The 56,504-nt window shown below is 61.3% G+C and carries 50 protein-coding genes and 1 pseudogene; 30 read left to right on the forward strand and 21 right to left on the reverse strand.

Translation table 11 applies throughout. From position 1 onward, the window contains the following. Window positions 1–408 precede the first annotated feature (408 nt). The 4 genes from ACNPAA_RS05770 to rlmM are packed head-to-tail and all read left to right on the forward strand — an operon-like array spanning window position 409 to window position 3,539. Window positions 409–1,329 carry a transcriptional regulator GcvA gene (locus ACNPAA_RS05770; RefSeq protein WP_029313926.1) on the forward strand — a complete coding sequence of 307 codons (921 nt, stop codon included), beginning with the start codon at window positions 409–411 and terminating at the stop codon, window positions 1,327–1,329. 57 nt (window positions 1,330–1,386) lie between these two features. Then, window positions 1,387–2,022 carry an alpha/beta fold hydrolase gene (locus tag ACNPAA_RS05775; RefSeq protein WP_417891653.1) on the forward strand — a complete coding sequence of 212 codons (636 nt, stop codon included), beginning with the start codon at window positions 1,387–1,389 and terminating at the stop codon, window positions 2,020–2,022. Between the two features lie 43 nt (window positions 2,023–2,065). After that, window positions 2,066–2,452 (forward strand): DUF423 domain-containing protein, encoded by a 387-nt coding sequence (locus tag ACNPAA_RS05780; RefSeq protein ID WP_114523173.1) that lies wholly within the window; start codon window positions 2,066–2,068, stop codon window positions 2,450–2,452. Beyond that, window positions 2,445–3,539, forward strand: a complete 1,095-nt coding sequence (gene rlmM, locus ACNPAA_RS05785) for a 23S rRNA (cytidine(2498)-2'-O)-methyltransferase RlmM (RefSeq protein ID WP_041211280.1) — start codon at window positions 2,445–2,447, stop codon at window positions 3,537–3,539. Before ACNPAA_RS05780 ends, rlmM begins: the two co-directional genes overlap by 8 nt. 66 nt (window positions 3,540–3,605) lie before the next feature. Here the strand turns inward: rlmM and ACNPAA_RS05790 are convergent, their stop codons facing one another. From ACNPAA_RS05790 to queF, 7 genes are all read right to left on the reverse strand, one after another. After that, on the reverse strand, window positions 3,606–4,049 hold the full coding sequence (locus tag ACNPAA_RS05790) for a hypothetical protein (RefSeq protein ID WP_041211281.1): 444 nt from the start codon (window positions 4,047–4,049) through the stop codon (window positions 3,606–3,608). 120 nt (window positions 4,050–4,169) lie between these two features. After that, on the reverse strand, window positions 4,170–5,177 hold the full coding sequence (locus ACNPAA_RS05795) for an isocitrate dehydrogenase (protein ID WP_417891641.1): 1,008 nt from the start codon (window positions 5,175–5,177) through the stop codon (window positions 4,170–4,172). Between the two features lie 142 nt (window positions 5,178–5,319). Next, the gene (xni, locus tag ACNPAA_RS05800) at window positions 5,320–6,117 is read right to left on the reverse strand and encodes a flap endonuclease Xni (protein WP_042015872.1); all 798 of its coding nucleotides are present in this window, start codon (window positions 6,115–6,117) and stop codon (window positions 5,320–5,322) included. A gap of 122 nt (window positions 6,118–6,239) precedes the next feature. Further along, a complete protein-coding gene (gene ppnN / locus ACNPAA_RS05805; protein WP_010673382.1) occupies window positions 6,240–7,595 on the reverse strand; it encodes a nucleotide 5'-monophosphate nucleosidase PpnN in 1,356 nt (451 codons plus the stop codon). 158 nt (window positions 7,596–7,753) lie between these two features. Continuing rightward, the gene (locus ACNPAA_RS05810) at window positions 7,754–9,355 is read right to left on the reverse strand and encodes a sensor domain-containing diguanylate cyclase (protein WP_029313929.1); all 1,602 of its coding nucleotides are present in this window, start codon (window positions 9,353–9,355) and stop codon (window positions 7,754–7,756) included. Window positions 9,356–9,440: 85 nt separating this feature from the next. Then, a complete protein-coding gene (locus ACNPAA_RS05815) occupies window positions 9,441–11,711 on the reverse strand; it encodes a hypothetical protein (protein ID WP_103858152.1) in 2,271 nt (756 codons plus the stop codon). Between the two features lie 116 nt (window positions 11,712–11,827). Continuing rightward, window positions 11,828–12,676 (reverse strand): NADPH-dependent 7-cyano-7-deazaguanine reductase QueF, encoded by an 849-nt coding sequence (gene queF, locus ACNPAA_RS05820; RefSeq protein ID WP_010673385.1) that lies wholly within the window; start codon window positions 12,674–12,676, stop codon window positions 11,828–11,830. Window positions 12,677–12,781: 105 nt separating this feature from the next. Here queF and syd point away from each other — a divergent pair, with 105 nt between their 5' ends. Next, window positions 12,782–13,330 (forward strand): SecY-interacting protein, encoded by a 549-nt coding sequence (gene syd, locus ACNPAA_RS05825; RefSeq protein WP_069785577.1) that lies wholly within the window; start codon window positions 12,782–12,784, stop codon window positions 13,328–13,330. An 86-nt stretch (window positions 13,331–13,416) separates the two neighbouring features. Here the strand turns inward: syd and ACNPAA_RS05830 are convergent, their stop codons facing one another. The 5 genes from ACNPAA_RS05830 to ACNPAA_RS05850 all read right to left on the reverse strand — a co-directional run bounded on the left by ACNPAA_RS05830 (window position 13,417) and on the right by ACNPAA_RS05850 (window position 16,365). Further along, on the reverse strand, window positions 13,417–14,202 hold the full coding sequence (locus tag ACNPAA_RS05830; protein ID WP_045523591.1) for a Zn-ribbon-containing protein: 786 nt from the start codon (window positions 14,200–14,202) through the stop codon (window positions 13,417–13,419). A 9-nt stretch (window positions 14,203–14,211) separates the two neighbouring features. Beyond that, window positions 14,212–14,517 carry a DNA-binding protein gene (locus ACNPAA_RS05835; RefSeq protein ID WP_052816317.1) on the reverse strand — a complete coding sequence of 102 codons (306 nt, stop codon included), beginning with the start codon at window positions 14,515–14,517 and terminating at the stop codon, window positions 14,212–14,214. Window positions 14,518–14,675: 158 nt separating this feature from the next. Continuing rightward, complete coding sequence (locus ACNPAA_RS05840) at window positions 14,676–14,912, reverse strand: DUF2789 domain-containing protein (protein ID WP_039039420.1); 237 nt, start codon at window positions 14,910–14,912, stop codon at window positions 14,676–14,678. A gap of 59 nt (window positions 14,913–14,971) precedes the next feature. After that, a complete protein-coding gene (locus ACNPAA_RS05845; RefSeq protein ID WP_039039421.1) occupies window positions 14,972–15,268 on the reverse strand; it encodes a DUF3301 domain-containing protein in 297 nt (98 codons plus the stop codon). Window positions 15,269–15,336: 68 nt separating this feature from the next. Continuing rightward, window positions 15,337–16,365 (reverse strand): DUF3549 family protein, encoded by a 1,029-nt coding sequence (locus ACNPAA_RS05850; protein WP_069785581.1) that lies wholly within the window; start codon window positions 16,363–16,365, stop codon window positions 15,337–15,339. A 197-nt stretch (window positions 16,366–16,562) separates the two neighbouring features. On the opposite strand from ACNPAA_RS05850, the gene ACNPAA_RS05855 reads away from it, so the two are divergent. From ACNPAA_RS05855 to ACNPAA_RS05865, 3 genes are all read left to right on the forward strand, one after another. Then, complete coding sequence (locus ACNPAA_RS05855; protein WP_010673392.1) at window positions 16,563–16,898, forward strand: YqcC family protein; 336 nt, start codon at window positions 16,563–16,565, stop codon at window positions 16,896–16,898. Continuing rightward, complete coding sequence (gene truC / locus ACNPAA_RS05860) at window positions 16,898–17,674, forward strand: tRNA pseudouridine(65) synthase TruC (RefSeq protein WP_408794147.1); 777 nt, start codon at window positions 16,898–16,900, stop codon at window positions 17,672–17,674. The genes ACNPAA_RS05855 and truC overlap by 1 nt, the downstream gene beginning before the upstream one ends. Before the next feature lie 183 nt (window positions 17,675–17,857). Further along, window positions 17,858–18,298, forward strand: coding sequence for a flavodoxin (locus ACNPAA_RS05865; protein WP_039039423.1), 441 nt, complete (start codon window positions 17,858–17,860; stop codon window positions 18,296–18,298). Window positions 18,299–18,369: 71 nt separating this feature from the next. Here the strand turns inward: ACNPAA_RS05865 and ACNPAA_RS05870 are convergent, their stop codons facing one another. After that, window positions 18,370–18,510, reverse strand: coding sequence for a hypothetical protein (locus tag ACNPAA_RS05870; protein WP_154670447.1), 141 nt, complete (start codon window positions 18,508–18,510; stop codon window positions 18,370–18,372). A 315-nt stretch (window positions 18,511–18,825) separates the two neighbouring features. Here ACNPAA_RS05870 and ACNPAA_RS05875 point away from each other — a divergent pair, with 315 nt between their 5' ends. From ACNPAA_RS05875 to ptsG, 3 genes are all read left to right on the forward strand, one after another. Further along, complete coding sequence (locus ACNPAA_RS05875) at window positions 18,826–20,190, forward strand: maltoporin (RefSeq protein ID WP_417891642.1); 1,365 nt, start codon at window positions 18,826–18,828, stop codon at window positions 20,188–20,190. A gap of 90 nt (window positions 20,191–20,280) precedes the next feature. Beyond that, complete coding sequence (locus ACNPAA_RS05880; protein WP_417891643.1) at window positions 20,281–21,255, forward strand: MalM family protein; 975 nt, start codon at window positions 20,281–20,283, stop codon at window positions 21,253–21,255. Window positions 21,256–21,684: 429 nt separating this feature from the next. After that, on the forward strand, window positions 21,685–23,118 hold the full coding sequence (ptsG, locus tag ACNPAA_RS05885; protein ID WP_010673398.1) for a PTS glucose transporter subunit IIBC: 1,434 nt from the start codon (window positions 21,685–21,687) through the stop codon (window positions 23,116–23,118). Window positions 23,119–23,281: 163 nt separating this feature from the next. Here the strand turns inward: ptsG and ACNPAA_RS05890 are convergent, their stop codons facing one another. From ACNPAA_RS05890 to map, 4 genes are all read right to left on the reverse strand, one after another. Beyond that, on the reverse strand, window positions 23,282–23,665 hold the full coding sequence (locus tag ACNPAA_RS05890; protein ID WP_171865026.1) for a DUF3461 family protein: 384 nt from the start codon (window positions 23,663–23,665) through the stop codon (window positions 23,282–23,284). A 275-nt stretch (window positions 23,666–23,940) separates the two neighbouring features. After that, window positions 23,941–24,768 (reverse strand): 2,3,4,5-tetrahydropyridine-2,6-dicarboxylate N-succinyltransferase, encoded by an 828-nt coding sequence (gene dapD / locus ACNPAA_RS05895; RefSeq protein ID WP_010673400.1) that lies wholly within the window; start codon window positions 24,766–24,768, stop codon window positions 23,941–23,943. Window positions 24,769–24,946: 178 nt separating this feature from the next. Then, on the reverse strand, window positions 24,947–27,589 hold the full coding sequence (gene glnD, locus ACNPAA_RS05900; protein ID WP_103858158.1) for a bifunctional uridylyltransferase/uridylyl-removing protein GlnD: 2,643 nt from the start codon (window positions 27,587–27,589) through the stop codon (window positions 24,947–24,949). Between the two features lie 64 nt (window positions 27,590–27,653). Next, entirely contained in the window at window positions 27,654–28,442 is a 789-nt protein-coding gene (gene map / locus ACNPAA_RS05905; protein ID WP_010673402.1) for a type I methionyl aminopeptidase, read from the reverse strand. A 358-nt stretch (window positions 28,443–28,800) separates the two neighbouring features. Between map and rpsB the strand changes: the two genes are divergently transcribed. From rpsB to accA, 17 genes are all read left to right on the forward strand, one after another. Then, on the forward strand, window positions 28,801–29,529 hold the full coding sequence (gene rpsB / locus ACNPAA_RS05910; RefSeq protein WP_010673403.1) for a 30S ribosomal protein S2: 729 nt from the start codon (window positions 28,801–28,803) through the stop codon (window positions 29,527–29,529). A gap of 104 nt (window positions 29,530–29,633) precedes the next feature. Next, the gene (gene tsf, locus ACNPAA_RS05915) at window positions 29,634–30,515 is read left to right on the forward strand and encodes a translation elongation factor Ts (RefSeq protein WP_010673404.1); all 882 of its coding nucleotides are present in this window, start codon (window positions 29,634–29,636) and stop codon (window positions 30,513–30,515) included. Window positions 30,516–30,586: 71 nt separating this feature from the next. After that, complete coding sequence (gene pyrH / locus ACNPAA_RS05920) at window positions 30,587–31,321, forward strand: UMP kinase (protein WP_010673405.1); 735 nt, start codon at window positions 30,587–30,589, stop codon at window positions 31,319–31,321. Between the two features lie 95 nt (window positions 31,322–31,416). Further along, on the forward strand, window positions 31,417–31,974 hold the full coding sequence (gene frr, locus ACNPAA_RS05925; RefSeq protein ID WP_010673406.1) for a ribosome recycling factor: 558 nt from the start codon (window positions 31,417–31,419) through the stop codon (window positions 31,972–31,974). Between the two features lie 72 nt (window positions 31,975–32,046). Further along, window positions 32,047–32,823, forward strand: a complete 777-nt coding sequence (gene uppS, locus ACNPAA_RS05930) for a polyprenyl diphosphate synthase (protein ID WP_417891644.1) — start codon at window positions 32,047–32,049, stop codon at window positions 32,821–32,823. A gap of 27 nt (window positions 32,824–32,850) precedes the next feature. Next, window positions 32,851–33,708, forward strand: coding sequence for a phosphatidate cytidylyltransferase (locus ACNPAA_RS05935; RefSeq protein WP_039039428.1), 858 nt, complete (start codon window positions 32,851–32,853; stop codon window positions 33,706–33,708). Between the two features lie 67 nt (window positions 33,709–33,775). Beyond that, on the forward strand, window positions 33,776–34,972 hold the full coding sequence (ispC, locus tag ACNPAA_RS05940) for a 1-deoxy-D-xylulose-5-phosphate reductoisomerase (RefSeq protein WP_041211293.1): 1,197 nt from the start codon (window positions 33,776–33,778) through the stop codon (window positions 34,970–34,972). Between the two features lie 76 nt (window positions 34,973–35,048). Beyond that, complete coding sequence (gene rseP / locus ACNPAA_RS05945) at window positions 35,049–36,401, forward strand: sigma E protease regulator RseP (RefSeq protein WP_043152308.1); 1,353 nt, start codon at window positions 35,049–35,051, stop codon at window positions 36,399–36,401. A gap of 34 nt (window positions 36,402–36,435) precedes the next feature. Continuing rightward, window positions 36,436–38,859 (forward strand): outer membrane protein assembly factor BamA, encoded by a 2,424-nt coding sequence (gene bamA / locus ACNPAA_RS05950; RefSeq protein ID WP_323937351.1) that lies wholly within the window; start codon window positions 36,436–36,438, stop codon window positions 38,857–38,859. Window positions 38,860–39,007: 148 nt separating this feature from the next. Next, window positions 39,008–39,520, forward strand: a complete 513-nt coding sequence (locus ACNPAA_RS05955; protein WP_102948817.1) for an OmpH family outer membrane protein — start codon at window positions 39,008–39,010, stop codon at window positions 39,518–39,520. Between the two features lie 3 nt (window positions 39,521–39,523). Beyond that, window positions 39,524–40,543 (forward strand): UDP-3-O-(3-hydroxymyristoyl)glucosamine N-acyltransferase, encoded by a 1,020-nt coding sequence (gene lpxD / locus ACNPAA_RS05960; RefSeq protein WP_039039449.1) that lies wholly within the window; start codon window positions 39,524–39,526, stop codon window positions 40,541–40,543. Window positions 40,544–40,567: 24 nt separating this feature from the next. Then, window positions 40,568–41,029 (forward strand): 3-hydroxyacyl-ACP dehydratase FabZ, encoded by a 462-nt coding sequence (gene fabZ, locus ACNPAA_RS05965; protein ID WP_010673414.1) that lies wholly within the window; start codon window positions 40,568–40,570, stop codon window positions 41,027–41,029. Window positions 41,030–41,031: 2 nt separating this feature from the next. Next, the gene (gene lpxA / locus ACNPAA_RS05970) at window positions 41,032–41,823 is read left to right on the forward strand and encodes an acyl-ACP--UDP-N-acetylglucosamine O-acyltransferase (RefSeq protein ID WP_010673415.1); all 792 of its coding nucleotides are present in this window, start codon (window positions 41,032–41,034) and stop codon (window positions 41,821–41,823) included. Beyond that, window positions 41,816–42,955: a lipid-A-disaccharide synthase gene (gene lpxB, locus ACNPAA_RS05975; RefSeq protein ID WP_039039432.1), complete on the forward strand. Its 1,140-nt coding sequence runs from the start codon at window positions 41,816–41,818 to the stop codon at window positions 42,953–42,955. Before lpxA ends, lpxB begins: the two co-directional genes overlap by 8 nt. A gap of 78 nt (window positions 42,956–43,033) precedes the next feature. Continuing rightward, window positions 43,034–43,624 (forward strand): ribonuclease HII, encoded by a 591-nt coding sequence (rnhB, locus tag ACNPAA_RS05980; RefSeq protein ID WP_039039433.1) that lies wholly within the window; start codon window positions 43,034–43,036, stop codon window positions 43,622–43,624. A 53-nt stretch (window positions 43,625–43,677) separates the two neighbouring features. Beyond that, window positions 43,678–47,157 carry a DNA polymerase III subunit alpha gene (gene dnaE / locus ACNPAA_RS05985; RefSeq protein ID WP_041211337.1) on the forward strand — a complete coding sequence of 1,160 codons (3,480 nt, stop codon included), beginning with the start codon at window positions 43,678–43,680 and terminating at the stop codon, window positions 47,155–47,157. A 16-nt stretch (window positions 47,158–47,173) separates the two neighbouring features. Continuing rightward, entirely contained in the window at window positions 47,174–48,124 is a 951-nt protein-coding gene (accA, locus tag ACNPAA_RS05990) for an acetyl-CoA carboxylase carboxyl transferase subunit alpha (protein WP_041211295.1), read from the forward strand. 80 nt (window positions 48,125–48,204) lie between these two features. On the opposite strand, the gene ACNPAA_RS05995 is transcribed toward accA, so the two are convergent. Beyond that, on the reverse strand, window positions 48,205–49,596 hold the full coding sequence (locus tag ACNPAA_RS05995; RefSeq protein ID WP_201872231.1) for an MATE family efflux transporter: 1,392 nt from the start codon (window positions 49,594–49,596) through the stop codon (window positions 48,205–48,207). A 106-nt stretch (window positions 49,597–49,702) separates the two neighbouring features. Continuing rightward, complete coding sequence (locus ACNPAA_RS06000; protein ID WP_103244742.1) at window positions 49,703–50,608, reverse strand: LysR family transcriptional regulator; 906 nt, start codon at window positions 50,606–50,608, stop codon at window positions 49,703–49,705. Between the two features lie 495 nt (window positions 50,609–51,103). Here ACNPAA_RS06000 and ACNPAA_RS06005 point away from each other — a divergent pair, with 495 nt between their 5' ends. Then, window positions 51,104–52,396, forward strand: coding sequence for an HAAAP family serine/threonine permease (locus ACNPAA_RS06005; RefSeq protein ID WP_049636279.1), 1,293 nt, complete (start codon window positions 51,104–51,106; stop codon window positions 52,394–52,396). Between the two features lie 126 nt (window positions 52,397–52,522). Beyond that, on the forward strand, window positions 52,523–53,803 hold the full coding sequence (gene yjeH / locus ACNPAA_RS06010) for an L-methionine/branched-chain amino acid transporter (protein ID WP_042015548.1): 1,281 nt from the start codon (window positions 52,523–52,525) through the stop codon (window positions 53,801–53,803). 43 nt (window positions 53,804–53,846) lie between these two features. Here the strand turns inward: yjeH and ACNPAA_RS06015 are convergent, their stop codons facing one another. Both ACNPAA_RS06015 and ACNPAA_RS06020 read right to left on the reverse strand, forming a co-directional pair. Then, window positions 53,847–54,386 (reverse strand): GNAT family N-acetyltransferase, encoded by a 540-nt coding sequence (locus tag ACNPAA_RS06015; protein WP_202040682.1) that lies wholly within the window; start codon window positions 54,384–54,386, stop codon window positions 53,847–53,849. Window positions 54,387–54,458: 72 nt separating this feature from the next. Continuing rightward, window positions 54,459–56,185, reverse strand: a pseudogene (locus ACNPAA_RS06020) (ABC-F family ATP-binding cassette domain-containing protein). Window positions 56,186–56,504: the final 319 nt, after the last annotated feature.

The raw sequence follows: 56,504 nt of genomic DNA on the forward strand, positions 1-56,504 counted from the left end.
TGGAATGGGCAGCTGATTATTTGGCCAAGAACGCTTGCCGAACCAAGCAGAGAAAATCGATACAGAACAGGACCTTGGAAGGAGTTTTAAAGGGACTCAACGCTTAAGGTCCTGTACATGAGGGGAGGATAAGAAAAAAGGCGCCATCCAACCGGAGGCGCCAAACACATTCAGATGACAGACTGGGTTAAATCGACCTGATTTAGCCCTTCTTCCCGCAGAGGAAGAAACACAACACCACAATCACTGTCGACTCACTCACAAAAACCACATGTAAACCAACATGGAAGAGAAGGTGTGAGCCATATGACAACGAATTGCGTGGCGAATTATGTTTATTCACTGGTCGACCCGCAACCGACAATTTATAATGCGCCCCATTAGAAAAATTCATCGTCGGCCGATTCCATGTCTCGTCGTTTACCTCCGCTCAATGCACTGAAAGCGTTTGAAGCCGCGGCTCGTCACTTGAGCTTTACCCGCGCAGCAGAAGAGCTGTTCGTGACCCAGGCAGCCATCAGCCACCAGATCAAGGCGCTGGAGGAGTATCTCGGCATCAAGCTGTTTCGCCGCAAGAATCGCTCCCTGCTACTGACCGAGGAGGGGCAGAGCTACTTCCTCGATATCAAGGACATCTTTGCCTCCATCTCCGAGGCGACCGACAAGCTGCTGGCCCGCAGCGCCAAGGGGGCGCTCACCGTCTCCCTGCAGCCGAGCTTCGCCATCCAGTGGCTGGTGCCCCGCCTGGTCAAGTTCAGCGAACGCCACCCGGACATCGATGTGCGGATCAAGGCGGTGGACATGGACGAGGGGTCGCTGACCGACGACGTGGACGTGGCCATCTACTACGGCCGCGGCAACTGGCCGGGTCTTCGTTCGGACAAGCTGCACACCGAGTACCTGATCCCGGTCTGCTCCCCCCTGTTGCTGACCGGCCCCAAGCCCCTGCGCACCCCGGACGATCTGACCCGCCACACCCTGCTGCACGACACCTCCCGGCGCGACTGGAAGGCCTGGTTCCGCCAGCTCGACATCGACGCCCCCAACGTCAACCAGGGGCCCATCTTCAGCCACTCCACCATGGTGATCCAGGCGGCGATCCACGGTCAGGGGGTGGCGCTCGGCCACAGCGTGCTGGCCCAGCCGGAGATAGAGGCGGGTCGTCTCATCTGCCCGTTCGAGCAGGTGCTGGTGAGCAAGAACGCTTTCTATCTGGTGTGTCAGGAGCAGCAGTCCGATCAGGGCAAGATAGTGGCTTTTCGCGACTGGATGCTGGAACTGGTGGAGCAGGAAGAGGCCCGCAGGCGTGCCCGCCTTGCCGATGCCTGAGGAGTTGACCTGGTGACTGACCTGACAAGAGAGGGGGCGAGTGACGCCCCCGTTCGCATTCTGCTGGCCCACGGCGCGGGGGCGAGTGACGCCCCCGTTCGCATTCTGCTGGCCCACGGCGCGGGGGCGGGCATGGAGCACCGCTTCCTGGCCGAGTTGTCGCGACTGCTGGCGGGGCCGAATATCGAGGTAGTGCGCTTCAACTTCCCCTATATGACCAAACGGGCTCAGGACGGCAAACGCAGGCCGCCGGACAGACAACCCGTGCTGCTGGCTCACTGGCGCGAGATGGTGCGCCAGTTTGCCCATCCCCGGCTGTTTCTGGCGGGCAAGTCCATGGGGGGAAGGATGGCGGCCGAGCTGTTTTGCGAGGGGGACGACGAGATGGATGCTGCAGGATTGATCGTTCTCGGGTATCCTTTCCACCCCCCGGCCAAGCCCGACGCATGGCGGGGCGAGGTGCTCAAGCTGATCACGACGCCCACGCTGCTGCTGCAGGGGGAGCGCGATACCTTCGGTTCCCGCGCCGAGCTGGCCGATTTCCCCTTCTCACCCGCCGTATCGGTCCACTGGCTGACCGACGGGGATCATGGTTTCAAACCGAGAAAGGCGAGCGGCATGAGCGAGCAGGAGAACCTGCGACTGGCTGCTGAGCGGATCAAGGATTTTATCGCGGCGGTGGGCCGCTCCTGACGATCTCGAGCGGGTCGAGAGAAGAAGCGTGCAAGGAGAGAAGATGCAGATCCAACGACATTGGCTGGTGCTGGCGGGCTTCTTCGGCCTGACTGCCACCATGCTCGGGGCCTACGGCGCTCATGGGCTGGCGGCGACCGGCATTGCTCCTTCGTTGCTGGCGGCGTTCAACACCGCCGTGCAATACCAGTTTTTCCACGCCCTGGCCCTGCTGGTGCTGGGGTTGTGCGGCGTGCGCGGCAAGGGGATCACCTTCGCGGGCGCCGTCTTTGTGCTGGGGATCCTGGGATTCTCCGGCAGTATTTACGCCATGGTGCTGCTTGGCAGCAAGGGGCTGGGGCTCATCACCCCGGCCGGTGGCCTCTGTTTTATGTTGGGATGGGCGGCTCTGATGTGGGCCGGCTGTCGTCTTGGAGGAAAGAATGAATAATCTGCTGCTTTATTGCCGCCCGGGTTTTGAGAAAGAGGCGGCGGCAGAGATCACCGAGCGTGCCGGCAACATGCAGTGCTACGGCTTTGCCCGGGTCAAGGACGACAGCGGCTATGTGATCTTCGAGTTGTATGACGAGGAGCAGGCCGATCTGCTGGCGCGCAAGCTGCCGTTCCGCGAGCTCATCTTCATTCGCCAGATGCTGGTGGTGACCCACGAGCTGAAAGATCTGGAAATAAGCGATCGGGTCTCTCCCATCCTGGAGGCGGCGAGCGGTTACGCCATTTGCGGTGATCTGCGGGTGGAGACGGCCGATACCAACGAGGCGAAGGAGCTCTCCGCCTTTTGCCGCAAGTTCACCGTGCCGCTTCGCCAGGCGCTGCGCAGCAACGAGATCCTGACCAAGAAGGAGACCCCGAACCGTCCCGTGTTCCACGCCTTCTTCCTGGCCAATGACCACCTGATGCTGGGGTACTCCTACTCCTTCAACAACTCTGCCTTCCACATGGGGATCCCGCGCCTGCGATTCCCGGCCGATGCCCCGAGCCGCTCCAGCCTCAAGCTGGAAGAGGCGTTCTACGTCTTCGTGCCGAAGGAAGAGTGGGACTTGCGCCTGTGCTCCGGCCTGAAGGCCGTGGATCTCGGCGCCTGCCCGGGTGGCTGGACCTATCAGCTGGTGCGTCGCGGCATGATGGTGACGGCGGTGGACAACGGCATGATGGCCCAATCCCTGATGGACACAGGTCAGGTGAAGCACATCCGTGACGATGGTTTCGTGTGGCGGCCGAGCAAGAAGAATACCTACTGGCTGGTGTGCGACATGGTGGACAAGCCTGCGCGAGTGACCCACATGGTGGCCGACTGGTTCAGGGAGAACGACTGTCAGGAAGCCATGTTCAACCTCAAGCTGCCGATGAAGAAGCGCTATGCCGAGGCGGTGCACAACATCGAGGTGCTGCGCGGACTGCTGGCGGAGATCGACAGCGGCTTCATCATTCAGGCCAAGCAGCTCTATCACGATCGCGAAGAGATCACGGTGCACGTCTACAACAAGTTCTGGGTCTCCAAGCTGGCACCCAAGTCCTGAAGCAGCATCGGGAACAGGGCATGAAAAAACCGGACGGCGACGTCCGGTTTTTTTGTGTCTGGGTCATCAGAAGCGGTAGTCCAGACGCATCATGGACTCGTCGTCGGTGATCTTCAGCTCAATTTGCAGGGGAATGGTCTTGTCACTGGGGTTGAACTGCATCTTGACGCCATCCCCGCGAAGCTTGACCGAGGTGTTGATGCCGCCAGCGTTGAACTTGATCCTGGGCTTTTGCTTTTCGAAGGAGAGGCTGACGCTCTTCTCTGCCGTGAGGTTCAGCTTCTGATAGGGGGTGACCTGCCGATTGCCGTTGCTGTCGGTGGTGATATCCACCCCCAGAGAGAGCGGCTTGGGCTGTTTGAGCAGATCGTTGGTATCCAGGGTGGATTGCCAGGTCTGCTTGGCTGGCGCCTCGTGCTGGGGGGGCGGCGTCAACCAGGCATTGTCGACTGGTCTGTCTAATGCCGTGGCACTGCTGCTGACAATCAGCAAGATGAAAGTAGCACGCATGGTGGATCTCCTTATCCCTCATATCAACATAGTATTCATCTGGCGAGGGAGGTAGGGAGGCGTTGGCATAAAACAAAGGGAGCCGAAGCTCCCTTTTAAAATCATATGGTTGGACTCTATTTATAGACGGTCGATGATGGCCTGGGTGAATTCGCTGGTGGACGCAGTGCCCCCCAGGTCACGGGTCACCCGAGCACCGGACTCGATGGTCGCCCGCACGGCCTCGCGAATGCGTTCCGCCTTGTCCTGCATGCCGAGATACTCCAGCATCTGGATGGTGGCGAGGATCACCGAGGTGGGGTTGGCGATGTTCTTGCCGGCGATGTCCGGCGCAGAGCCGTGTACCGCTTCGAAGATGGCGGCCCCTTCACCGATGTTGGCGCCCGGCGCCATGCCCAGCCCCCCCACCAGACCGGCACAGAGATCCGAGAGAATGTCGCCGAACAGGTTGGTGGTGACCATCACATCGAAGCGCTCCGGGTACATCACCAGGTTCATGCAGGCGGCGTCGACGATCATCTCCTCGTTCTGGATGTCCGGGTAGCGGGCCGCGACCTGACGGGCCACTTCCAGGAACAGGCCGGAGGTGGACTTGAGGATGTTGGCCTTGTGGATGATGGTGACCTTCTTGCGTCCTTCCTGGCGCGCCAGCTCGAAGGCGAAGGTGACGATGCGCTCGGCCCCTTCCCGGGTGATGATGCTCATCGCCTCGGCGCTCTGGTTGTCATCGCTGCGCTTCTGGCCGGCACCGGAGTACATGCCTTCGGTGTTCTCGCGCACCGTGATGATGTCGATGTTGTCGTAACGGCTCTTGGTGCCCTTGAAGGAGAGGACGGGGCGCACGTTGGCGTAGAGATTGAACTTCTTGCGCAGGGAGACGTTGATGGAGGTGAAGCCGCCGCCGACCGGAGTGGTGAGCGGGCCTTTCAGGCTGACCTTGTTCTTCTCGATCAGGTCGAGGGTGGCCTGGGGCAGCAGCTCGCCATGTTTTTCCAGGGCTACCAGACCGGCATCTGCGTATTCGTAGTCGAAGTCACAACCCGCGTGGGTCAGGATCTGGATGGCGGATTCGATGATGCTGGGGCCGATGCCGTCGCCCGGGATGACGGTAATCTTTCTTTTTGACATGAGGCGTATCCACTTCTAGGGAACAGAGGGGGAGGATTCGTCGGCTTTATACCATTTTTGCACCACATCCTCCATGTTTCTTTACATTTTACCCATTTATGTCAACAGGTACGGCCTGTCTTGGGAAATGGTGTGCTGGGGATCACGCCCCGGCATCAGGGACGGGAGGGTAGCGGATCTCCCGTAGGTTGAACCCGAGCGGGATATCGTGCTGCAGTCGGACCAGGCGTTGGGCCAGCAGGGCCTCTTCCCGGTGCTGGCGCAGCTTGAGCAGGGGTCTGGTGGCCTCCTCCCGTTCACAGGCCTCCAGCATGGCAGCCAGGTCCCCGTATTGCTGCAGCAACTGGGTGGCGGTCTTGGGGCCGATGCCGGGCACCCCCTTGATGTTGGAGCCGCCGATACCGGTCAGGGCCCAGAAGTCCACGAGCTGGGTCGGTGTAACGCCGTACTGCTGCTGGACGAAGGCGGCATCCAGCCAGCGTTTGTTGAAGTAATCCCGCACCCGGATCTGCGGGCAGATGAGCTGGCAGAACCCCTTGTCGGTGGAGATAATGGTGGCGCTGGCGCCGTGCTGGGCAATGCCGCTTGCCAGGGTGGCGATGAGATCGTCCGCCTCGTCGGTCTGGGAGAGCAGGGCATCCACACCGCACTCCCAGAAGGCGTCCTGCAGGTCGGCAAGCCCTTCCCTCAGCTCATCCGGCATGGGGGTGCGGCCCTCCTTGTAGGGGGGATAGAGCGTCTTGCGCCAGCTGTGGACCTCACCGTCAAAGACCGCGATGGCGTGGGTCGGCTCGCTGGCCGCCAGGAGCTTCTTGCAGGTGTTGATGAGGTTGGCACGGGTGGCGAGCAGGGCCTGAGCCGGGGTCAGTCCCTGCTGGCTCTGCACCGCGTGCAGTCGGCGGATGAGGTTGAGGGCATCGATGATGAGCAGGTGTGGCATGGGGCACTCCGGGCGTCGGGGAGTGCCATTGTAACAATGGTGGCGTCTCCTGCTAACCCCGTAGAAGACCAGTCAATGAAAGAGGGGCCCATGGGCCCCTCCGGTGCATTGTGGTGTCCCGACTATTTGACTATCTCGTAGCAGGGAACGTACTGGCTGCCCGGCAGCTTCATGCGCTGCTGCTTGACGAAGCTCTCCAGCAACCTGTCCATCAGGTGCATCAGCTCCTTGTCGCCGTGCAGCTTGAAGGGACCCTTCTTCTCGATGGCCCTGATGCCCCCTTCCTTGACGTTGCCTGCGACGATGCCTGAGAAGGCGCGGCGCAGGTTGGCTGCCAGCAGCTGGGGCGGCTGGTTGCGATGCAGATCCAGGCTGGCCATGCTGGCGTGATCCGGCTCGAACGGCAGCTGGAACTCGGGCTCGATCCGCAGGGACCAGTTGAAGGAGTAGGCATCTCCCACAGACTTGCGGTATTCGCGGATCTTCGGCATCGCCTCCTTCATCACGCGGGCCACCTCGGGCGCATCGCCGATGATGATCCGGTAGAGACTGGTGGCGGCTTCCCCCAGGGTTGCCTTGACGAAGTCGTCGATGGCGCGGAAGTAGTCGGCGCTCTCTTTCGGGCCGGTCAGCACGATGGGGATGGGTTGGCGATCGTTGGCCGGGTGCATCATGATGCCGAGCAGGTAGAGCAGCTCCTCGGCAGTTCCGACCCCGCCCGGGAAGATGATGATGCCGTGACCCAGACGCACGAAGGCTTCCAGCCGCTTCTCGATGTCCGGCAGGATCACCAGCTCGTTGACGATGGGGTTCGGCGGTTCGGCGGCGATGATGGAAGGCTCGGTGAGACCGATGTAACGGCCGTTGCGCACCCGCTGCTTGGCGTGGCCGACGGCGGCCCCTTTCATGGGGCCCTCCATGGCACCCGGACCGCAGCCGGTACAGATGTTGAGCTCGCGCAGACCCAGCTCGCTACCCACTGCCCGGGTGTACTGGTATTCCACCTCGTTGATGGAGTGGCCGCCCCAGCAGACCACCAGGTTGGGGTCGGCGCCGGGCAGGATCGCCTTGGCGTTGCGCAGGATGGCGAACACCACGTTGGAGATATGGGTGGAGCTGGTCAGATTGACCAGACGATTGGACTCGAGCTGGGTCGACACATAGAGAATGTCCCGCAGCACGGAGAACAGGTGCTCCTGGATGCCGCGGATGATCTCGCCATCGACGAAGGCGTGCTCGGGGGCGTTGAACAGCTCGAGCTTGACCCCGCGCTCGCGCCGGATCACGTGAATATCGAAGGATTTGAAACGTTCCAGTATTTCTTTGGAACTGTCGGTATGGCTGCCGGAGTTGAGGACCGCCAGCGAGCAGTTGCGAAACAGTTGATAGATATCGCTGGAGGCCGTCTGCTTGAGGCGATCCACCTCGAGCTGGGACAGCAGGTCCATGCTGCCCACGGGATTGATGTGTGTAATCATAATTTCCCCTTTCACTCGCTTGTTATCGTTGTGCTTTCCCTGGGGAGAAAACGGGATGCTTTGGCATCCCTCGGGTTCGATAGTAGAGGCAAGGGGGTGGGCAGGGGAATAGGGGGACTGTGCGTTTGCCGCTTTTTTAGCCGCTCCTCAAAGCGGATTCAGGCGAGATTGACCTGATCCCGGCCGGAGTGCTTGGAACTGTAAAGCGCCTTGTCGGCACGCTCGAACGCATCCGTGGTATGGTCGCCGGTCCGAAACAGGGTGGCACCGATGGAGATGGTGATCTCGACCCTGGCATCGCGAAAGCGGAACGGGATGCTCTTGATGGTCTGACGCAGGTTCTCCAGCGGCTTCTGGTACTTGTCCGGATTGATGTTCGGCAGCAGGACCACGAACTCCTCACCGCCAAAGCGGGCGATGAAGTCGGTGTCGCGCAAGGCGTTCTGCAGGGCCTTGGCAACCACCTTCAATGCCTTGTCGCCGGCCATGTGGCCGTAATTGTCATTGATGTGCTTGAAGTGGTCGATGTCGATGATGGCCAGGCACAGGGGGGTGCCATAGCGTAGCCAGCGTTTGTATTCGAGCTCGAGCCGCTCGTCCAGGGCCGCCCGGTTGTGTACCTGGGTCAGGCTGTCGAGGAAGAGCTTGTGTTTCTGGATGGTGAGCCGCTTCTTGTACTCGGCAGTCTCGTCCTTCATCAACCTGAGCTTGGCTTCCATGTTGGAGAGGTGGGTGAGCAGGTGGCGCTCGCGGTTGGCCATCTCCTCCCGCTCCTGCTGCAGCCGGCGGATGGTGTCCAGATGCCCAGAAATGGCGCCCCTGAGTATCTGTGGCGAGTCATGGGCTGCCATGGCGCGATCGATGGCGGCGAGTTCCCGCTCCAGCGCCTGTCCGCTGAGATGGGCGGCATTTTGCAGCGCCCGCCCTTCATCCAGGGATTCGGTAAAGCTGTAATGGACCGAGGAGAGACTCTCGTTCAGGGTGCTGAGAAACGCCTGGGAGGCTTTGCGCTCTTCCCGGGTACCCTCGATGATGAGCTCGATGATCTGCAGGCAGACTTCGGCCAGCAGGGCAGGGGTGATGCCCCCGAGCAACTGGCGGCGGATGTCTGCGAGGCTCTCGCCCACGGCGCCGGCAAAGTCGAGCTCGGTGATGAGACGCTGCAACTCGTCTGAAATCTGGGCATGTGCCTTGATGTCAAAGGAGTCGGTAGGGGCCGGGCTGGAGAGCTCGGTGGGGATCTCCGCCGAAGGGGGGATCAGCGGCTTGCGCGGCAGCAGCTGGATCTTGATCGCCTGCTGGTAGAACTCCAGCAGCCGGATCACCTTCTTCTGGTGATCGCCGATGCCGTAACTCTCCGGGCTGGCGAGAAACTCCTTGAGGGCGCGGCGGGTATCTTCCGGAAACCCCTTGATGGTTTTGAGCTGTTTGCTGCCGAGATCGATGGCTGCCCGGGTCAGGCTGATGGACTCTTCCATGGTGTGGCTGTGCTGCTGCAACAGCTTCTCGATGGCGATCAGATCGGCATCGATGGAGGTGAGCGGAGGGTTGCCTTCAAGTTTCTGCTTGAGCTTGGCGAGCCGGTTGTCGAGCTCGCGATCGTGGCCACGACAGGCTTGCATCAGCTTGCCGATGAACTGGATACTGCGGGTGCGTTCGGCATCAGAGAAGCTCGCCATGCCGTCAAGCTCCTGCTGTTTCTGCTGGAGGGATTCCCTGAGTCTTGCCAGTTGTCCTGTTACGGCAGCCATATCATTCATTCTTCAGGTCGCCCTGTTGTCATTATCGTTTTTGTTTCGTCCAGCAACAGAAAGCCAATCTAGGACCCCGTTGAGTACCTTTTTGTCACGGATTGTCCGCAACCTTCGTCCGTGAAAGCGCAAGCCAGTTAACCCATTGCTTTTCATGAGAAGAATTTACTTTTACCAGTCCCTTGTCAATTGCCATCAAGCAGCATTGCCACACATCTCCGTTAAAAAATGCGGCCTGCTGGCAATCGATGGCGGCCAGCTCAAGCCAGACGCTCTGCTGGCATTTTTCGCTGAGCTGAATGGCACCCGAGAGGGCCAGGTAGCAGAGATCGAACAGGCCGTGGTGATCGAGGGCCATGGCCGCCTTGGGCAGGAAGGGATGACTGACGATGCCGAGGCTGATGCGCCTGTCCAGCGGGTGCTCGCAGGGGAAGGCTGCCAGGGTGTCGAGCAGGGTCTGGGCCAGCTGATGCAACTGGGCCACGTGGCGCTGGGGCACCACATAGAGCAGGTGGCCTTCGCGCAGGTCGTAGATGCGGCCATCCTGCGGGGTCAGTTCGTTGACGTAGCGGCCGAAGGCCTGCTCTATCTCGCGGCTGACCTGATAGCCGTGCTGTTCCAGACTGTTGATCAGGAAGGGAACCCGGAACAGCAGGTAGTGCAGCTTGTCGTCAAATTCGCTGGTGGGGCGTTCGCTCAGGTACCAGCGCTCGGATTTTTGCTGGCGCTTGGCCATCTCCCGCGGCCAGCGACTCATCAGTCGCTGCCAGTTGGCCAGGCCGCTGCGCGGCTCTACCAGCAGGGCTTCTCCCAGCTGTTTGGCATGAAGGCGTGCGACCCGCAGTTTCAGCCAGAGGGTGAAGAACAGATAGATGAAGAGTGCCAGCAGCAGCCCGGTGCTGACGCTGGTCCAGAGGTATCGCTCCTGCTGGTGCTGGCTGGCGTCGAGTTGCTGTTCCAGCTCCTTGACCTGTTGCACCCGCTCCACCTGGGCGTAGTTGTCGCGCACCGCCTCCTGCTCCAGCGCCAGCTGTTGCTGGCGAACCAGTTCGCTGCGCTGGTGGTAATTCTTGTAGCTCTCCAGGGCCTGCTGGAGGTAACCCTTCTGCTCATAGGCGACGGAGAGCAGGCGGAAGATCTCGAATTGGCGCCGGATGTCCCCAATCCGGTTGGCCAGGGTGAGAGCGTTCTCCAACTGCAGGATGGCGATGCCCGCCTCCTGCTGCTTGAGGTGCAGCTCTCCCAGCAACAGCAGGGTGTCGATGAGCGACTCCTTGTCATCCCCCAGCTCATGGGACTGGCGTGCGGCGTTCAGGTAGTTTCGCGCCAGGTTGAGATTGCCGGTCTGCAGGTAGGTTTTGCCTATCTCGAACTTGAGGTGGGCGATGCGGGTACGGTTGCTGCTCTCGTCCAGCAGGTCGAGGGCATTGAAGAAATAGACCAGCGCCATGTTCATCTCGCCCTGATCCCGGTTGAGGCGGGCGAGCACGATCAGGGCGTCGCTCAGCATGGAGGAATTGCCGAGGGCATGAAAATAGTTGGCCGCCTCGCTGGCGTATTGCAGCGCTTTTTGTGGCTCCTGCTCTTCCTGATAGAGGCTGACCATCTGGTTCGAGAGCAGGCCGAGGAAGAGGGGATCCTGCAGGGGCTTGGCTTGCTGTTGTGCTTCGATGTACTCCCCCAGTGCAAGCTGGGGCTGACCCAGAGCCTGATAGAGATCCCCGCCCACGGCGCTGGTCCAGGCCCTGGCCAGAGGCTGTTTGGCGTGATCCGCCCATTTGCGGGTCTCGGCCAGCTGCTGTTTGGCGAGATCGAATTGCCGCTCCTCTATGCTGGCGTTGACGCGCAGCAAGCGGCTGTAGACCTGCAACTGGCTCTCCTTGAGGTCGGGATTGGCCAGCAGTTTGTCGAGTTTGTCGAGCAGGGGGGCCGCGGCGCCATGGGTATGCTGTTGCAGGTTGCGGCTTCTAACCAGCAGATAGAGCCCATGGGCCTGCAGCTCGAACTGCTGCTCTTTCTCGGCCATGGCGATGCCCTGCTCGAAGGACTCCTGTGCCTGGGCGAACTGCCCTAGCTGCTGCAGACACTCCCCCTTGAGCAGATAGGCGCCCGTGGTCTGGGTGGCGGTACCGTAGTTCAGCATCGGCTCGCGATAGCCGTACTCCTGACGGTTGCTGATGATCTGCTTGGGATTGTTGGCCGTGCGTTCGAGGAAGGAGGTGGCAATCTGGGCACATCTGGCGGGATCGGTCAGCACCAGGGTCTGGGCCTGCTGCAGGTCGATGGACAACTGCTCCTTGGCCAGATCCAGATCAGGAGCCGACAGGGAGGACATCATCATTGCCAGAAAAAACAGTTGATTCATTGGATTAAGAACGGCACGGAGGTGCAGGCATGTTATCCAAGCCCACCCCCGCCCGTCCAGAGTTTACTGAGGTGATGCGCAGCGGGCCGCAGCCCGCAGGATGGTGGCGCCGGTGATTACTGGCGAATGAGGCGCAGGTTCGCTGGAACCGGCTCCCAGTCGCTGCGGAAGGGGTTGATGTCCAGGCCGCCGCGGCGGGTGTAACGGGCATGGACGGTCAGTTGTTCCGGGGCGCAGAAGTGCTTGAGATCGGTAAAGATGCGCTCGATGCACTGCTCGTGGAACTCGTTGTGCTGGCGGAACGAGATGAGGTAGCGCAACAGCTTCTCCCGGTCGAGACGCGGGCCGCGATAGTGGATCACCACGGATCCCCAGTCCGGCTGGCTGGTCACCAGGCAGTTGGACTTGAGCAGGTGGCTGTGCAGGGTCTCCTCCACGATCTCGCGACCGGCGGCCCCTTGCAGCAGGGTCTCGTCAAACTCGTAGCCGTCCACCTCGATATCCAGGCTGTCGATGCACTCACCGGGCAGCTGGGCTATCTGGTGGGGGGCCTGGTCGAGGGTGAAGAGGGTGACGCTCACCGGGGCACCAGCGCAGCCACTCAGGTCCTGAACCAGCAGCGCCTGCACCGCCTCCAGGGAGTCGCAGCGGGTCTGGTTGAAGGAGTTCAGGTAAAGCTTGAACGACTTGGACTCGATGAGATTCGGGCTGGTGGCCGGCACAAAGACCTCCCCGATGGCAACCACGGGCTTGCCTTTGGCATTGAGCCAGGAGAGTTCATACAGGGTCCAGACGTCGCACCCCTGGAAGGGCAGTTCACCTCTCAGGCCAAGATCGTCGCGGTTCAGGCTGCGTGGCACGGGCTGCAGCAGACTCGGGGTGTACTGGCTGATGTAGGCGGACTGCTGCCCCAGGCTCAGGCCTTGCAGCGCACTGGCGCCGGCGTATCTCTCTTGTTTGCTCATGCTGGTTTGCTCACGCTTGTCTGATAAGGGGTTTGATGGTGCAATGGCCCGATTTTTCGATCAGGTACTTGCGGCCATCAGAGGCCGCTATTGTGGGGAATATCGATGTCGGATCAAGTCCTGTCTGCCCTGGAGCAGTTCTTTTTACGCTGGCAGCGCGATGGCGAAGGAAGGCGGGGGCTGCCCCTGTGCGACTGGGAGGCCGACTGGCGCTCTCCTTGCGAGCTGGATGAACCCAGGGAGGGGCGGGTCGCCTGGCGTCCGTTCCAGCGGGAGCAGGCAGCCGACTTCACGGCCATGGCGAACGCCCTGGAGCTGACCCTGCATCCCAGCGCCATCGCCCTGTTTGGCCACTGGTTCAGCCGCCCTCTGTCCTGCTCTTTCAAGGGGTTGCGCATCGAACTCATCCTGCCGTGGAACGATGCCGATCTGGATCTGCTCAAGGAGAACCTCATCGGCCACCTGTTGATGCTGCGCAAGTTGAAGCGATCCCCTTCACTCTTCATTGCCACGACCCGCAACGAGATGACGCTGGTCTCCCTCGATAACGAGAGCGGCCAGGTGTGGCTGGAGTGGCTGGACTCCGGGCGGCGCCTGACGCTGGCTCCCTCGTTGCCGGCCTTTCTGGCGCGACTGGAAACCTTGCCCCAGTGATGCCCCAAAAGAGAGGGCCTTGCCACCTGGCAAGGCCCTCTCTTTTTATTGCGCCATTTTATTGCGCCATTGTGCGCGGTGGGAACCTACTCCTTGAAGTCCCAGGAGAGGTTGGAGACCAGCCTGCAAGGCTCGCACCTGAAGTCGAAGATCTCGTGCAGGGGGGCGGCCAGCGCCCATGGGCCACCACAGCCAGGGCAGGGGCGAGCCCGCTCTTCGGCAGCGCTCAGGCCACCTACCCGGTAGAGATAGTAATAGGTGGGGATGCCGCTCAGGAGCTCCAGCCGTCTGGCGAGATCGCTGCCCCGGCGATGAAGGCGGCTGCCCACCTCGCCGATTTCGTGCAGGGCGGCGTGTTCGGCGATGGAGCCGTTCATCTGCAACTGATCGCAGGCTTCCCAATCTTCCTGCCACTTGATGATCTGCTTGTGGTCACCGTTGGCGACGGCGGGCAGCCGATAGAGCGGGATGGGGGCGAAGTGGTCGCCGCAGCGCAGGGGAGAGCAACTGTGCAGGAAGCTGGTGTAGAGCAGCATCCAGCTGGGGCGCTCTCCCTGCTCTGCGCACGGGTCCGTACTGTCCGAGAGCAGATCCGCCCCTTGCAGGTGGAGTTTGGGGGCGAGCAGGCCCGCCTGGTGCAGACCTTGCTCGGCAAGGGCGACCAGCTCGCTCTGGTTGTCAGGGTGCAGGCTGTCCTGCTCCGGGCAGACCACCCGGCTGACGAAATAGCCTTCGTGCATGCTGGTGGGAAACTCCCGCCCCAGGATCTGCCCCTGATAGCGCAACATGTCGAGGTAGTGGACGATGGCCCGTTCGGCTTCCCCGAGGGAGGTATCGCGGTAGCACTCAAAGGTGAGTTCGAGGATATACATGGCGATGGGTCAATCCGGCTTCTGGTTGAGCAGCAGATCGGTGAGGCGATCGACCTTCTGCTCCAGCCGGGCGAGCTGCTCGCTCAGCTGCTGAAGAGTGACGCTTTCCGTGGCCAGGGGGGACGCCTCGGGGGCACTGGCGGGGGCGGGCGCTGTCGACGCGGGCTGGGGTTGCTGCTTCCACTGGCTCAACACCTTGAGCAGCTCGGCCATGGGCACGGGATGGCTGAGGCGGGCCTTGACCATGGCGGTAGAGGGGGTGATCCCCCTGGCACTGAGTTCGTTGGCTATCTGGATGATCTCTTGGGCTGACATCTTGGCTCCTGCACGGCCGTCTTGCTGCGGGTGGATAGTGGCACAGAGCTTAATCAAAGCCTGTCCATCAGGAAAGCGGAGCGAAGGGCGTGGGTGGCGAGAGGGAGGGGATTGGCGGCTCCGCGTCTACCCAACGCTGGCCGCCGGGAGTGCGGGGATCAGGTCCCCTGGCGCAGCATCACATCCAGCTGGTCGATGGCTTCCGCCCAGTCGGCGTCGTGGCTGAGGGCATCGCGCAGAAAGCCTGCCTGGGAAGGCGTCCAGAACGGCGCGTCGGGCAACTGGGTATGGCGATCGATGGGATGGTCGCGGATAAAACGCTGCTGGCTGATGTCGTCACTGGCCAGCCCCAGCTGGGCAAACAGGGCGGCCATGTCATGGGTGAGCAATTCCATGTCGGTACTCCTTGGAAGGGGGCTGTGGAAGAGTATAGCCAGCCCCCGTGCTCTCAAATCTAGGAGGGGAGACGATGGGGTGGCAGTTCGACACCGGCGACATGCAGCCCCTGCATGCAGAGCTGCCCCTGATAATGGCTCTCTCCGTCGCTGGAGAACTCGAACTGGTAGTAGGTGAGCAGGCGCAGGGGCTTGTGCCCCAGGGCACGGTGTGTCCGCGCCAGCGACAGCAGTTGCAGGTCGTGGTGCTGGCAGTAGCGGCGCATGTATTGCCAAGCCAACTCCGCCTGGCGGCGCTGTTGCCAGAAGGCCCAGCCAACGAGGCCGAGCAGCAAGATCCCAAGCATTTCTCCCATCAGCGGGTTCCTTCTGTGATGTGTGTGGGGCCCTGTTCATCTCAGGCAACAGGGCCGTTGTGTCGGGCCTAGGTGGCAGCGAACAGGCGACCGATGGCCAGACCCAGGGCCTCGCTGCGTTCGGGGTCACGCAGTTTTGCCAGCATATCATTGCGCAATGCCGGTAGCGTGACGAGCTCGGCAAATACCTGGTTGAAGAACTGGGTGGGTTGCAGGGCGAGCTGCTCCAGAAACAGGCCGAGCAGTTCGGGGTGTTTCAGATCGGGCCAGAGGCGGCCAGCGATGGCGAGGAGCAGGGAGGGGCTTGGCCGGGTTTGCAGCAGGGTCAGCAGCTTGTTGGTGCGCAGTCCGTTGCCCGGGCAGGAGGCCAGTGCCCGGCACAGATAGGCCAGGGTTTCGGGGTCAGGCTCGGCGCACTCCTGCTCCTTGCCGATGCGCTCCAGCAATGCGCCTTGCAGGGCAGGAGGCAGGGGGGCGTTCTCCAGGCTCTGGCACAGGGCGTAGAGGGGGGCCTGCGGCAGCACGGGCAAGGCCTTGCAGACCAGTGCCAGGTTGCGTTCAACCTGCAGCCGCTCCGCGAGATCTGCAAACCCTTGCAGTCCCAGGGCCTGCCACCCCTCTTCCCCCGGCGCCGCCAGATAGTGGCAGAGGGCCTCGTAGTAAGCGGAAGGGGCTTGTTCCAGCTGGCGGGCCAGCTTGGCGTGCACACTGGCCATCTTGGCCTCGGCCGGACGGAAGGTGTAGGGGTTGTCCGCCAGACGCTGGGCCTTCTCTTCGTCCAGTTCACCGGTGAGCTTGTAGCCCAGAGTCTCTACCACCTGATCCATGAAATGCTTGGGGCCGCTGGAGATGAGCAGGCCGCGCTCATCGAGGGCGAACTTGAGGAACCAGAGGTAGTGCCTGGATTCGGTCGGCTGGAAGAAGTGCACGCCGAGCCAGGCGTGCTGCTGCAACGGCCAGGGGTAGGGCTCCTGCTGCTGCTCGATGCGCACGAAGAGGTCGCTGGGGAGCGGGCGCACCTGGCGGCCCAGATCGAACAGCTGGAACTGGGTATCGGCCTGGGTCAGAAACTCGGTCAGGGTGTTGATGGAAGACATGAAGAGATCCCGCTTGAAGATAATGCGGGCGATTATAAGGGGGCTGCACCAGATAGCCAGAGGCGGTGATGCAGGGTATGAAGGTGACGGCAACATGGCAGCCATTGCGGGGTCGGTGTATAGTAGCGCCCCTTTTTGATGGCCGTATTGAGTGGGGCCCCGTCGCAGACCGGGCCCGCGATGAGGAAGTGAGCGAGATGAATCAATATCTGCTGGTTGCCGGTCTGCTGGGAGAGCTGACTGCCGAGTTGCAACGTCTGGAACGCTGGCAAGCCGACCATCCGGGGAGCGAGGCGCTGGCAAGCGAGCTGCCGTTTTGTGTCGATACCCTGAGTTTCGATCAGTGGCTGCAGTTCGTGCTGATCCCGCGCATGGAGCAGCTGGTGCTGCTGCAGGCTCCGCTGCCGACCAGCGTCTCCCTCTATCCCATGGCGAGTGAGGTCTATAAAGAGGAGCTGGCGGAGGTCGAGGCCCTGCTTCGTCTGATCGCCCGTTTCGATCTGCTGCTCTCCGGCAAAGTGGTCGAACAATGATGGACGAGCAGACCCGGACAGCGGATGCCTTGCAGCCGACACTGCTTTATCAGGATGACTGGCTGGTGGCGGTGAACAAACCGTCCGGTCTCCTGGTGCACCGCAGTTGGCTCGACAAGGCCGAGACCCGTTTCGCCATGCAGATGACCCGGGATCTGATCGGGGGTCGTCATGTCTACCCCGTGCACCGACTGGACAGGCCCACTTCGGGTGTGCTGCTGTTTGCTCTCGATCCTGCCGTGGCCCGCACCCTGACCGAGGCCTTTGCTGCCCGTCAGGTCCACAAGGAGTACCTGGCACTGGTGCGGGGATGGGCCCCCGAAGAGGGGCTCATCGACTATCCGCTCAAGGAGCAGCTGGACAAGATTGCCGATGCCTTCAGCGACCCGGATCGCCCCGCCCAGGAGGCGGTGACCGCGTTTCGTCGTCTGCATCAGGTCGAGTTGCCCTTCGCCGTCTCCAAGAAGCATCCCACCAGTCGCTACAGCCTGGTCCGCCTCTTTCCCAAGACGGGGCGCAAGCACCAGCTGCGCCGCCATCTGGATCACCTGTTCCACCCCATCGTCGGTGATACCACCTACGGGGATGGCCGGCACAACCGCTTCTTTCGCGAGCATTACGGGTGCGACCGCCTACTGCTGATCGCGCACCGTCTGAGCTTCGAGCATCCGGTGCTCAAGGTGCCGATGCGGATCCAGGCGCCCCTGGGCCCCGAGGTGCTGGGTCTGTTCGCCCGTCTGGGCTGGCCTGCCAGCGAGCAAGACTACGGCGCCTGAGCCTCTTTCCATCTGTTGCCTCTGACCGGGCTGTGGCATGCTGTAGCCCAGGTACGTCAGAGGAATGACTTATGGCTCAACGAGATATCGCCTGCGCAATCGCGTGCCCCCCGCCTGTTCAGGGGGCTCTTCCTACCCATCCCGGTCTTGCCGGGTCCAATATCTGTCCCTGAGGAGTCGCTGATGGCCGAGATCGACATCCTGGTCGGCACCGTCTACGGCTCTGCCATGCTGGTGGCCGAGACCCTCTGTGACCACCTGCAAGCCAATGGCCATGTCTGCCAGATCTTCGATGACGCGGCGCTGACCGACATCGATGCCTCCCGCTTTCTGCTCATCGTGACCGCCACCACGGGGCAGGGGGATATACCGCCCAATTTGCAGCCCTTTGCCAGTGCCCTGGCCGATCGTGCTCCTTATATGAAGGGGTGGCGCTATGCCCTCATCGCCATGGGAGACAGCAGCTATGAACACTTCTGCGGAGCGGGGCGAACGCTGGATGCTCTGTTGCAGGAGCTGGCTGCCGAGCCACTGGTTGTGCGCCTGGAAATCGATGCGACGGTAGAAGATGAGCCTGAAGTGGCAGCGCTGGCCTGGTTGAAAACCTGGGAAAATAGACTGTAGCCAGACCCTTCTCCCCGAGAATAAATTCACCTCCGTGAGTGTGCTGACGGGGGTGTTTTATTTTTGGGGCGTCACGCCTCAGCCCCCAAATATATCCTCTCTTTCGTCCGGTTATTTTTCTCGCCAATCATGATAACCGGTTGGCCATATTCATCATCACCCACGACAAATTGAAAAATTAAAAGTTCCGCATTGAAAGCGATTTCAGTCATGTTTTTGCTACTGCGACACGGATTTATCACTTAACTCTCGTCGCGAATTAATATTTGAAAGCGCTTTCTTTGGTTGTTGTTTTTATTTTTTGTGCTTATCTCGGGTGGTTGGTGCCAAAAAATGAAAATTTATTGACATTTTGTTGCTGTGGCTGTCTGTGGCGTGCGATTTGTCATCGTTTTGTGAATCAGCTCATGTTTGCAGGGAATTTGGGTACCTATAATCGACCTCGGTTATCACCAAAACGTTTTTCCGGTGATAAGAACTTGAATATCAGGATCACACTCCTCTCAGCGGGAATAAGGAAAATGAAAATGAAAGCAAAGTGGCTCCCGATCGCTGCAGCAGTAACCGCAGCCCTGGCTTCCCAAGCCGCCTTCGCCGTTGATTTCCACGGCTACTTCCGTTCCGGTGTCGGTGTTTCCGGTGACGGGGACATGGTCAAATACAACGTCAACAAGGTTGGTCGTCTGGGTAACGAAAATGATACCTACGGCGAAGTCCAGCTGGGTCAGGAAGTCTTCAACAAAGATGGCAAGACTTTCTACGTAGACTCCATGTTCGCCATGGCGTCCAACGGCTCCAACGATTCGGAAGGTACCGGCACCGTCTGTAACTTCGATGCCAAGCAGTGCAACGGCGACTCCGACTTCGCCCTGCGTCAGTTCAACGTGCAAGCCAAGGGCCTGCTGGGCTTCGCGCCGGAAGCCACCCTGTGGGCCGGTAAGCGTTACTACCAACGTCACGATATCCACATCTCCGACTTCTACTACTGGAACATCTCCGGTGCTGGTGCCGGTATCGAAGGCATCCAGGCCGGTCCTGGCAAGATTTCCTTCGCCTGGGTTCGCAACGACCGCAGCGCGGCCGATGTGTTCGGTCAGTACACTAAGACCGGTGTAAATAAAAAACCTGTTTTGGATGCAAACGGCAAACCGACTGGTAACTATGTAGAAGATCCTACTTACACCAAGAACGAAGATGTTAACGTCAACACACTGGACCTGCGTTATGCCGGTATCCCGCTGTGGCAGGACGGCTCTCTGGAAGTGGGCGCCATGTATGCCCTGGTCAATGAGACCGACGCCCAGAAAGATCTGAAGAACGACAACATGAAGAACGGCGTCATGCTGACTGCCGAACTGACTCAAGGCATCTTCGGTGGCTTCAACAAGACCGTGCTGCAGTACGGTACCGAAGGCTACTCCAAGACCATGGCCTTCTACGGTGACGGTTCCTGGTACGGTGCCGAAGCCAAAGCCGGTGCCGATGGCTACCGTATCATCAACTGGGGCGTCATCCCGATGGGCAACTCCTGGGAGATGGGTCACCAGCTGGTCTACGGTGTAGGCAACGAGATGTGGAACGGCAACGACAAGTACGAAACCATGTCTGTCGTCGCTCGCCCGATGTACAAGTGGGATGACTTCAACAAGACCATCTTCGAAGGCGGCTACTTCCAGGACAAGAGCAAGTCCACTTCCGGTACCACCGACAAAGATGGCGCTTACAAGCTGACCCTGGCTCAGGCCTGGTCTGCCGGCTCCAGCTTCTGGGCCCGTCCGGAAATCCGCGTGTTCGCCACCTACCTGAAGAACACCGAAGACCAGAACGCCTTTGAAGGCAACACCTCCAAAGACACCTATCAGGTTGGCGTACAAGCAGAAGCCTGGTGGTAAGCAATATCTTCAGTTAAGTTAGTCACTGCCCCCTTATGGGGGCAGTTTTGTTTCGCATGATGTGGCAACCGGGTTATGGAGATAAGAAGAATGAAACTGGTAAAGATGTCTATCGCGGCCATGGTGACCGCGCTGCTGGCCGGTTGTTCCGGTAGCATGGTGGTGCCCGTGCAGGAGCACGCCTCCATTCTGAGTAATGCCGATCAGGCCAAGCAGGCGCTCTCCCAGGCAACCAGTTGTTGCACAGGGTTCAACGAATTCAATTATGTCTCCCTGCCGGAAGGCGAGACGCTGCTGGCCATCGACGGCAAGCAGCCCAGTTATCAGTTTGACGAGGGCATGAGCTATTTTGCCGCCTATCGTCTGCCGGCCAATACCGGCAATCTGGCCATCACCCTGGCCTCCCAGGTCAGCAAGACGGTCCTGGTTCCCAAGGTGATCATGCTGGATGCCCAGTTCAAGGTGACTCGCGTGCTGGGTGAGTCGGTCTTTGCCTATCAACCAGCCCACCTGCTCGACAACGACAGGATTGAGGGGCGTGTGTTTGTGGACCGCAGCATGCCGGGCAATCCCGCCACTGAAACCTATATGGTGGTCTATGCGCCGGCCAACGAGACGGCGGGCAGCACCACCATCTTGCACCCCGCGAAGGCCTTTGCCCGTGCCAACGGCACGGTCGAGCCGGATATCAAGGACCCCGTGATCCCCCATTCGCCCTGGGGTCTGGTACAGATAAAGGTCACGGACATCGCCAAGGGACAAGGCCTGGAAGCCGTGTTCAAGCCTGAATACGCCGACAAGGTGGCGATGAGCCAGGCCAAGCCTGCTACCACTGCCGTGGCTGCGACGGCGGCCACCACGGCTGCAGTGGCAGAGACCCCCAGCAAACCGGCTCCCGCCATGCTGAGCGAGACCGAGAGCTTCTACAACGCCCAGATCGAGAAAGCGGTGAAGGCCGGTGACATCGACAAGGCGATGCAGCTCGTGAATGAAGCCGAGCGTGCCGGTTCAACCAAGGCGAAATCGGTCTTTATTGATGCAGTGAAACGTTCACAGAAGAACTAAATATCTCGGTTTATTAAAATCGATATTTATTGGAGGCCTCCCTTGTTGGAGGCCTTTTTAATCGGTAGACTGGATAATATAAATCCGCAGTAAGTTACATTCGGTTACATTGAGTATCGTTGGGCATTATTTGGTTTCTTTGTGATTTATTTTGAAGTGGTTTATTTCTTTTTGCGGCGAAGCTATAACAATACGAAATAATATTCAAGATAGTCCCCTCTCTGCTTATTTATTATCTTGTGATCTCTCCTCCAAATTTATTATTCCCTTGTTTCCGACAGAGGCATTTCCACCCCCGCTGGGTTATATTCTGCTGGTCAAAATAAGCAACCCGGAAAACGCATTTGGCGCAGTGACGGATGAAGCACATCGTCATCAATAAACTGCCCTGAGTCGTTGTCGGAAAAAAATCCATTCAGGAGCGCACACATGTTAAAAAATGCTTTCTCTAATCTGCAAAAGGTCGGTAAGGCGCTGATGCTGCCCGTATCGGTCTTGCCCGTTGCAGGTATTCTGCTGGGGGTGGGGGCTGCCCACTTCAGCTGGTTGCCGGAAATCGTCTCCCAACTGATGGAGCAGGCCGGTGGTTCCGTATTCGGCCAGATGGCTCTGCTGTTCGCCGTGGGCGTCGCCCTTGGCTTCACCAATAACGACGGTGTGTCCGGCCTGTCCGCCATCGTCGGCTACGGCATCATGACCGCCACCCTGACTGTGATGGCGCCTGTGATGGGTGTCGAGAAGATCGATACCGGTGTGCTGGGTGGTATCCTCGCCGGTGGCGTGGCTGCCTGGGCGTTCAACCGCTTCTACAAGATCCAGCTGCCAGAGTACCTTGGCTTCTTCGCCGGCAAGCGCGCCGTGCCCATCATCACCGGTTTCGTTTCCATCGGTCTGGGTGTCGTGCTCTCCTTCATCTGGCCACCGATTGGTGGTGCCATCGGTGCCTTCTCCGACTGGGCTGCCAACCAGAACCCGGTCCTGGCCTTCGGTATCTACGGCGTGGTTGAGCGCTCCCTGATCCCGTTCGGTCTGCACCACATCTGGAACGTGCCGTTCTTCTATCAGGCTGGTACTTGCGTCAACGCCGCCGGTGAAACCGTACACGGCATCATGACCTGTTTCCTGACTGCTGATGACGCTTCCCGTGCTGCCGGCAACGGCTTCGGTCAGCTGGCGGGTGGCTACCTGTTCAAGATGTTCGGTCTGCCTGCTGCTGCATTCGCCATTGCGCACTCCGCCAAGCCGGAAAACCGCGCCAAGATCGTAGGTATCATGGCTTCTGCTGCCCTGACCTCCTTCCTGACCGGTATCACTGAGCCTATCGAATTCTCCTTCCTGTTCGTGGCCCCGGTTCTGTACGCCATCCACGCCCTGCTGGCCGGTCTGGCATACGTGCTGACCAACATGCTGGGTGTCGTTCACGGTCACACCTTCTCCAACGGCTTCATCGACTTCGTGGTGCAATCTCCGCGTGCCGACAACATGCTGCTGCTGGTGGGTCTGGGTCTGGTCTACGCGGTCATCTACTACGTGGTCTTCACCGTGGTCATCCGTGCCATGAACCTGAAAACCCCGGGTCGTGAAGACGAAGCTGCCCAAGAGTCCTCTGCCGGTCAAAGCAAGGACGAGATGTCTGCTGCACTGGTCTCCGCCTTCGGTGGCAAAGAGAACATCGCCTCTCTGGACGCCTGCATCACCCGTCTGCGTGTCGGTGTGAAGGATGTGGCCAAGGTTGACCAGGCTGGTCTGAAGAAGCTGGGTGCCGCCGGTGTGGTGGTGGCGGGTTCCGGTGTACAAGCCATCTTCGGCACCAAGTCCGACAACCTGAAAACTGAAATGGACATCTGGATGAAGAGCAACTGATTGTCGCTCCGATATCCGAGTTCCGAAAAGGGAGGCGCAAGCCTCCCTTTTTGCTGGGTTGCGTTTGGTGGCGGGACATGTGCGGGGGCTTTCCTGACGGCGCCAGCATGGTGTGACCCAATGAAAAAGGCGCCCCTGGGCGCCTTTGCTGCATCAGACCGGCTTAAAGCTTTTCGAGATCCCGTTCTATCTCGCTGATCTTGTTCTGCACCACCTTTTCCAGATGACGCAAGTCGCGCAGTATTTTCTGCTTGATGTCCGGATCGGCGGAAGGCTGGCCGCCCTGGGTCAGATTGTCCAGCTCATCCACCACGTATTTGAGGTTGGCGTTGATCTCGGTGACATCTTTGTACTCATGGGTCCCCGAGTCGACCAGCATGGTCTTGCGCTGGCGAGGGTATTTGAATTTGACGCTCTTGGCGAAGAATTCACCCTTCTGCTTCTTGAAATAGATCTTGAGGATGTCGTGGTTGGCTTCCTGGCGCAGGGTGTAGCTGTCCACCGAGGTGAGTTCCTGGATCCCCAGGCTTTTGAGATTCTCGTACATCGGGCTTCCTTGGTTTGAAACGATCCTGACCCCTCTATCTTACCCGAGTCCGGACGCCTTGCCTGTGACAGGCGCGCCAAATTCAAATTGGTGTCAAAAAGGTCTTTTTTAATCAGCGAGCCAAGGGGGAGGGGTGAACGCCTTGTCAGCACTGCCATAAGCGGTATCGTCTCATGGGGGTGTGCAGTGCTGGTGGGGCAGGAGAGTTGGCGTCCACCCATGAGAGCGGGCATGAAAAAGGGCACCAGAGGTGCCCTTGATGACATCGACGTGGATTACTCGTCGATGGAGCGCAGCAGGGCGTTGATGCCGACCTTGGCGCGGGTCTTGGCATCCACCTTCTTGACGATGACGGCGGCGTAGAGGCTGTACTTGCCGCACTTGGAGGGCAGGGAGCCGGAAACGACCACGGAGCCGGCCGGGACGCGGCCGTAGTGGATTTCGCCGGTTTCGCGGTCATAGATGCGGGTGGACTGGCCGATGAAGACCCCCATGGAGATGACGGAGCCTTCCTCGACGATCACCCCTTCCACCACTTCGGAACGGGCACCGATGAAGCAGTTGTCTTCGATGATGGTCGGGTTGGCCTGCAGTGGCTCCAGTACGCCGCCGATGCCGACGCCGCCGGAGAGATGCACGTTCTTGCCGATCTGGGCGCAGGAGCCCACGGTGGCCCAGGTGTCGACCATGGTGCCTTCATCGACGAAGGCGCCGATGTTGACGTAGGAGGGCATCAGCACGGTGTTCGGGGCGATGAAGGAGCCTTTGCGCGCGGTCGCGGGCGGCACGACGCGAACACCGGCAGCCTTGAACTGCTCTTCGGTGTAGTTGGAGAACTTCAGGGGAACCTTGTCGTAGTACTGGGCATCGTCTCCCTTGATGATGCCGTTGTCGTTGATGCGGAAGGAGAGCAGCACGGCCTTCTTCAGCCACTGGTGGACGACCCACTCGCCGGCAATCTTCTCGGCAACCCGGGCTTTGCCGGAGTCCAGCAGGTCGATGGCTTCCAGAATGGCGGCCTTGGTGGCGGCATCGACGGAGCCGGGGGTGATGGAGTCACGGCGCTCGAAGGCCGCTTCGATGGTCTGTTGCAACTGGGTCATGACAGGTTTCCTTTATAAAATTCTGTTTGTTGTATCACACTTTTCCAATCGTTTTTAAGGGCTCTCGCCGATTTCTTCAGAATCAGGGCGATTTATTGTACTTGAGTGGTCCAACCATTTGTTCTGATTGAGGAATCAATGCGTCAAAAAGCCTCTTTCGAGGCTTCATCCGAGCGTGTCAGGCACTCTCACCAACCGGTTCCTGGGGGTTGAGCTGATTGACCAGCCTCTCCTCGAGGGCTTGTTGCTCCTCCGGGTTCAGCGGCTCTCCGGCCAGGGTGGTGAGGCTGAAGAAGTCCTCCACCCGCTCACCGATGGTGGTGATCTTGGCGGCATGGAGGGAGAGGCCGCACTGCTGGAACACGGCACCGATACGGGCCAATAGGCCCGGAGTGTCCAGGGCCGTCAGCTCCAGCAGGGTGTGGCGGTTTTCCCCCTTGTGGGGCAGGAAGACCACCCTGGTCGGCACGCTGAACTGGCGGTGGCGTCTAGACAGGGGCTTGCTGCGCAGGACCAGCTTGCCCGGCTCCTGAAGGGCTTTCTCCAGCGCCTTCTTGATGGTGGCGGTACGGTTGGGGCTGATGGGCTCGCCGTTCGGTTCCAGCACGATGAAGGTGTCGAGCACATAGTCGTTGCGCGAATTCATGATCTGGGCGTCGTGGATGCTGAGGTTCTTCTGATCCAGTGCCGAAGCCACGGTGGCAAAGAGGTTGGGGGTATCGCGGCAATAGATGAACACCTCGCTACCGCCCCGTATGGGATGCTTGCCGATGAGCACCAGGGGGGCCGGGTTGTCACCGTGGGCGATGATCTTGCGGCAGTGCCAGGCGATCTGCTCCGGGCTGTGGCGCAGGAAGTAATCGGCCTTGAAGTCGTTCCAGAGGGCGGTGACCGCCTCCTGTGGCACCTCGCGCTGGGTCAGGATCTGCCTGGCCTGGCGCTGGTTTTCACGGATCTTTAGGCGCATGTCCGGCGGGTTTTCCAACCCCTGGCGCAGGGCCTTTTGGGTGGCGAAGTAGAGTTCGCGCAGCAGGGTGCCCTTCCAGTCGTTCCACAGACTGTCGTTGGTGGCACAGATGTCGGCCACGGTCAGGCAATAGAGCAGGTCGAGGTGCAATTCATCCCGCACCTTCTGGGCGAAGTCGGTGACCACGTCCGGGTCGTAGATGTCGCGGCGCTGGGCGGTGACCGACATCAGCAGATGGTGGCGCACCAGCCAGGCGACCAGTCGGCTCTCGTAGCGATCCAGCCCGTGCAACTGGCAAAATTCCAGCGCATCCACGGCCCCGAGTTCGGAATGATCGCCACGCCTGCCCTTGGCGATGTCGTGGAAGAGGGCGGCGATGCTGAGCAGCTCGGGCTTGCGCAACTGGGTGAACACCTCGTGGCAGAGCGGGTGAGTCTGGCGGTTGGCTGGATTCGGGAAGCGATGGATGTTCTGCAGCAGCCGATGGGTGTGCTCGTCCACCGTGTAGGCGTGGAACATGTCGAACTGCATCTGGCCGACGATGAGGTTCCACTGGGGCAGGTAGGCCGCGAGGATCCCGTACTTGTGCATCAGGGTGAGCGGCTGGCCGATGCCGTTGGGGTGGCGCAGGAGCGCCATGAAGAGACGGCGGCACTCGGGTAGATCTTGCAGCCAGCAGTTGAGGGTGCGTCTGGCCTCGCGCAACTGGCGCAAGGTGGCGGAGTGGATGCCGGCAATCTCCGGGTGCTGGGCTATCTGGTAGAAGAGTCGCAGGATGGCGGCAGGATCCCGGCCGAACAGCTCGGAGTCCACCGCATCGATGAGGCGGCCGCGCAGCTGGAATTCGTCGCTGATGCGGCGCACGTCCATGGCGGTGTTGCCGAGAATGGCCTCGTCAAAGAGTTGCAGCAGCATCTCGTTGAGTTCGGCCACCCGTCGCACAGTCTGGTAGAAGCGCTTCATCATCTGCTCGACCGGGCCGTTGCCCTCGCCCTCGAACCCCAGCATCTGGGCCACGGTGCGCTGGCGGTCGAACAAGAGACGGTTGTCCCCCTTGTTGATGGCCATGTGCAGGGCGAAGCGCACCTTCCACAGGAAATTCTGACAGTCGAGCAATTCCCGGTACTCGGCCCGGTTGAGAAAACCGTGGCTGGTCATCTCGAACAGGGTGGTGGCGCCGAAGTGGCGGCGGGCGACCCAGGCCAGGGTCTGGATGTCGCGAAGGCCCCCGGGATTGTTCTTGAGATCCGGCTCCAGCTTGTAGGCGGTACCGAGAAACTGCTGGTGGCGCAGGGCCTGCTCTTCGCGTTTGGCACGAAAGAAGGCTTCGCTCGGCCAGAAGTGCTGGGGCTGGGTGGCCGCCTGCAACTGCTCGAATCCCGCCAGGCGACCCGTGATGTAACGGGCCTCGATGAGGTTGGTGGCAACCGTGATGTCGTTGCGACCCTGCTCGATGCACTCGGCCACGTTGCGCACCGACTGCCCCACTTCCAGCTTGAGATCCCACAAGAGGGTGATGAACTCGCCGATGCGCAGCCCCAGCACCTCGTCCAGCTCGTCCCCTTCATAGAGGATAAGCAGATCGATGTCGGAGTGGGGGTGCAGCTCGCCGCGGCCATAGCCCCCCACCGCGATCAGGGTGAGCTCGGTCCTGTCGAAGCCGAACTTGTGCCAGAGCCTGGTCAGCAGCGCGTCCATGTATTCGGAGCGGGTGGCCACCAGTTCGATGATGTTGTCACCGGCGTCGAAGCGCTCGTGCAGCCAGGCGAGAAAGCGGCTCAGGTACTCCTTGCAGTTGTCACGGGTGAGCTGATCGTCTGGGAGCAGATGGGGAGAAAGCAGGCTGGCATCCATGGCATGTCACACTCTCGGTCGGGCCGGGTAAAGAGCAACCCCGGCGCGCGGCCGGGGTTGAATGTCAAACGTGGCGGATAAAACGCTCGATAGTGTCGTCGGGGCGCAGGGTCAGGACCTCGCAGCCATCCTCGGTCACCAGCAGGGTGTGCTCCCACTGGGCGGAGTCGCCGCCGTCTTTGGTGGTCACGGTCCAGCCATCCTTCGGATTGACCTTGCAGTGGTACTTCTTGCTGTTGACCATGGGCTCGATGGTGAAGCACATGCCCGCTTTCAGCTCCAGCTTGCCGCCGTTGCGGTAGTGCAGGATCTGCGGCTCTTCGTGGAACTCGGCACCGATGCCATGGCCGCAGTAGTCGCGTACCACGGAGAAGCCGGCCTGCTCGACGATGGGCTGGATGACGGCGCCGATCTCGGTGATGCACATGCCCGGGCGCACCCGTTTGATGGCGGCATAGAGGCTATCCTGGGCCACCTTGCAGAGCTGGCGACGCAGGGGGGTGGTCTGGCCCACGATGAACATGGCGGAGGTATCGCCGTGATAACCATCCTTGATGACGGTGATATCCAGATTGATGATGTCCCCTTCCCGCAGCTTCTTGTGGTTCGGGATGCCATGGCAGATGACATCGTTCACTGAAGTACAGATGGACTTGGGGAAGCCGTGGTAATTGAGCGGCGCGGGGATGGCCTGTTGCACGTCGACGATGTAATCGTGGCAGAGGGTATTCAGTTCGTCTGTGGTGACGCCCGCCTTGACGTGGGGGGCGATCATGACCAGCACGTCGGCGGCCAGCTGGCCGGCGACACGCATTTTTTCAATCTCTTCCGGTGTCTTGATTTTAATGGACATGGGATCTCTCTTGGGGCCTGATTGCGCATCCTGCCGATGCCCAACAACCAGGTAATGAAAAATAGATGCGTTTGCAATCAGGGCGAAATTTTATCCCCAACCCCCGTTTACTTCCAGTGTGATCGTCATCGCAACGTCATCAGGCGGTCGCACCATGATCCGGGATCCATTTTTAGCACCCGGGCTGGTGGTGTCATGACCAAAGTTATGGTATAAAGCGCGCCGGAATGGGGAACTCGTGTCCTCATGCCATCACCCTTACTCAACAACACACACACATCGACACATATGCCGGGGTGCCTTAACGGGTCGGTTATATGGGATGCGTGGAGGCCTAACCCCAATACAGAGGTATAAAATGGCTAAAGTTTCTATGCGCGACATGCTGCAAGCCGGCGTTCACTTCGGTCACCAGACTCGTTACTGGAACCCGAAAATGAAGTCCTACATCTTCGGCGCCCGCAGCAAAGTTCACATCATCAACCTGGAAAAAACCGTTCCGATGTTTGACGATGCCATGAACTTCATCAGCTCCGTAGCTGCCAAGAAAGGCAAGGTACTGTTCGTAGGTACCAAGCGTGCCGCGTCTGAAGCCGTCAAAGAAGCCGCTGAGCGTTGCGACCAGTTCTATGTTAACCACCGCTGGCTGGGCGGCATGCTGACCAACTGGAAAACCGTTCGTCAGTCCATCAAGCGCCTGAAAGATCTGGAAACCCAGAGCGAAGACGGTACCTTCGACAAGCTGACCAAGAAAGAGGCGCTGATGCGTACTCGCGAAATGGAAAAGCTGGAGAAGAGCCTGGGTGGTATCAAGAACATGGGCGGCCTGCCTGACGTTCTGTTCGTTGTCGATGCCGACCACGAGCACATCGCTATCAAAGAAGCCAACAACCTGGGTATCCCGGTAGTTTCCATCGTTGATACCAACTCCAACCCGGACGGCGTTGACTATGTCATCCCGGGTAACGACGACGCTATCCGTGCCGTACAGCTGTACCTGAACGCTGCTGCTGACACCGTTCTGGAAGCCCGTGAGCAGGACATCGTTGTTCAAGCCGAACAAGATGGCTTCGTTGAAGCTGAGTAATTGATAAGGACTGAAAAGCCCTTATTAACCAAGCTGATGTAATTGGTTAGCAGGGGCCCTTGTGGCCCCTGTTTCTTGTCAATTCAAGACCGAGGATACTGGACATGGCAAACATTTCTGCCGCCCTGGTAAAAGAACTGCGCGAGCGCACCGCCGCTGGCATGATGGATTGCAAAAAAGCGCTGGAAGAAGCCAACGGTGATATCGAGCTGGCTATCGAGAACATGCGTAAATCCGGTCAGGCCAAGGCCGCCAAGAAAGCTGGCCGTATCGCCGCTGAAGGTGTGATCTTCGCCCGTACCGAAGGCAACGTTGCCGTCATGATCGAGCTGAACTGCGAGACTGACTTCGTTTCCAAGGATGCCGGTTTCCTGGCCATGGGTCAGAAGATCGTCGAGATCGCTGCTACCCAGAAAATCGCTGACGTTGACGCGCTGAAAGCCGCCGACTTCGGCAACGGCGAGTCCGTCGAGCTGACCATCACCAACCTGATCGCTAAGATCGGTGAGAACATGAACCTGCGTCGCGTGATGCTGGTTGAAGGTGACAACCTGGGCACCTACGTTCACGGCTCCCGCATCGGTGTTATCACCAAGCTGGTTGGCGGTACCGACGAGCTGGCCAAAGATCTGGCCATGCACGTTGCTGCCAACAGCCCGCAATTCGTCAAACCGGAAGACGTGTCTGCCGAAGTCGTTGCCAAAGAGCGCGAAATCCAGATCGACATCGCCATCAACTCCGGCAAGCCGAAAGAGATCGCCGAGAAGATGGTTGAAGGCCGCATGAAGAAGTTCACCGGTGAGGTTTCCCTGACTGGTCAACCGTTCGTGAAAGATCCTTCCATGACCGTTGCCGAGCTGCTGAAGAAAGAAGGCGCTGACGTTGTTTCCTTCACCCGTTTCGAAGTGGGCGAAGGCATCGAGAAGCAAGAGACCGACTTCGCTGCTGAAGTAGCAGCCCAGATCGCGGCCGCTCAGAAGGCCTAATCGAACCGGTTTTTCCGTTTCCCCAGACCGCGACTTATGTCGCGGTCTTTATATGACCAGGAATCAGTGACATGAGTACCAATCCCAAGCCTGCATACAGACGTGTTCTTCTGAAGTTGAGTGGTGAAGCCCTGCAAGGATCCGAGGGTTTCGGCATTGATCCGGCGGTGCTGGAACGGATGGCCCAAGAGATCAAAGAGCTGGTTGAGCTGGGTGTTCAGGTCGGTCTGGTCATCGGTGGCGGCAACCTGTTCCGTGGTGCCGGCCTTGCCAAGGCAGGCATGAATCGCGTGGTGGGTGACCACATGGGCATGCTGGCGACCGTCATGAACGGCCTGGCCATGCGTGATGCCCTGCATCGTGCTTATGTGAATGCCCGCCTGATGTCGGCCATCTCCCTGCAAGGGGTCTGCGACTCCTACAGCTGGGCCGAAGCCATCAGCCAGCTGCGTGCCGGCAAGGTGGTGATCTTCTCTGCCGGTACCGGCAACCCCTTCTTTACCACCGACTCGGCAGCCTGCCTGCGCGGTATCGAGATCGAAGCCGACGTCGTGCTGAAAGCCACCAAGGTCGATGGCGTGTTCACCGATGACCCGGTCAAGAACCCGGATGCCGTGCTCTATCAGGAACTGAGTTATGATGAAGTTCTTGAAAAAGAACTCAAAGTGATGGATCTTGCTGCTTTTACCCTGGCCCGCGACCACGATCTGCCGATCCGGGTGTTCAACATGAACAAACCGGGCGCGCTGCGCCGCGTGATCATGGGTGAGCCGGAAGGTACCCTGATCCACCAGGCCAGCAAGTAAGGCAAGTGTGAGCCCCAGGCTCGCTTGTCCATTACGCCAGTCAACAAGATAGATACGAGCCGCCCGTCGGCTCGTTCGCCAAAAGGAAAACCACTGTGATCAACGAGATTAAAAACGACGCCAAGGACCGCATGGGCAAAAGCGTAGAGTCGCTGAAGACCCAGATGTCCAAGATCCGTACCGGCCGTGCTCACCCGAGCCTGCTCGACGGCATCCAGGTGGAGTATTACGGTGCTGCCACTCCTCTGAAGCAGTTGGCCAACGTGGTGGCAGAAGATGCCCGTACTCTCTCCATCTCCATCTTCGATCGCTCCATGATCCAGGCGGTGGAAAAAGCCATCCTGACCTCCGATCTGGGCCTGAACCCGTCCAGCAACGGCCAGACTCTGCGCGTGCCGCTGCCGCCGCTGACCGAAGAGCGTCGCCGTGATCTGACCAAGATCGTCCGTGCCGAAGCCGAAGGTGCCCGGGTTGCCATTCGCAACATCCGTCGCGATGCCAACGCCGACCTGAAAGCCCTGCTGAAAGAGAAAGAGATCTCCGAAGACGACGACCGTCGCGCCCAGGAAGAGATCCAGAAGCTGACCGATACCTTCATCAAGCTGGTGGATGACGCCCTGGTTGTGAAGGAAAAGGAGCTAATGGAAATCTAAGCCTCCGACAGGTATATTACGAGCGCCGTGTAGTGCCCCTGCACGGCGCTTTTGTCTTTGTGGGAGAAATGAATGTCGCTTTTGGCAGCGCTAGGCGATAGCGCCAGCTCGTCCTTGCCCCGTCACGTCGCCATCATCATGGATGGCAATGGTCGCTGGGCCCAGAACCGCGGCAAGATGCGGGTTTCCGGGCACAAGGCGGGCGTGAAATCCGTGCGTGAGGCCGTGGCCTTTGCCGCCCGTGCCAAGATGGAGGCGCTGACCCTGTTTGCGTTTTCCAGCGAGAACTGGCGCCGTCCGGAAGGGGAAGTCAACGCCCTGATGGAATTGTTCATGACGGTGCTGGGTCGCGAGGTGAGCAAGTTGCACAGCAACGGCATTCGCCTTCGGGTGATTGGCGACACTGCCCGCTTCAGCGAGCGGCTGCAGGCCAAAATCGCCAAGGCCGAGGCCCTGACCGCCAACAATCAGGGATTGACCCTCAATATCGCCGCCAATTATGGCGGTCAGTGGGACATCGCCCAGGCGGCCCGGACCCTGGCAAGCGCCGTGGCGGTGGGTGAACTGGATGCCGAGGCGGTCGATGAGGCGGCATTGGGTCGTCATGTCTGCATGGCTGATCTTCCCCCCGTGGATCTGCTGATCCGCACCGGCGGGGATCATCGCATCAGCAACTTTGTCCTTTGGCAGCTCGCCTATGCCGAACTCTATTTTACCCCGGTCCTGTGGCCCGATTTTGACGAGGCCGAGTTCAGTGGGGCAGTTGCCTCCTTCGTTGCTCGCGAGCGTCGCTTCGGGTGTACGGGTGAACAGATCCGGGAATTGATCGCCGCGCAACAGACCGGCTAAACCCCGCTCCCAAGAGAGAGGTTTCTTTTGCTAAAACAACGAATTATTACCGCATTACTGTTAGTACCCCTGGTGTTGGGGGCGCTGTTTTTTCTGCCGTTGAAATTCTTTGCCCTGCTCGCCGCCCTGGTCTTTCTGCTGGCCAGCCGTGAGTGGAGTGCCTTCGTCACTGCCCAGCCGCAACAGTGGTTGCCGCTGGTGTTCTGTCTGCTGCTGGGGGCCAGCCTGTTCTGGGTGCCCGTGGAGCAACTCTGGATCCCCCAACTGCATCCGCTGGTGATGGGCGTGCTCTGGACTGCCGTCAGCTGGTGGCTGCTGGGGCTGCTGCTGGTGCTGCGCTACCCGCAAAGCGCCAGGCTGTGGCGTGAATCCATCTGGCTCAAATCCCTGTTCGGTCTGGTGACCCTGGTTCCCTTCTTCTGGTCCCTGGTGGCCATTCGCGGCTACAACTTCTACCACGACCCCATGATGGGGGCCTGGATCCTGCTGTTCGTGATGGGACTGGTCTGGGCGGCAGATTCTGGCGCGTATTTTTTCGGCAAGGCGTTCGGCAAACACAAGCTGGCGCCGGCCGTGAGCCCGGGTAAAACCATCGAAGGCATGCTGGGCGGCCTCTTTACCGCCAGCCTGCTGGCCATCGGCGTGACCTGGTTCATGGGCTTCGTGCCTGCCAAGATGGGCACCGTGCTGCTCTGTTCCCTGCTGGCGGTGCTGGCCTCCGTGCTCGGCGATCTGGCCGAGAGCATGTTCAAGCGGGAAGCCGGCATCAAGGATTCCGGCACCCTGTTGCCGGGCCATGGGGGCATTCTCGATCGCATCGATAGCCTGACGGCGGCGCTGCCCGTCTTCCTGCTCAGCTACCTGTTGCTCGGTCCGGAGTTTTGATGTTTCGCGCACTGATGATCCCGGGAGCGTCCCGCTCCATCAGTCTGTTACCCAATCAGGAGTCTTGATGCAAAACCTGGTGATCCTGGGAGCGTCAGGCTCCATCGGTCAGAGCACCCTCAAGGTACTGCGCCACAACCCCGGGCGCTGGCAGGTGCTGGCGCTGACCGCTGCCCGCAGCGTGGATGCCATGCTGCGCGACTGTCTCGAATTCTCCCCCCGGTTCGCCGTCATGGTGGACGAAGGCGCCGCCAGCGATCTGGCGGGTCGGCTCAAGGCACACGGCAGCACCACCCGGGTGTTGTCCGGTCAGGCAGCCCTGTGCGACGTGGCTGCTCACCCCGATGCCCACAGCGTGATGGCGGCCATTGTCGGTGCGGCGGGTCTGGCACCCACCATGGCTGCCGTGCGCGCTGGCAAGCGCATTCTGCTGGCCAACAAGGAGGCGCTGGTGATGTCCGGAGCCTTCTTCATGGAGGCGGTGCGAGAGCACGGCGCCGAGCTGCTGCCCATCGACAGCGAACACAACGCCATCTTCCAGTGCCTGCCGGTCGACGTGCAGCGCCAGCCCGGTTTCTGCGATCTGGCCGGGGCGGGGATCAGCAAGATCCTGCTGACCGGCTCCGGCGGACCTTTCCGCTATGCCGATGTGGGTGAATTGCACCATGTCACCCCGGCGCAAGCCATTGCCCATCCCAACTGGTCCATGGGGGCCAAGATCTCGGTGGACTCCGCCACCATGATGAACAAGGGGCTGGAGTACATCGAGGCGCGCTGGCTGTTCAATGCGGCCCCCGAGCAGATCCAGGTGGTGATCCACCCCCAGTCCGTCATTCACTCCATGGTGCAGTACAAGGATGGCTCCGTGCTGGCCCAGCTCGGCAACCCGGACATGTGCACCCCCATTGCCCACGCTCTGGCCTATCCGGAACGGATCGAGTCCGGTGTGGAACCTTTGGATTTCTTCAGTGTCGGAGAGTTCAGCTTTATCCGGCCCGACTATGAGCGCTATCCCTGTCTGGCGCTGGCCATGAGCGCGTGCCAGCAGGGGCAGGGGGCGACCACCTCCCTCAATGCCGCCAACGAGGAGGCCGTCGCGGCTTTTCTTGCAGAGCGGATCGGATTTATGGATATTGCCAGAGTCAACGAATCCGTCATGGCCGAGCTGGGCAGCAGTGCTGCCGGCTCTCTGGCGGATCTCATCGCCCTGGACGGTACGGCCCGAGCCCGTGCCCAGCAACTGATAAAGGAGCTTGCCGTATGAACGGACTGTGGTGGCAGCCAGCCCCTCTCCATGCTCTCGAGCGCAGGACTGGACATGACCGCGAGGTACGCGGCTGATGGGCGGGGTTCTGTGGAATATCGGCGCCTTCATCGTGGCCCTCGGGCTGCTGGTGGCGGTGCATGAATTTGGCCACTTCTGGGTGGCTCGTCGTTGCGGCGTCAAGGTGGAGCGCTTCTCCATCGGCTTTGGCAAGGCCATCTGGCGTCGCCTTGGCAAGGATGGCACCGAATACGTGCTGGCCCTGATCCCCCTTGGCGGTTACGTCAAGATGCTGGATGGCCGGGTCGACGAACTCAAGCCGGGGGAGGAGGCGCAGGCCTTCAACCACAAGAGCGTCTGGGCCCGGATGGCCATCGTCGCGGCCGGCCCCATGGCGAACTTCGTGTTCGCCCTGTTCGCCTTCTGGCTGATGTTCATGATAGGGGTGCCGAGCGTCAAACCCGTGGTGGGCGAGGTGCGTCCCGCCTCCATCGTGGCAGAGGCCGGCATCCTGCCAGGCATGGAGATCGTCGGCGTCGGCGGCGAGGAGACCGGTGACTGGGAGAGCGTCACCTACGCCCTCATCAGCCACCTTGGCGATGACTCGGTCCAGCTCAAGCTCAAGGCGGCCAACACCAGCTATGCAGTGGACAAGACCCTGCAGCTGGCAGGTTGGAAATTCGATCCGGACAAAGAGTCACCCATCGGGAGCCTCGGGATAGTGCCCCTCGGTGGCAAGGTGCTGCCCGTGGTGGAGGCCGTGGTGCCATCGAGCGCCAGCGAGAAGGCCGGCCTTCAGATAGGGGATCGCATCAAGGGGGTCGATGGAGAGGCCATCACCGAATGGACCCAGTTTGTCGAGCGTGTCCAGCAGTCACCGGCGCAGCCGCTGCAGGTGACGGTGGAGCGCGGGGGCAGCGAGATGACCCTGACCCTGACCCCGGACGGGAAGAAAGTGAAGGGCCAGCTGGTCGGTTTTGTGGGCTTGTCGCCGCAACTGGTTCCATTACCGGATGAGTATCGAACTCTGTTACAGTATGGGCCTTTGCAAGCCCTGTGGCATGGGGTCCAGAAGACCTGGAGCCTGATCACCCTGACCTTCGACATGATAGGCAAGCTGATCGGTGGCATCGTCTCTTTGGACAACCTGAGCGGCCCCATCTCCATCGCCAAGGGGGCCGGCAGCAGCGCCGATTACGGGTTGGTCTATTTCCTCGGATTCCTGGCGCTCATCAGCGTCAACCTGGGGATCATCAACCTGTTCCCCCTGCCGGTGCTCGATGGTGGCCATCTGGTCTATTTCCTCATCGAGGCGATCACCGGCAAGCCGGTATCGGAAAAAATTCAGGAAGTTGGGTTCAGGATAGGCGCCGCCATTCTGATGTTACTGATGGGCATTGCGCTGTTTAATGATTTCGCTCGCCTCTGAGGCCAGAGCATCAACAAGGACACATAAGAACAAAATGGCTGTTAAAAAAGCATTGGTGTTGAGTTGCCTGCTGGGGGCCAGCTTCCTGGCTCAGGCTGCCCCGGCCTCTTTTGTGGTGCAAGACATTCAGGTCGAGGGCCTGCAGCGGGTGACCCTGGGTGCCGCCCTGTTGAATCTGCCGGTGCGGGTCGGTGATTCCGTCGACTCCGTGTCCCTGGCGAACGCCATCAAGAAGCTCTATGCCTCCGGCAACTTCGAGGATGTCAAGGTCTATCGCGACGGTCAGGTGCTGCAAGTGGTGGTCAAGGAGCGCCCGACCATCTCCAGCATCGAGTTCTCCGGCAACAAGGACATCAAGGAAGAGCAACTGACCCAGAGCCTGGAATCCTCCGGGATCCGCGTGGGTGATCCGCTGGATCGCACCGTGCTGAGCTCCCTCGAGAAAGGGCTGGAAGATTTCTACTACGGTGTGGGCAAGTACTCCGCCAAGGTCAAGGCCATCGTCACCCCGCTGCCGCGCAACCGGGTCGACCTCAAGTTCACCTTCGTGGAAGGGGAAGCGGCCAAGATCCAGCAGATCAACATCGTCGGCAACAACGTCTTCCCGGAAGAGAAGCTGCTGGCCCAGCTCTCCCTCAAGGACGACGTGCCCTGGTGGAACTTCACCGGCGATCAGCGCTACCAGAAGCAGAAGCTGGCCGGTGACATCGAAGTGCTGCGCTCCTACTACATGGACCGCGGCTACATCCGCTTCACCCAGGAGTCCACCCAGGTCTCCATGACCCCGGACAAGAAGGGCGTTTACGTCACCCTCAACGTCAAGGAAGGGGAGCAGTACAAGGTTTCCGGCATCCAGCTCAAGGGCGACCTCATCGACCGCGGCGGCGAAATGAAGGGCCTCATCCCCATCGAGGCGGGCAGCGTCTACTCCGCCAGCCAGGTAACCCATACCGAAGAGGTGCTCTCCAAGTTCCTCGGCCGTTACGGCTACGCCTATCCGAAAGTGGTTACCTTCCCCCAGATCAACGATCAGACCAAGGAAGTGGAGCTCATCGTCAACGTGGAGCCGGGTCCCCGGGTCTATGTGCGCAACATCAACTTCAGCGGCAACGTCACCACCAAGGACGAAGTGCTGCGTCGCGAGATGCGCCAGATGGAGGGCACCTGGCTCTCCTCCGACAACGTCGAGCAGTCCAAGACCCGTCTCAACCGCCTCGGCTTCTTCGAGACCGCGGAAGTGGACACCAAGCGGGTGCCGGGCAGCGATGACCAGGTCGATCTGGACTTCAAGGTCAAGGAGCAGCCGGCCGGTTCCATCAACGCCGGTGTGGGCTACGGTACCGAATCTGGTCTGAGTCTGCAGGCAGGCCTGCAGCAGGACAACTTCATGGGGACCGGCAAGAAGATCGGCATCTCCGCCAGTACCAACAAGTACTCCAAGAGCGTCGACCTCAGCTACAACGATCCCTACTTCACCGTGGACGGGGTCAGCCTGGGCGGTCGTCTCTACTACAACCAGTTCAGTGCGGCCGACGCCAACATCGTGGACTACGAGAACACTACCATCGGCTTCCGCCTCTCCAGTGGTTTCCCGGTCAACGAGAACAACCGTCTCGACTTCAGCCTCGGGGTCGAAAACAACAAACTGTCCCAGCCCAACCCCTATCTGCAGGTGGATGAGTTCTGGAAGGTGTACAGCGAGAACAAGGATGGCGACAACCGCATGGTGTTCAACACCGTCGACGTCACCGCCGGCTGGACCCGTTCCACCCTCAACAAGGGCCAGTTCCCGACCGCCGGTGACCGTCAGCGGGTCAACGCCAAGGTGACCGTGCCGGGCATGGATCTGCAGTACTTCAAGCTCAACGCCGAAGACGCGCACTACTTCCCGTTCGATGCGGATCACAAGTGGGTGCTGATGGCCAAGGCGCGTGCCTCCTACGGCAACGGCTACGGCAGCAACGGCAGCTATGACCACGTCTTGCCGTTCTTCGAGAACTACTTCGCCGGTGGTTTTGATACCCTGCGCGGCTTCAAGAGCAATACCGTGGGTCCGAAGGCGCTCTACTACTACAACCTGAGCGGCAACGACGTCATCCAGGGCACCGACAGCTCGGTGGGCGGCAACGCCCTGGCGGTCGCCTCCCTCGAGATGATAGTGCCGACGCCGTTTGCCTCCGAGACCTATCAGCCGCAACTGCGGACCAGCTTCTTCATCGATGCCGGCTCCGTGTGGGATACCACCTTCGACTATGACCAGTACCGCAACCGTTGCTTCAGCGGCTGCAACTATCTGGCCGACTATTCGGATCCGACCAACTACCGCGCCTCGGCCGGTCTATCGCTGCAGTGGCTCTCCCCGATGGGCCCGCTGGTGTTCGCGATTGCCCGTCCGCTCAAGCAGTACGAGGGCGACCGGACCGAGTTCTTCTCATTCAACATCGGCCGTACCTTCTAAGGACGGACTCTGCCCCCACCCTGCGGTGGGGGTATTCAATGATGGGACGCGCAGCTTGCGTGCCTCACCAGGTAACAAGTCGGTCCGGGTACCACTTGCATAATCAGGTAAATCAGGTAGCCCTCACATGAGGGACCAAGGAGTAAGTGTGAATAAAGTGTTGAAAGTAGCTGGTTTGAGCTTTGCACTGATGGCTGCCGGCATGGGTTCTGCCTTCGCTGAGACCAAGATTGCCGTGGTCGACATGGGCGAAGTCTTCCAAAAGCTGCCCCAGCGTGAAGCCGTTGCCAAGAAGCTGAAGGGCGAGTTCGAGCCGCGCATGCGTGAACTGCAGAAGCTGGAGTCCGACGGTCAGGCACTGGTCGAGAAGTTCAAGAAGGACGAAGCCTTCATGAGCGCCGAACAGAAGAAGCAGAGCCAGGAGAAGCTGGCCAAGCTGCAGATGGAATTCAACCAGAAGCGTCAGGCGTTTGAACAGGACAACGGTCGCCGTCAGTCCGAAGAGCGCAACAAGATCCTGACCAAGGTGCAGGCTGCCATCGACGCCATCGCCAAGAGCAATGGCTACGATCTGGTGCTGGAGCGCAACGCCGCCCCGTATGCAGCCAGCAAGCTGGACATCTCCGGCCAGGTTATTTCTCAGGTTAGCAAGAGCAACTAATTGATGGCATTCACTCTCGCACAGCTGGCCCAGCAACTGGGGGCCGAGGTCCATGGGGATGGGACCCGGGAAATTCGCAAGGTCGCGACACTGGAAAAAGCCGGGGAGGGGGAGATAGCCTTCCTGTCCAACAAGAAGTACCGGCATTTTCTGGAGCAGAGCAAGGCCACTGCCGTGCTCATCACCGAGGCAGACCTGCCGTTTTGCCCCACCAACGCCCTGGTGCTCAAAGACCCCTATGTGGGCTTTGCCCGGGTTGCCCAACTGCTGGACACCACCCCGCAGCCGGCCATGGATATCCATCCGAGCGCCGTCATCGCGGCGGACGTGCAACTGGGCGAGAGAGTGGCCATCGGTGCCAATGCGGTGATCGAATCCGGCGTCGTGCTGGGTGACGATGTGCGCATCGGCCCGGGCTGTTTCGTTGGCAAGGATACCCGACTGGGAGCGCGCTCCCGGTTGTGGGCCAACGTCACCCTCTATCACAACGTGACCCTGGGCACGGACTGTCTGGTACAGGCCGGCACCGTGATCGGGGCAGACGGTTTCGGTTATGCCAACGAGCGCGGCGAGTGGATCAAGATCCCCCAGCTCGGCGGCGTGACCATCGGCAACCGGGTCGAGATCGGTGCCTGCACCACCATCGACCGCGGTGCGCTGGAAGATACCCGCATCGCTGACAACGTCATCATCGACAACCAGTGCCAGATCGCCCACAACGTCGAGATCGGCTACGGCACTGCCGTGGCGGGCTCCACCGTGATGGCCGGTAGTCTCAAGGTCGGCAAATACTGTATCATTGGTGGTGCCTCCGTCTTTAACGGGCACATGGAGATCTGCGACCAGGCCACCGTCACCGGCATGGCCATGGTGATGCGTCCCATCACCGAGCCCGGTATCTACTCTTCCGGCATCCCCCTGCAAACCAATAAAGAGTGGCGCAAGACCGCCGCCCGGGTGATGCGTATCGAAGAGATGCACAAGCGGTTGAGCAAGCTTGAGAAAAAGCTGGATCAAGAATAATCACGATTGGTATAGGGTACTGTTTTGACTACTGAAAAGAAGAGCCTGGGCATCCAGGAAATCATGGATCTGCTGCCCCACCGTTATCCGTTCCTGATGGTGGACAAGGTGGAAAACTACGAGATCAGCGATGAGCGCAAGACCCTGCGCGCCATCAAGAACGTCTCGTTCAACGAGCCGATCTTCCAGGGCCACTTCCCGGCCAAGCCGGTCTTCCCCGGCGTGCTGATCCTGGAAGCCATGGCCCAGGCCACCGGTATCCTGGCCTTCACCATGGTGGGCAAGCCGTCCCCCAACGAGCTCTATTACTTTGCCTCCATCGACAATGCCCGCTTCAAGCGCCCGGTGGGCCCCGGCGATCAGCTGGTGCTGGATGTGGAGTTCCTGAAGGAGCGTCGCGGCATCGCCAAGTTCACCGGTGTCGCCACCGTCGACGGTGAAGTGGTCTGTACTGCCGAACTGATGTGCGCCAAGCGCGAGGTATAACCGTGATCGATCAGACTGCCATCATCCACGACACCGCCATCGTCCATGAGTCTGCCGTCATCGGCAAAGGGGTTGAAATCGGCCCCTTCACCGTCATCGGCGCCGAGGTGGAAATCGGTGACAACACCTGGGTGAGCTCCCACGTGGTGATCAAGGGCCCGACCAAGATCGGTCGCGGCAACAAGATCTTCCAGCACACCTCCATCGGTGAGGATTGCCAGGACAAGAAGTACGCCGGCGAGCGCACCTTCCTCGAGATCGGCGACAACAACGTGTTTCGCGAGAACTGCACCGTGCACCGCGGCACCACCCAGGACCAGAGCCTGACCAAGGTGGGTAGCGGCAACCTGTTCATGGTCAACGTTCACGTGGCCCACGACTGCATCATCGGTGACAACTGCATCTTCGCCAACAACGCCACCCTGGCGGGCCATGTGCACATCGGTGACTTCGTGATCTTCGGCGGTCTGTCTGCCATTCACCAGTTCGGCCGCGTCGGCTCCCACGCCTTCGTCGGCGGCTGCGCTGCCCTGAACAAGGACGTGCCGCCCTACGTGATGGCCGCCGGCAACTACGCCAAGCCGTTCGGGGTCAACTCCGAAGGCCTGCGTCGTCGTGGCTTCAGCGCCGAGGCGATCTCTGCCGTCAAGCGCGCCTACAAGGAGATCTTCCGCTCCGGCAAGACCATTGAAGAGGTGTTGCCCGTGCTGAGCGAGATGGCCCAAAGCGAACCGGCCATCCAGCTCTATGTGGATTTCCTCAAGGACAACGAGCGCGGGATCATCCGTGCCTGATCCCATTCGCATCGGCATCGTCGCCGGAGAGACCTCCGGCGACATCCTGGCCGCAGGGCTGGTGCGCGAACTGCAAGCCCGCTACCCGGATGCGCAGTTCGAAGGGATCGCCGGGCCGCGGATGCAGGCTCTCGGCGTGAAGGCGCTGTTCGAGATGGAGGAGCTCTCCGTCATGGGCATCACCGAGGTGCTGGGCCGTCTGCCCCGCATCCTCCAGGTGCGCCGCGAACTGCTGCGCCACTTCATCGCCAATCCCCCCGACATCTTCGTCGGTGTGGATGCACCGGATTTCAATATCGGGGTGGAGCTGAAACTGCGCCGCGCCGGTATCAAGACGGTCCACTATGTCAGTCCCTCCGTCTGGGCCTGGCGTCAGGGCCGCATTCACAAGATCAAGGCCGCCACCGACATGGTGCTCGCCTTCCTGCCGTTCGAGAAAGCCTTCTACGACCGTTTCGATGCCCCCTGTCGCTTCGTCGGCCACACCATGGCGGACGACATTCCGCTGGTGCCGGATCAAGGGGCGGTGCGCGAGGCCCTCGGCATCGATCCCGCCCGTCGCTGGCTGGCGGTGCTGCCGGGGAGCCGCACGGCGGAAGTGGGCTTCATGGCGCCGGTCTTCCTCGAGGCGTGCAAGCACCTGACGGTGCACAACCCGGATCTCGGTTTCATCGTGCCTCTGGTCAACCAGAAACGGCGCGAGCAGTTCCTCGCCATCAAGGCCGAGGTGGCCCCGGAGCTCGACATGGTGCTGCTGGACGGCCAGGGCCGCGAGGCCATGATTGCCGCCGATGTGGTGATGCTCGCCTCCGGCACCGCGGCCCTCGAGGCCATGCTGGTGAAAAAGCCCATGGTGGTGGGTTACAAACTCAAACCCTTCAGCTACTTGCTGGCCCAGTGGCTGGTGAAGACGGATTATGTCTCCCTGCCGAACCTGCTGGCGGACAAGATGCTGGTGCCCGAGCTCATCCAGCACGAGTGCACCCCGGCCAACCTGGTGGAAGAGGTGAGCAAGCTGCTGGACCATGACAACAGCGAGCTCATCGCCACCTTCACCCGGTTGCACGAGAAGATCCGCTGCAATGCGGATGTGCAGGCAGCGGAAGCGGTTGCCGCGCTGCTGGAACGCTAGTGGGCTCTGCCTGTGTGTCAGGCGTGATGTTGTGCTGATACTGGCCCTGCGGGGCCGGTTTTGATTCAAGGCTATGAGATGACGATCGATATTCCCGAAGACAAGCTGATTGCCGGGGTGGACGAAGTGGGTCGCGGCCCCCTGGTGGGTGACGTGGTCACCGCCGCGGTGATCCTGGATCCTGCCAATCCCATCCTTGGCCTCGCCGACTCCAAGAAGCTCTCCGAGAAGAAGCGGCTCGCCCTGTTTGGCGAGATCAAAGAGAAGGCGCTGGCCTATGCCATCGGCCGCGCCAGCCCGGCGGAAATCGACGAGCTCAACATCCTGCACGCCACCATGCTGGCGATGCAGCGCGCCGTGGCGGGGCTCAAGGTGACGCCCGAGCTGGTCTTCATCGACGGCAACCGCTGCCCCAGATTGCCGATGGAGGCCCGCGCCGTGGTCAAGGGGGACAGCCTGGTGGCCGCCATCAGCGCCGCCTCCATCCTCGCCAAGGTGACCCGGGACGCCGAGATGACCGAGCTGGACAGCCGCCATCCCGAGTACGGTTTCGCCCGCCACAAGGGCTACCCGACGGCGGAGCACCTCGCCATTCTGGCCGAACGGGGCCCGCTGCCCGAATACCGGCAGAGCTTCAAGCCGGTGCGCCGCGCTCTGGGGATCGAATAACCGATGCCGATCTGTCTGAACGATTTCTGCTTGCGCAATGAGAGGGCGTGACCATGGCTGATCCTCGTTTCATCCACCTGAGGGTGCACTCCGACTTCTCCATGGTCGACGGCCTGCAGAAGATCGGTCCCATCGTCTCCGCTGCCGCCGCCAACAACATGCCGGCCCTGGCCCTGACGGACCAGATGAACATGTGCGGCCTGGTGCGCTTCTACGGCTCTGCCCACGGCAAGGGGATCAAGCCCCTGGTCGGGGCGGATTTCTGGGTGCAGAGCGACGAGCTTGGGGACGAGCAGTTTCGCCTCACCCTGCTCGCCATGGACAACGACGGCTACCAGAACATCACCCTGCTCATCTCCCGCGGCTATCAGCGCGGTCACGTGCAGGGGCGTCCGGTCATCGACAAGGCCTGGCTTGGCGAACATGCCAAGGGGGTGATCGTCCTCTCCGGCGGTCGCGAGGGGGATGTGGGCAAGTTCCTGCTCAAGGGCAACCGCCAGATGGTGGAGCATTGCCTCGCCTTCTACCAGACCCACTTCCCGGATGCCTACTATCTGGAGCTGCTGCGTACCGGCCGCCCGGACGAGGAGGTCTACCTCCACATGGCGGTGGCCATTGCCACCGAGTTCGAACTGCCGGTAGTGGCCACCAACGAGGTGGTGTTCCTCACCGCCGATGACTTCGACGCCCACGAGATCCGGGTCGCCATCCACGACGGCTACACCCTGATGGACAAGCGCCGACCGCGCCGCTACAGCCCCCAGCAGTACCTGCGCAGTCAGGAGGAGATGGCGGAGCTGTTTGCCGACATCCCGGAAGCCCTGGAAAATACGGTGGAGATCGCCAAGCGCTGCAACGTGACGGTGCGCCTTGGCGAGTATTTCCTGCCCAATTTCCCCACCGGCGACATGACCACCGAGGACTTCCTGGTCATGAAGTCGAAGGAAGGGCTGGAGGAGCGGCTGGCCTTCCTGTTCCCGGATCCGGCGGTGCGGGCCGAGCGTCGTCCCGAGTATGACGAGCGTCTCGACATCGAGCTCAAAGTGATCAACCAGATGGGCTTCCCGGGTTACTTCCTCATCGTGATGGAGTTTATCCAGTGGTCCAAGGACAACGGCATCCCGGTCGGTCCGGGCCGGGGCTCGGGGGCGGGGTCGCTGGTGGCCTACGCCCTCAAGATCACCGACCTGGATCCGCTGGAATTTGACCTGCTGTTCGAACGTTTCCTGAACCCCGAGCGGGTCTCCATGCCCGACTTCGACGTCGACTTCTGTATGGACCGGCGCGACGAGGTGATCGATCACGTCTCCGAGATGTACGGCCGGGAGGCGGTGTCCCAGATCATCACCTTCGGCAGCATGGCGGCCAAGGCGGTGGTGCGGGACGTCGGCCGTGTGCTGGGCCACGCCTACGGTTTTGTGGATCGCATCTCCAAGCTGATCCCGCCGGATCCGGGCATGACCCTCGCCAAGGCGTTCGAAGCCGAGCCCAAGTTGCCGGAGCTCTACGAGCAGGACGAGGAGGTCAAGGACCTCATCGACATGGCGCGCCGCCTCGAAGGGGTGGTGCGCAACGCCGGCAAGCACGCCGGTGGCGTGGTGATCGCGCCCACCAAGATCACCGACTTCGCGCCGCTCTATTGCGACGACGAGGGGCATCACCCGGTCACCCAGTTCGACAAGAACGACGTGGAGTACGCGGGCCTGGTGAAGTTCGACTTCCTGGGGCTGCGCACCCTCACCATCATCGACTGGGCCCTTGGCATGATAAACCCCCGTCTTGCCAAAGAGGGCAAGCCGCCGGTCGACATCGCCGCCATCCCCATCGACGACAAGAAGTCGTTCGCCCTCTTGCAGCGCTTCGAGACCACGGCGGTGTTCCAGCTCGAATCCCGCGGCATGAAGGACCTCATCAAGCGGCTGCAGCCCGACTGCTTCGAAGACATGATCGCGCTGGTGGCCCTGTTCCGCCCGGGCCCGCTCCAGTCGGGCATGGTGGACAACTTCATCGAGCGCAAACACGGCAAGGAGGCCATCTCCTACCCGGACGAGAAGTGGCAGCACGAAAGCCTCAAACCCATACTCGAGCCCACCTACGGCATCATCCTCTACCAGGAGCAGGTGATGCAGATCGCCCAGACCCTGGCGGGGTATACCCTGGGTGGCGCGGACATGCTGCGCCGGGCCATGGGCAAGAAAAAACCCGAAGAGATGGCCAAGCAGCGGGCGGGCTTCGAGGAGGGGGCGGTCAAGAACGGCGTCGACGGCGAACTGGCGATGAAGATCTTCGATCTGGTGGAGAAGTTTGCGGGCTACGGCTTCAACAAGTCCCACTCCGCTGCCTATGCGCTGGTCTCCTACCAGACCCTCTGGCTCAAGACCCACTTCCCGGCGGAGTTCATGGCGGCGGTGATGACCGCGGACATGGACAACACCGACAAGATAGTGACCCTGGTGGACGAGTGTCAGCGCATGGGGCTGACCGTGATCCCGCCGGACGTCAACACCGGCCGCTACCGCTTCAGCGTCAACGAGGACGGCCACATCGTCTACGGCATCGGCGCGGTGAAGGGGGTAGGGGAAGGGCCCATCGAGGCGATCCTGGAGGCGCGGGATCGGGACGGTCCATTCCGCGACCTGTTCGATTTCTGCAACCGGGTCGACATCAAGAAGCTCAACAAACGGGTGATGGAGAAGCTCATCCTCTCCGGCGCCATGGACAGGCTCGGCCCCCACCGCGCCGCCCTGATGGCGACCCTGGAGGAGGCGATGCGCGCCGCCGAGCAGCACGCCAAGGCCCAGGCGGTGGGGCAGGTCGACATGTTCGGCGTGCTCACGGAGGAGATCGACGACGTCAAGAAGGCGTTCGCCAACGTGCCGCACTGGCCCGACAAGGTGTGGCTGGAAGGGGAGCGCGAGACCCTGGGGCTCTACCTCACCGGTCACCCCATCAACCAGTACAGCAGCGAGCTGCGGCGCTACACCTCGGGCCGACTGTGCGATCTGCATCCCACCTCCCGGGATACGGTGACCACGGCGGCGGGGTTGGTGATCGCGGCGCGCAGCATGGTGACCAAGCGCGGCAACAAGATGGGGATCTTCACCCTGGACGACAGATCCGGCCGTCTGGATGTGACCCTTTTCAGTGAAGCGCTGGAAAAATACGAAGAATTGATGCAAAAAGACCGTATTTTAGTGGTTTCTGGACAGGTCAGCTTTGATGACTTCTCCGGTGGCCTTAAAATGTCGGCCCGCGAGTTGCTGGATATCAACGATGCGAGGGAGCGTTTTGCCAGGGCAATCCGCATCTCCCTCGATGAACAACGCATTGACGAGCGCTTTTTCCCGCGTTTGTGCGAGATTTTGGAGCCCGCCCGTGCCGGAGTCTGTCCGGTTCAGGTAAACTATCGTCGCCCCGGTTCCCGGGTGCGATTGACGCTCGGTACCGAGTGGCGGGTGACGCCCACCGATCAACTGATAGATGACTTGCGAGTCCTGCTTGGACGAGAGCGGGTTGAATTGGTTTTTGATTAGAGGATCTATTGTCCCTATGAGTCTTTTTCTGGATTTTGAACAGCCGATCGCCGAGTTGCAGGCACAGATCGATGAACTGCGCCATGTGAGCGAGCACAACAGTGCCGTGGATCTCAGCGAAGACATTCGCCGGCTGGAGAAGAAAAACGAAGAGCTGACCAAGAAGATCTTCGGCGATCTGGGTGCCTGGCAGGTATCCCAGATGGCACGTCATCCCCAGCGCCCCTACACCCTCGACTACATCGAGCAGATCTTCACCGATTTCGACGAGCTGGCCGGAGATCGCGCCTATGCCGATGACAAGGCCATTGTCGGCGGCATCGCCCGTCTCGACGGCGAGCCCGTGATGGTCATCGGTCACCAGAAGGGTCGCGAGACCAAGGAGAAGATCAAGCGCAACTTCGGCATGCCGCGCCCGGAAGGGTACCGCAAGGCCCTGCGCCTGATGGAGATGGCCGAGCGCTTCAAGATGCCGATCATCACCTTCATCGACACCCCGGGTGCCTACCCCGGCGTGGGTGCCGAGGAGCGTGGCCAGTCCGAAGCCATCGCCCGCAACCTGAAAGTCATGGCCGGCCTGACCGTGCCGGTGGTCTGCACCGTGATCGGTGAAGGCGGCTCCGGCGGCGCTCTCGCCATCGGTGTAGGTGATCGGGTCAACATGCTGCAGTACTCCACCTACTCCGTCATCTCCCCGGAAGGGTGCGCCTCCATCCTGTGGAAGAGCGCCGAGAAGGCCTCGGTGGCGGCGGATGCCATGGGCATCACCGCCCAGCGCCTGAAGGAGCTGAAGCTCATCGACAACATCGTCGAGGAGCCCCTCGGCGGTGCCCACCGCGACGTGGAGAAGATGGCCAAGCACCTGAAAGCACGCATCAAGCAGGATCTGGATGCCCTGCGCCCCCTCGACAGCGAGCAACTGCTGGAGCAGCGCTACCAGCGTCTGCTGGGTTACGGCTACTGCTGATCTGCCGTTTCCAATAAAAAGTCCCCGCATGCGGGGACTTTTTTTATGGGCGACGTTTGTGGGGGGACGCCGGGCGGGCCTCAGGGGGCGGTCAGCGCCCGTTGCATGGGGACGGAAGCACGCCCTCCGGCAGGGCTCAGGGCCCGCCACTCCCGCCACAGCAGCCAGCACAGGGGGGGCGTCAGCAGCAGCACGGTGGCGGGCTGTGCCATCAAGACCCCGTCGCGCCCCCACCAGAGGGGCAGCAGGAAGATGAGGGGCAGCAGCAGCACCGTCTTGGCCACAGAGATGACGAGGGCCTGGCGGGTGCGGGCCATGGCCTGCAACAGCACGATGCCGAACATGACGATCCCCTCCAGGGGCAGGGCAGCGAGGTTGAGGGTCAGGCTGCTGATGGCGGCGGCGAGCAGCTCTGCGTCCTGATCCCCGGTGTAGAGCATGGCGACCGGCTGCGGCAGCAGCTGGACAATCAGCCAGACCCCCAGGCCATAGACCAGGGTGATCTTGAGCCCCATCGCCATCAGGAACTGGAGGTCGCGATGGCGCCCGGCCCCGGCTGCCTGGCTCACCAGGGGCTGGATGCCAAACGCCAGTCCCTGCAGGATGACGATGAAGACCGCCTCCGTGTACCCCGCCACGGTGAAGCCCGCCAGATCCTTGACCGTGCCGTGCACCATCAGCTGGCTGTTGTGCAGCAGCAACAGCAGCCCCAGATTGAACTGGGCGATGAGGCTCGGCAGCCCGGTGAAGAGCAGGCCGGGCATGGCCGGGAAGCGTGGCACCAGCTGGCGCCAGGTCAGCCGCAACCGGGCGTGGCGGGAGAAGAAGTACCCCAGGCCGAGCAGGCTGACCACGGCCTCCGAGAGGAGGGTGGCCTGGGCCGTGCCGGTGAGGCCGAGCCCGAGCCGGCCCACCATGATGTAGTTGAGCAGGATGTTGAGGAGGGCGCCGCCGCTCACCAGTACCATGGCGAGGCGAGGGCGGCCGTCGTTGCGAAGCAGGTAGGGCACCGCCAGGTTGCTGGCGAGCAGCAGGGTGCCACCGCCAATCCAGGTGAGGTAGTCGCTGGCCCGCTGCCAGGTGTCGGTGCCGGGGGCCATTCCCAGGGCCTGCAGGATATCGGTGTGCCAGTGGTGCAGCAGCAGCGGCGCTACCGTGCCCAGGATCAGCAGCAGCCAGAGGGCGCTGACCAGAGCCTGGCGGGCCAGAGCGAGGTTCCTGGCGCCCTGCTGGAAGGAGATGGCGGTGGCGGCCCCCATGGCGATCATGGCGGCGAGGCCGATGAGCACCATGATGACCGGATAGACCAGGTTGATGCCGGCAAGGCCGGCGGCCCCCACGTAGTGGCCGACGAAGATGCCGTCTACCAGGTAGTAGGCGCCGGAGACCAGCACGGCCATGACGGAGGGGAGGGCATAGCCCCAGAAACGGCGGGCCATGGCCCGTTGACGCAGACGGAAGTAGGCGGACATATCTGTACTCGGGAAAAGGGCCGGAATCGAGCAGACAGTCTAGTTTATTATGGTTTAATTGATAATCAGGCTTTCATTTGATGGATTACTGAATTCGGCTCATCAATTAACGGATCCTGTGATACTCCTTCAGCATGTCGATCAGGGCTCGCAGCCCTTGCCCCAGCTGGTGCCGGCCCGGATAGAAGAGGTTGAACCCGGCAAAGCTGGGGCTCCAGTCATCCAGCACGCTTACCAGCCGCCCCGATGCCAGGGCGTCGAACACCTCCCCTTCATGGCAGTAGGCGAGCCCGAGCCCCGCCTCGGCCGCCCCCAGGTAGAGCGCGGGCGTGCTGGTGGTGAGCGGGCCCGTCACTTCGATCTCAAGCAGTTCCCCCTCGGCGGCAAAGGCCCAGCGATAGTGGTGATGGGGCGTGAGCCGATAACCGATGCAGTCGTGCTGGCGCAGATCCGAGGGGTGGCGAGGGGTGCCACGCCGCGCCAGATAGTCGGGGGAGCCCACCACCAGATAGCGCTGCTGCGGGCCCAGGGGAACCGAGATCATCTCCTGGGGCAGCAGGTCGCCGTAAAAGAGGGCGGCGTCGTAGCCATCCTCGATGAGGCGGGGCATCAGCTCCAGCTCCTCCACCTCCACCTGCATGCGCGGGTAGCGCACCAGATAGTCGATGAGCACCGGGGCCAGCACCTCCTGGATGGCGGCTCGCGGGGCACAGAGCCTGAGCCTGCCCACGGGTTCGCCCGCGTGGCGCGTCAGCTCCGCCAGCGCCGCCTCCAGTTGCCCCAGGGTTGGCAGCACCTGGGCCAGCAGCCGTTCGCCCGCTTCGGTCGGCACCACGGCCCGGGTGCTGCGATTGAGCAGCCTGACGGCCAGGCGACTCTCCAGCCCTTTGAGGGCATGACTCAGGGCCGAGGCGGAGACCCCGAGCTCGAGGGCGGCCTTGCTGAAACTGCGGTGACGGGCGACGGCGGCAAACACGGCCAGCTCGGAGAGATCGGTGCGGGAGAGGGTCATGGTCGGTACGCAGAAAAAGGGCGGACACAAAGGGTACGCCATGGGGCGACGGGAGACAATCGGGGGCAACGAGGGGGTTGTGACGAAATTGTTGCGCGTTTCAAGGGTGAGGTGGATCACACCAAAAAGCTTATATGTTAAAAAAAAATCGCAATATGGCGATTCAAGTGTGATCTGAAGCGACGGAAAGGCGATTCCAATCAAACTTTGGTTGATTAATTCAAAAAAACGCTGTGATTAATAGGGCCTTTTAACTAGAGTCATCTCATCGGATGAGGTGAGCGTTATCCCGTTGTTAACGAGCGAGCACGATCCCCTCTGTATTACGACTCCCCGCCCGTGTTTGTTGCAATCAGGTTGCCACAGGGAGTGGCGGCCGGATGGCCGGGGCGGAGGAACAAACAGGACGAATAGCTGGAGTTCCAGGGAAAGGAACCGGGCCCAGGCCCACTGACAAGTTAAGATCCCACTTTCCTTGATGACAGGAACACCCCTATGTCTGACATGAACATTGCAGTTGAAGGCAGCTTGAGCAAAGCCTCCTCCCGTGGCATCAACAAGGCCGACGTGGTCTGGATGCTGGGTCTGTACGGTACCGCCATCGGCGCCGGTGTCCTCTTCCTGCCGATCAATGCCGGTGTCGGTGGCCTGTGGCCGCTGGTCGCCATGCTGATCCTGGCCCTGCCGCTGACCTTCTTCGCCCACCGTGGCCTGACCCGCTTCGTGCTGTCCGGCTCCACCCGTGACGGCGACATCACCGAGGTGGTGGAAGAGCACTTCGGCAAGACCGCAGGCAAGTTCATCACCCTGCTCTACTTCTTCGCCATCTACCCCATCCTGCTGATGTACTCCGTGGCCATCACCAACACCGTCGAGAGCCTGATGGTGCACCAACTGGGTATGACGGCACCTCCCCGTGCCATCCTCTCCCTGGTGCTGATCCTGGGTCTGATGGCAATCGTTCGCCTGGGCGGCCAGGTCATCGTCAAGGCGATGAGCGTGCTGGTCTTCCCGTTCGTGGTCACTCTGATGGGCCTGGCGCTCTACCTGATCCCGCACTGGAACGGTGCCATCATCACCGAAGCCCCGGCGCTGGGTGAGGCCTTCAACGGCGACTTCATCAAGACCCTGTGGCTGGCCATCCCGGTGATGGTGTTCTCCTTCAACCACTCCCCGATCATCTCCTCCTTCGCGGTGGACAACAAAGGCCGCTACGGCGCCAACGCCGAGAAGAAGTGCAGCAACATCCTGCTGGGCGCCCACGTCATGATGGTGATGACGGTAATGTTCTTCGTGTTCAGCTGCGTGCTGAGCCTCTCCCCGGCTGACCTGGCGGCGGCCAAGGAGCAGAACATCTCCATCCTCTCCTACCTGGCCAACCACTTCGACAACCCGGTGATCGCCACCGTGGCACCGCTCATCGCCATGGTTGCCATCAGCAAGTCCTTCCTGGGTCACTACCTGGGTGCGCAAGAGGGCATGAACGGCCTGATGGCCAAGTCCCTGCGCGAGAAGGGCAAGAACGTCGACGTCAAGCAGCTGAACAAGGTGACCGCGGTCTTCATGATCCTGACCACCTGGGCCGTGGCCACCATCAACCCGAGCATCCTCGGCATGATTGAAGATCTGGGCGGCCCCATCATCGCCATGCTGCTCTTCCTGATGCCGATGTACGCCATCGCCAAGGTGCCGGCCATGCGCAAATATGCCGGCAACCTCAGCAACGGCTTCGTCACCCTCATCGGCCTCATCGCCATGTCCGGTATCATCTACAAGCTGATTGCCTGATGACAGCGTTCATCCCTGTGAGAAAGCCGGCCCCCCGGGGCGGTTTTTTTATGGGCACAAATGCTTAACAAAGCGGTGGTGGCGGCCTAACATGGCGGGATGTTTTTCTAGACGGGACAACAGGATATGTCTGGGTTGAAAAAGGATCTCGGGCTCTGGCAGGGGATGGGGCTGCTCGCCACCTCCCTGCTCGGTACCGGGATCTTCGTGGTACCGGCCACCGCCGCCTCGCTGGCGGGAGGGGCGTCGCTGTGGGCCTGGTTGCTGCTGATTGCCCTGGTGCTGCCCATCGCCTTTACCTTCGCCCGCCTCGGGCGGCGTTATCCCCACGCGGGTGGCGCGCCCCATCTGATTGGCCTCGCCTTTGGCAACGGCGCCGAGCGCTTCTCCGCTTTCCTGTTTCTGGCGGTGCTGCCGGTGGGCCTGCCTGCCGCCCTCACCATCGCCGCCGGTTTCTGGCACGCCCTGTTCGACATGGGGGAGTGGACCCTCTGGGGCATCCAGCTGCTCACCCTGCTCGGGGTCTTTCTGCTGGGGCTGCGGGGAGCGCGCTCCTCCGGCAACCTGCAACTGCTGATCGCCCTGGCCATTCTGGGGCTCACCCTGCTTATCTGGGTCAAGGGGGATCTCAGCTGGCGCGATGCCGCCCAGCCTCTGCCAACGGCGAGCGAATGGCCCGCCATGGGCTCGGCGCTGGCGGTGATGTTCTGGTGTTTCGTGGGGCTCGAGGCCTTCGCCCACATGGGGGAGGAGTTCAAGCGGCCAGAGCGGGACTACCCCCTTGCCCTGCTGGGGGGCGTGCTGCTGGCGGGGCTCATCTACTGGGTGCACTCGCTGGTGGTGCTCAAATATGACCTCTACGGGGACGAGGCGACCAATGCCACCGCCATTCCGGCCCTGCTCTCCCTGTTGTTCGGCCCCACCGCCAAGTGGCTGGTGGCGGTGCTGGGCTATCTCTCCTGCTTCGCCAGCATCAACATCTACCTGCAAGGTTTTGCGCGCCTTATCTGGAGCATGGCGCGGGAGGGCAAACTGCCGGTCTCCCTCTCTCGCCTCTCGGCCCGGGGCGCTCCCCTGCATGCCCTTGCCTGGGTGCTCGCCATCTGTTTCGTCTCCATCACCCTGATCCTCTGGCTGCGTCTGCCCCTCGATGCGCTGATCCGCTACGCCAACGGCAACTTCGTGCTGGTCTATCTGCTCTGCATGGCGGCCGGCTGGCGCTTGTTGTCGGGGACCGGCAAGGGGCTGGCGGGCCTCAGCGTGCTGCTCTGTGCCCTGGTGCTGCTGGCCCTCGCCACCCAGGTGCTCTATGCCGTCGTGCTGAGCTTGGGGTATGGCGGCTTCTCCCTGTGGCGGCGCAGACGCCGCCGCTCGGCGTCCGATGAGGGTGTCTGCGCCATCAAGTAACTCCCGAAAAAAAGCCCCGCAGTGCGGGGCTTGTTGTTGCGGGTCACAGGCTGGCGGGCAGGTCGCTGCGCAAGATGGCGTAGTGGCGCAGGGAGATGAAGCCATCCCCCTTGCGCTCGCACTCCCGCGCCGTGCCCTCGTAGTAAAATCCGGCCCGCTCCAGCAGGCGGGCGGAGGGGTGGTTGGGCTCCTCCACCACTGCCAGCAGCCGGTGCAGGTCGGTGGTGCGGTAAGTGAGCGGCAGCCAGAGTTGCAGCGCCGCGCTCATCACCCCCTTGCCCCAGTGTTCGGGATAGAGCCAGTAGCCCAGCTCGGCACACCGGTGAGTCGGGTCGGCATCGTTGTAGCCGATGGCCCCCAGCGGTTCGTCCGTGTGCCGGTCGCGAATGAGGTGCCAGGCGCCGCGGCCGGTGCGGGTCAGCTCGGCGTACCAATCCATCTGTGCCCGGCATGCCGTCAGGCTGTCGTAGCTGACGCCGTAGTAGGCGACGACCCGGGGATCGGAGAGGCCGCGATAGATGTGAGGCAGGTCGGCGTCGCTGACCGGATCCAGCCTGATGTGAGGTTGTTGCGTTGATGTCATGGTGGCTCCTTGCGGCCAGCCGTGGCTGGCCGCGTGTGTTGCGTAACAAGAGATGGATGATCCGGGCTGGCGTCAGGCAAAGCCGAGGCGCTCGGCAAGGCGCGCCAGCTCGTCACGCCACTGCTGCTGCAGGCGCGGGGTCTGGTGCCTGGGCTTGCGGGCCAGATCGGCGGCGAGCAGGGCATCGAGCTCATACCAGCGCGCCAGCAGCGCCTCTTCGTCATCCCCCGTGGCGGCCGCGGCCTGCGGGTCACCTGATCGAGCCGGGCTGCCCGCCTGCGGCAAGGGGGCATCGCCCAGCAGCTCGGCATAGGCCCGCTCGGCGCTGTGAGCCTCCTGGATGCGCCCGTCCCTGATCAGCCAGAAGCGGTTGCAGCTGCGCTCGATCAGCTCCCGGTCGTGGGAGACCAGCAGCACGCCCCCCGGGAAGGCGGCAATCGCCTCGGCCAGCTCCTCCTTGCCCGCCAGATCCAGGTGATTGGTGGGTTCGTCGAGCCAGAGCATGTGGTGGCTGCCGAGGGACAGGGCGAGGAACAGCAACCGTGCCCGCTCGCCCCCGCTCAGGGTGTGCACCTGCTGGCCGTGGCGGACATAGGGGAAGCCCGCCCGGATCAGCGCCTGTCGCCGCGTCACCTCAGGCAGAGGGGCCAGGGGGTACAGCGCGTCGCTCAGGGTGGCGTCGTCAGCCAGCTGCTGCAGGGACTGATCGTAATAGGCGATGCTGGCGCCGGGATGGCAGTACCAGCCCGCCTGCGGACTCAGGTCAGTCAGTTCGCGCCAGCACTGGCGCAGCAGGGAGGACTTGCCGGTGCCGTTGGCACCGAGCAGGGCAACCCTGTACCCGCTCGCAGCCAGAGCCCCTCGGCACGCAGCAGCGGCGGCAGTGCCGGTGCCGGCGATACGTCGAGGGCCTCCAGTCGCAGCAGGGTGTCGGCAGGCAGGCTCACTCCGCGCAGCTCGAGCCGCCAGGGGGCCAGCGCCGCCACCTGGCTCTGCTCCTCCTGCAGGCGGGCGATGCGCTTTTCCATGGACTTGGCCTGGCGCACCAGCTTCTCGTTGTCATGCTCCCGCCCCCAGATGGCGAGGCGCTTGCTGCTGGCGCTCAGGCGGTCTATCTCCTTTTGCTCATCCGCCCGGCGCAGGCGGGCCTGCTCATCCTCGGCAGCCAGCGCCGCCCTGGCCTGGCTGCAGGGCAGGGCGAAGCGGTGCAACTGGCCATCTCGCAGGATCAGGGTCTGATCCGTGACGCGGTCCAGCAGGCGAGCGTCGTGGGAGACCAGCACGAAGGCGCCGCGCCAGCCCAGCAGAAACTGCTCGAGCCAGAGCAGGGCGGGCAAGTCCAGGTGGTTGCTGGGCTCATCGAGCAGCAGCAGGTTGGGTTGGCGCAGCAGGGCGCGGCCTATCTGCAGCCGGCTGTGCTGGCCACCGCTCAGTGCACTGACCTGCAATGTGGCCTGGGCCTCCAGCTGCAGTTCGGCCAGCAGCTTGTCCACCTGCCATTCGGCGGCGGGGTCGTTGCCGAGCGCATCCAGCAGCACGGCGCGGGTGCTGAGGGTGGAAAGCCCGGCGGGCAGTTGCTGGGCCACGAACTCGCAGCGGCAGGCGGCGGCCTGCACGACCCGGCCGGCCTGGGGCGTGCGCTCGCCCGCCAGCAGCGCGAGCAATGTGCTCTTGCCGCAGCCGTTGGCGCCAATCAGGCCGAGTCGGTCGCCTGCGCGAATGCCGAGTTCGAGGTGATCAAATAAGGGAAGGTGCCCCGCACTCATCTGCAGGGAATGGGTACTCATCAGGGTTGTCATGCTCTTGCTCTCTTAAATCGCGGGATAGGAAATCCCTGTCATCAGGAGCGCTGGCGACAACGGTAGAGTCGAGAAAGGTCTCGGTATGGAAGGGAGTCGGCTTTGCTCGAACCCGCTATCGCAGCGCGATGGTATGCAGGCAAGAGCACTTGAATGTGCCGAACAGGCGAGCCGAGAACATCGGACACGCTTGGATAACCATTTTTTACCTCCTTGTGTTTCGTTATGGCAGGGTGCGGCGATTATAGGCACAGAAAAAAACAGTCGTCCATCCGCCCTGTGGGGGGCCGTGGGCACCGCATCGGGAGGTGCGGGGTAA

Source organism: Aeromonas sp. PS2Canimalfood6 (assembly GCF_048276795.1).
Classification (GTDB): domain Bacteria; phylum Pseudomonadota; class Gammaproteobacteria; order Enterobacterales; family Aeromonadaceae; genus Aeromonas; species Aeromonas caviae.

What these genes read in the sequence shown, in the direction of transcription:
- ACNPAA_RS05850 (WP_069785581.1), bottom strand. Translation starts at nt 16,365, where the DNA reads ATGTCTTCCATCAACACCCTGACCGAGTTTCTGACCCAGGCCGATACC.
- accA (WP_041211295.1), top strand. Translation starts at nt 47,174, where the DNA reads ATGAGTCTTTTTCTGGATTTTGAACAGCCGATCGCCGAGTTGCAGGCA.
- ACNPAA_RS06015 (WP_202040682.1), bottom strand. Translation starts at nt 54,386, where the DNA reads ATGACATCAACGCAACAACCTCACATCAGGCTGGATCCGGTCAGCGAC.
- uppS (WP_417891644.1), top strand. Translation starts at nt 32,047, where the DNA reads ATGTCGCTTTTGGCAGCGCTAGGCGATAGCGCCAGCTCGTCCTTGCCC.
- ACNPAA_RS05865 (WP_039039423.1), top strand. Translation starts at nt 17,858, where the DNA reads ATGGCCGAGATCGACATCCTGGTCGGCACCGTCTACGGCTCTGCCATG.
- dnaE (WP_041211337.1), top strand. Translation starts at nt 43,678, where the DNA reads ATGGCTGATCCTCGTTTCATCCACCTGAGGGTGCACTCCGACTTCTCC.
- ACNPAA_RS06005 (WP_049636279.1), top strand. Translation starts at nt 51,104, where the DNA reads ATGTCTGACATGAACATTGCAGTTGAAGGCAGCTTGAGCAAAGCCTCC.
- ACNPAA_RS05845 (WP_039039421.1), bottom strand. Translation starts at nt 15,268, where the DNA reads ATGGGAGAAATGCTTGGGATCTTGCTGCTCGGCCTCGTTGGCTGGGCC.
- truC (WP_408794147.1), top strand. Translation starts at nt 16,898, where the DNA reads ATGGACGAGCAGACCCGGACAGCGGATGCCTTGCAGCCGACACTGCTT.
- xni (WP_042015872.1), bottom strand. Translation starts at nt 6,117, where the DNA reads ATGCCACACCTGCTCATCATCGATGCCCTCAACCTCATCCGCCGACTG.
- ACNPAA_RS05840 (WP_039039420.1), bottom strand. Translation starts at nt 14,912, where the DNA reads ATGGAATTGCTCACCCATGACATGGCCGCCCTGTTTGCCCAGCTGGGG.
- pyrH (WP_010673405.1), top strand. Translation starts at nt 30,587, where the DNA reads ATGAGTACCAATCCCAAGCCTGCATACAGACGTGTTCTTCTGAAGTTG.
- ACNPAA_RS05770 (WP_029313926.1), top strand. Translation starts at nt 409, where the DNA reads ATGTCTCGTCGTTTACCTCCGCTCAATGCACTGAAAGCGTTTGAAGCC.
- syd (WP_069785577.1), top strand. Translation starts at nt 12,782, where the DNA reads ATGTCGGATCAAGTCCTGTCTGCCCTGGAGCAGTTCTTTTTACGCTGG.
- yjeH (WP_042015548.1), top strand. Translation starts at nt 52,523, where the DNA reads ATGTCTGGGTTGAAAAAGGATCTCGGGCTCTGGCAGGGGATGGGGCTG.
- tsf (WP_010673404.1), top strand. Translation starts at nt 29,634, where the DNA reads ATGGCAAACATTTCTGCCGCCCTGGTAAAAGAACTGCGCGAGCGCACC.
- ACNPAA_RS05790 (WP_041211281.1), bottom strand. Translation starts at nt 4,049, where the DNA reads ATGCGTGCTACTTTCATCTTGCTGATTGTCAGCAGCAGTGCCACGGCA.
- map (WP_010673402.1), bottom strand. Translation starts at nt 28,442, where the DNA reads ATGTCCATTAAAATCAAGACACCGGAAGAGATTGAAAAAATGCGTGTC.
- lpxD (WP_039039449.1), top strand. Translation starts at nt 39,524, where the DNA reads ATGGCATTCACTCTCGCACAGCTGGCCCAGCAACTGGGGGCCGAGGTC.
- rseP (WP_043152308.1), top strand. Translation starts at nt 35,049, where the DNA reads ATGGGCGGGGTTCTGTGGAATATCGGCGCCTTCATCGTGGCCCTCGGG.
- ACNPAA_RS05830 (WP_045523591.1), bottom strand. Translation starts at nt 14,202, where the DNA reads ATGTATATCCTCGAACTCACCTTTGAGTGCTACCGCGATACCTCCCTC.
- ptsG (WP_010673398.1), top strand. Translation starts at nt 21,685, where the DNA reads ATGTTAAAAAATGCTTTCTCTAATCTGCAAAAGGTCGGTAAGGCGCTG.
- rpsB (WP_010673403.1), top strand. Translation starts at nt 28,801, where the DNA reads ATGGCTAAAGTTTCTATGCGCGACATGCTGCAAGCCGGCGTTCACTTC.
- ACNPAA_RS05835 (WP_052816317.1), bottom strand. Translation starts at nt 14,517, where the DNA reads ATGTCAGCCCAAGAGATCATCCAGATAGCCAACGAACTCAGTGCCAGG.
- dapD (WP_010673400.1), bottom strand. Translation starts at nt 24,768, where the DNA reads ATGACCCAGTTGCAACAGACCATCGAAGCGGCCTTCGAGCGCCGTGAC.
- ACNPAA_RS05880 (WP_417891643.1), top strand. Translation starts at nt 20,281, where the DNA reads ATGAAACTGGTAAAGATGTCTATCGCGGCCATGGTGACCGCGCTGCTG.
- ACNPAA_RS05795 (WP_417891641.1), bottom strand. Translation starts at nt 5,177, where the DNA reads ATGTCAAAAAGAAAGATTACCGTCATCCCGGGCGACGGCATCGGCCCC.
- ACNPAA_RS05810 (WP_029313929.1), bottom strand. Translation starts at nt 9,355, where the DNA reads ATGAATGATATGGCTGCCGTAACAGGACAACTGGCAAGACTCAGGGAA.
- ppnN (WP_010673382.1), bottom strand. Translation starts at nt 7,595, where the DNA reads ATGATTACACACATCAATCCCGTGGGCAGCATGGACCTGCTGTCCCAG.
- bamA (WP_323937351.1), top strand. Translation starts at nt 36,436, where the DNA reads ATGGCTGTTAAAAAAGCATTGGTGTTGAGTTGCCTGCTGGGGGCCAGC.
- ACNPAA_RS05855 (WP_010673392.1), top strand. Translation starts at nt 16,563, where the DNA reads ATGAATCAATATCTGCTGGTTGCCGGTCTGCTGGGAGAGCTGACTGCC.
- ACNPAA_RS05875 (WP_417891642.1), top strand. Translation starts at nt 18,826, where the DNA reads ATGAAAGCAAAGTGGCTCCCGATCGCTGCAGCAGTAACCGCAGCCCTG.
- queF (WP_010673385.1), bottom strand. Translation starts at nt 12,676, where the DNA reads ATGAGCAAACAAGAGAGATACGCCGGCGCCAGTGCGCTGCAAGGCCTG.
- rlmM (WP_041211280.1), top strand. Translation starts at nt 2,445, where the DNA reads ATGAATAATCTGCTGCTTTATTGCCGCCCGGGTTTTGAGAAAGAGGCG.
- ACNPAA_RS06000 (WP_103244742.1), bottom strand. Translation starts at nt 50,608, where the DNA reads ATGACCCTCTCCCGCACCGATCTCTCCGAGCTGGCCGTGTTTGCCGCC.
- ACNPAA_RS05890 (WP_171865026.1), bottom strand. Translation starts at nt 23,665, where the DNA reads ATGTACGAGAATCTCAAAAGCCTGGGGATCCAGGAACTCACCTCGGTG.
- ispC (WP_041211293.1), top strand. Translation starts at nt 33,776, where the DNA reads ATGCAAAACCTGGTGATCCTGGGAGCGTCAGGCTCCATCGGTCAGAGC.
- rnhB (WP_039039433.1), top strand. Translation starts at nt 43,034, where the DNA reads ATGACGATCGATATTCCCGAAGACAAGCTGATTGCCGGGGTGGACGAA.
- ACNPAA_RS05870 (WP_154670447.1), bottom strand. Translation starts at nt 18,510, where the DNA reads ATGACTGAAATCGCTTTCAATGCGGAACTTTTAATTTTTCAATTTGTC.
- glnD (WP_103858158.1), bottom strand. Translation starts at nt 27,589, where the DNA reads ATGGATGCCAGCCTGCTTTCTCCCCATCTGCTCCCAGACGATCAGCTC.
- ACNPAA_RS05995 (WP_201872231.1), bottom strand. Translation starts at nt 49,596, where the DNA reads ATGTCCGCCTACTTCCGTCTGCGTCAACGGGCCATGGCCCGCCGTTTC.
- ACNPAA_RS05780 (WP_114523173.1), top strand. Translation starts at nt 2,066, where the DNA reads ATGCAGATCCAACGACATTGGCTGGTGCTGGCGGGCTTCTTCGGCCTG.
- ACNPAA_RS05815 (WP_103858152.1), bottom strand. Translation starts at nt 11,711, where the DNA reads ATGAATCAACTGTTTTTTCTGGCAATGATGATGTCCTCCCTGTCGGCT.